This is a genomic window from Caballeronia sp. INML3B (genome assembly GCF_023631305.1).
Taxonomy (GTDB): domain Bacteria; phylum Pseudomonadota; class Gammaproteobacteria; order Burkholderiales; family Burkholderiaceae; genus Caballeronia; species Caballeronia turbans.
Genome location: NZ_JALQDI010000001.1, coordinates 399,081 through 455,093, shown reverse-complemented (window position 1 = coordinate 455,093; position 56,013 = coordinate 399,081). Strand labels below are relative to the sequence as shown.

General features: G+C 63.4%; 58 protein-coding genes (2 of these 58 running past the window's edge). 15 read left to right on the top strand and 43 right to left on the bottom strand.

Annotated elements, in window-relative coordinates; translation table 11 throughout:
* A protein-coding gene (gene leuA / locus NCS58_RS02140; protein ID WP_250537750.1) for a 2-isopropylmalate synthase crosses the window boundary here: on the top strand, positions 1-813 show its end. Its footprint begins 840 nt before the window's first position; 813 of the gene's 1,653 nt are visible here — the last part of the coding sequence; the start codon falls outside the window, past its left edge; its stop codon occupies positions 811-813.
* Positions 814-829: 16 nt separating this feature from the next.
* Here the strand turns inward: leuA and NCS58_RS02135 are convergent, their stop codons facing one another.
* Together NCS58_RS02135 and NCS58_RS02130 are read right to left on the bottom strand one after the other, a co-directional pair.
* On the bottom strand, positions 830-1,213 hold the full coding sequence (locus NCS58_RS02135; protein WP_061116878.1) for a nuclear transport factor 2 family protein: 384 nt from the start codon (positions 1,211-1,213) through the stop codon (positions 830-832).
* A gap of 45 nt (positions 1,214-1,258) precedes the next feature.
* Complete coding sequence (locus tag NCS58_RS02130; protein WP_061116954.1) at positions 1,259-1,825, bottom strand: acyloxyacyl hydrolase; 567 nt, start codon at positions 1,823-1,825, stop codon at positions 1,259-1,261.
* Between the two features lie 360 nt (positions 1,826-2,185).
* Here NCS58_RS02130 and rpoH point away from each other — a divergent pair, with 360 nt between their 5' ends.
* Positions 2,186-3,121, top strand: coding sequence for an RNA polymerase sigma factor RpoH (gene rpoH / locus NCS58_RS02125; RefSeq protein ID WP_250537760.1), 936 nt, complete (start codon positions 2,186-2,188; stop codon positions 3,119-3,121).
* Between the two features lie 130 nt (positions 3,122-3,251).
* Here rpoH and nagE read toward each other — a convergent pair whose 3' ends face one another.
* The 5 genes from nagE to NCS58_RS02100 form a co-directional block, all read right to left on the bottom strand.
* Positions 3,252-5,042, bottom strand: a complete 1,791-nt coding sequence (gene nagE, locus NCS58_RS02120) for an N-acetylglucosamine-specific PTS transporter subunit IIBC (RefSeq protein WP_250537749.1) — start codon at positions 5,040-5,042, stop codon at positions 3,252-3,254.
* 138 nt (positions 5,043-5,180) lie between these two features.
* Positions 5,181-7,769: a phosphoenolpyruvate--protein phosphotransferase gene (gene ptsP / locus NCS58_RS02115; protein ID WP_250476237.1), complete on the bottom strand. Its 2,589-nt coding sequence runs from the start codon at positions 7,767-7,769 to the stop codon at positions 5,181-5,183.
* A gap of 12 nt (positions 7,770-7,781) precedes the next feature.
* Positions 7,782-8,789 (bottom strand): SIS domain-containing protein, encoded by a 1,008-nt coding sequence (locus NCS58_RS02110; protein ID WP_250537759.1) that lies wholly within the window; start codon positions 8,787-8,789, stop codon positions 7,782-7,784.
* Positions 8,782-9,885, bottom strand: coding sequence for an N-acetylglucosamine-6-phosphate deacetylase (gene nagA, locus NCS58_RS02105; protein ID WP_061116875.1), 1,104 nt, complete (start codon positions 9,883-9,885; stop codon positions 8,782-8,784). The genes NCS58_RS02110 and nagA overlap by 8 nt, the downstream gene beginning before the upstream one ends.
* A gap of 164 nt (positions 9,886-10,049) precedes the next feature.
* On the bottom strand, positions 10,050-10,784 hold the full coding sequence (locus NCS58_RS02100) for a GntR family transcriptional regulator (RefSeq protein WP_250537748.1): 735 nt from the start codon (positions 10,782-10,784) through the stop codon (positions 10,050-10,052).
* 317 nt (positions 10,785-11,101) lie between these two features.
* Here NCS58_RS02100 and NCS58_RS02095 point away from each other — a divergent pair, with 317 nt between their 5' ends.
* The gene (locus NCS58_RS02095; protein ID WP_250537747.1) at positions 11,102-12,028 is read left to right on the top strand and encodes a helix-turn-helix domain-containing GNAT family N-acetyltransferase; all 927 of its coding nucleotides are present in this window, start codon (positions 11,102-11,104) and stop codon (positions 12,026-12,028) included.
* 64 nt (positions 12,029-12,092) lie between these two features.
* On the opposite strand, the gene NCS58_RS02090 is transcribed toward NCS58_RS02095, so the two are convergent.
* Entirely contained in the window at positions 12,093-12,905 is an 813-nt protein-coding gene (locus tag NCS58_RS02090; protein ID WP_250537746.1) for a MetQ/NlpA family ABC transporter substrate-binding protein, read from the bottom strand.
* Positions 12,906-13,102: 197 nt separating this feature from the next.
* Between NCS58_RS02090 and NCS58_RS02085 the strand changes: the two genes are divergently transcribed.
* A complete protein-coding gene (locus tag NCS58_RS02085) occupies positions 13,103-13,402 on the top strand; it encodes a YciI family protein (RefSeq protein ID WP_061116951.1) in 300 nt (99 codons plus the stop codon).
* A 34-nt stretch (positions 13,403-13,436) separates the two neighbouring features.
* Here the strand turns inward: NCS58_RS02085 and NCS58_RS02080 are convergent, their stop codons facing one another.
* The 5 genes from NCS58_RS02080 to NCS58_RS02060 are packed head-to-tail and all read right to left on the bottom strand — an operon-like array spanning position 13,437 to position 17,510.
* On the bottom strand, positions 13,437-14,036 hold the full coding sequence (locus NCS58_RS02080) for an SCO family protein (protein WP_250537745.1): 600 nt from the start codon (positions 14,034-14,036) through the stop codon (positions 13,437-13,439).
* Positions 14,033-14,938 carry a heme o synthase gene (gene cyoE / locus NCS58_RS02075; protein ID WP_061116871.1) on the bottom strand — a complete coding sequence of 302 codons (906 nt, stop codon included), beginning with the start codon at positions 14,936-14,938 and terminating at the stop codon, positions 14,033-14,035. Before cyoE ends, NCS58_RS02080 begins: the two co-directional genes overlap by 4 nt.
* A 9-nt stretch (positions 14,939-14,947) precedes the next feature.
* Positions 14,948-16,057, bottom strand: coding sequence for a heme A synthase (locus tag NCS58_RS02070; RefSeq protein ID WP_061116870.1), 1,110 nt, complete (start codon positions 16,055-16,057; stop codon positions 14,948-14,950).
* 24 nt (positions 16,058-16,081) lie between these two features.
* Entirely contained in the window at positions 16,082-16,735 is a 654-nt protein-coding gene (locus tag NCS58_RS02065) for a cytochrome C oxidase subunit I (RefSeq protein WP_250476232.1), read from the bottom strand.
* A gap of 31 nt (positions 16,736-16,766) precedes the next feature.
* Positions 16,767-17,510 carry an SURF1 family protein gene (locus tag NCS58_RS02060; protein WP_061116868.1) on the bottom strand — a complete coding sequence of 248 codons (744 nt, stop codon included), beginning with the start codon at positions 17,508-17,510 and terminating at the stop codon, positions 16,767-16,769.
* Between the two features lie 125 nt (positions 17,511-17,635).
* Here NCS58_RS02060 and NCS58_RS02055 point away from each other — a divergent pair, with 125 nt between their 5' ends.
* Entirely contained in the window at positions 17,636-17,845 is a 210-nt protein-coding gene (locus tag NCS58_RS02055) for a twin transmembrane helix small protein (RefSeq protein ID WP_061116867.1), read from the top strand.
* A gap of 192 nt (positions 17,846-18,037) precedes the next feature.
* Here NCS58_RS02055 and NCS58_RS02050 read toward each other — a convergent pair whose 3' ends face one another.
* The 8 genes from NCS58_RS02050 to NCS58_RS02015 all read right to left on the bottom strand — a co-directional run bounded on the left by NCS58_RS02050 (position 18,038) and on the right by NCS58_RS02015 (position 25,033).
* On the bottom strand, positions 18,038-18,895 hold the full coding sequence (locus NCS58_RS02050) for a cytochrome c oxidase subunit 3 (protein WP_250476230.1): 858 nt from the start codon (positions 18,893-18,895) through the stop codon (positions 18,038-18,040).
* 93 nt (positions 18,896-18,988) lie between these two features.
* Entirely contained in the window at positions 18,989-19,192 is a 204-nt protein-coding gene (locus tag NCS58_RS02045; protein WP_061116865.1) for a DUF2970 domain-containing protein, read from the bottom strand.
* A gap of 4 nt (positions 19,193-19,196) precedes the next feature.
* A complete protein-coding gene (locus NCS58_RS02040; protein ID WP_061116864.1) occupies positions 19,197-19,769 on the bottom strand; it encodes a cytochrome c oxidase assembly protein in 573 nt (190 codons plus the stop codon).
* Positions 19,770-19,778: 9 nt separating this feature from the next.
* On the bottom strand, positions 19,779-19,919 hold the full coding sequence (locus NCS58_RS02035) for a cytochrome oxidase small assembly protein (protein WP_008351762.1): 141 nt from the start codon (positions 19,917-19,919) through the stop codon (positions 19,779-19,781).
* 63 nt (positions 19,920-19,982) lie between these two features.
* A complete protein-coding gene (ctaD, locus tag NCS58_RS02030) occupies positions 19,983-21,593 on the bottom strand; it encodes a cytochrome c oxidase subunit I (RefSeq protein ID WP_061116950.1) in 1,611 nt (536 codons plus the stop codon).
* Between the two features lie 95 nt (positions 21,594-21,688).
* Positions 21,689-23,302 (bottom strand): cytochrome c oxidase subunit II, encoded by a 1,614-nt coding sequence (gene coxB / locus NCS58_RS02025; protein WP_250537744.1) that lies wholly within the window; start codon positions 23,300-23,302, stop codon positions 21,689-21,691.
* A gap of 44 nt (positions 23,303-23,346) precedes the next feature.
* Positions 23,347-23,820: a DUF2244 domain-containing protein gene (locus NCS58_RS02020; RefSeq protein ID WP_061116949.1), complete on the bottom strand. Its 474-nt coding sequence runs from the start codon at positions 23,818-23,820 to the stop codon at positions 23,347-23,349.
* 232 nt (positions 23,821-24,052) lie between these two features.
* Positions 24,053-25,033, bottom strand: a complete 981-nt coding sequence (locus NCS58_RS02015) for a methyltransferase domain-containing protein (RefSeq protein ID WP_061116862.1) — start codon at positions 25,031-25,033, stop codon at positions 24,053-24,055.
* Positions 25,034-25,209: 176 nt separating this feature from the next.
* Here NCS58_RS02015 and NCS58_RS02010 point away from each other — a divergent pair, with 176 nt between their 5' ends.
* Positions 25,210-25,968 carry a phosphoribosyltransferase family protein gene (locus tag NCS58_RS02010; protein ID WP_409241782.1) on the top strand — a complete coding sequence of 253 codons (759 nt, stop codon included), beginning with the start codon at positions 25,210-25,212 and terminating at the stop codon, positions 25,966-25,968.
* 22 nt (positions 25,969-25,990) lie between these two features.
* Positions 25,991-26,461 carry a tRNA (uridine(34)/cytosine(34)/5-carboxymethylaminomethyluridine(34)-2'-O)-methyltransferase TrmL gene (trmL, locus tag NCS58_RS02005; protein WP_250537742.1) on the top strand — a complete coding sequence of 157 codons (471 nt, stop codon included), beginning with the start codon at positions 25,991-25,993 and terminating at the stop codon, positions 26,459-26,461.
* Here the strand turns inward: trmL and NCS58_RS02000 are convergent.
* The 5 genes from NCS58_RS02000 to NCS58_RS01980 form a co-directional block, all read right to left on the bottom strand.
* Positions 26,434-26,964, bottom strand: a complete 531-nt coding sequence (locus NCS58_RS02000; protein ID WP_250537741.1) for an O-acetyl-ADP-ribose deacetylase — start codon at positions 26,962-26,964, stop codon at positions 26,434-26,436. The genes trmL and NCS58_RS02000 overlap by 28 nt on opposite strands.
* A 29-nt stretch (positions 26,965-26,993) precedes the next feature.
* Complete coding sequence (locus tag NCS58_RS01995) at positions 26,994-27,992, bottom strand: NAD(P)H-dependent glycerol-3-phosphate dehydrogenase (protein WP_061116859.1); 999 nt, start codon at positions 27,990-27,992, stop codon at positions 26,994-26,996.
* A 28-nt stretch (positions 27,993-28,020) separates the two neighbouring features.
* Positions 28,021-28,491 carry a protein-export chaperone SecB gene (gene secB / locus NCS58_RS01990; protein ID WP_250537740.1) on the bottom strand — a complete coding sequence of 157 codons (471 nt, stop codon included), beginning with the start codon at positions 28,489-28,491 and terminating at the stop codon, positions 28,021-28,023.
* A 64-nt stretch (positions 28,492-28,555) separates the two neighbouring features.
* A complete protein-coding gene (grxC, locus tag NCS58_RS01985; protein WP_061116857.1) occupies positions 28,556-28,816 on the bottom strand; it encodes a glutaredoxin 3 in 261 nt (86 codons plus the stop codon).
* Complete coding sequence (locus NCS58_RS01980) at positions 28,813-29,238, bottom strand: rhodanese-like domain-containing protein (RefSeq protein WP_061116856.1); 426 nt, start codon at positions 29,236-29,238, stop codon at positions 28,813-28,815. The genes grxC and NCS58_RS01980 overlap by 4 nt, the downstream gene beginning before the upstream one ends.
* Positions 29,239-29,420: 182 nt before the next feature.
* On the opposite strand from NCS58_RS01980, the gene gpmA reads away from it, so the two are divergent.
* The 4 genes from gpmA (at position 29,421) to NCS58_RS01960 (ending at position 34,212) form a co-directional block, all read left to right on the top strand.
* Positions 29,421-30,167 carry a 2,3-diphosphoglycerate-dependent phosphoglycerate mutase gene (gene gpmA, locus NCS58_RS01975; RefSeq protein ID WP_250476226.1) on the top strand — a complete coding sequence of 249 codons (747 nt, stop codon included), beginning with the start codon at positions 29,421-29,423 and terminating at the stop codon, positions 30,165-30,167.
* Between the two features lie 266 nt (positions 30,168-30,433).
* Entirely contained in the window at positions 30,434-32,017 is a 1,584-nt protein-coding gene (locus NCS58_RS01970) for a S41 family peptidase (RefSeq protein ID WP_250537739.1), read from the top strand.
* A 103-nt stretch (positions 32,018-32,120) separates the two neighbouring features.
* On the top strand, positions 32,121-32,891 hold the full coding sequence (locus tag NCS58_RS01965; protein ID WP_061116947.1) for a molybdopterin-synthase adenylyltransferase MoeB: 771 nt from the start codon (positions 32,121-32,123) through the stop codon (positions 32,889-32,891).
* 103 nt (positions 32,892-32,994) lie between these two features.
* Entirely contained in the window at positions 32,995-34,212 is a 1,218-nt protein-coding gene (locus NCS58_RS01960; protein WP_250537738.1) for an autotransporter strand-loop-strand O-heptosyltransferase, read from the top strand.
* On the opposite strand, the gene ptsP (NCS58_RS01955) is transcribed toward NCS58_RS01960, so the two are convergent.
* The 7 genes from ptsP (NCS58_RS01955) to NCS58_RS01925 all read right to left on the bottom strand — a co-directional run bounded on the left by ptsP (NCS58_RS01955) (position 34,209) and on the right by NCS58_RS01925 (position 41,689).
* On the bottom strand, positions 34,209-35,969 hold the full coding sequence (gene ptsP / locus NCS58_RS01955; RefSeq protein WP_250476223.1) for a phosphoenolpyruvate--protein phosphotransferase: 1,761 nt from the start codon (positions 35,967-35,969) through the stop codon (positions 34,209-34,211). The genes NCS58_RS01960 and ptsP (NCS58_RS01955) overlap by 4 nt on opposite strands.
* Positions 35,970-36,190: 221 nt before the next feature.
* Entirely contained in the window at positions 36,191-36,460 is a 270-nt protein-coding gene (locus tag NCS58_RS01950; protein WP_061116851.1) for an HPr family phosphocarrier protein, read from the bottom strand.
* Between the two features lie 36 nt (positions 36,461-36,496).
* Positions 36,497-36,985 carry a PTS sugar transporter subunit IIA gene (locus tag NCS58_RS01945; RefSeq protein WP_061116850.1) on the bottom strand — a complete coding sequence of 163 codons (489 nt, stop codon included), beginning with the start codon at positions 36,983-36,985 and terminating at the stop codon, positions 36,497-36,499.
* A 283-nt stretch (positions 36,986-37,268) separates the two neighbouring features.
* Positions 37,269-38,225: a glutathione synthase gene (gshB, locus tag NCS58_RS01940; RefSeq protein ID WP_061116849.1), complete on the bottom strand. Its 957-nt coding sequence runs from the start codon at positions 38,223-38,225 to the stop codon at positions 37,269-37,271.
* A 52-nt stretch (positions 38,226-38,277) separates the two neighbouring features.
* Positions 38,278-39,567 (bottom strand): glutamate--cysteine ligase, encoded by a 1,290-nt coding sequence (gshA, locus tag NCS58_RS01935; RefSeq protein WP_061116848.1) that lies wholly within the window; start codon positions 39,565-39,567, stop codon positions 38,278-38,280.
* Between the two features lie 276 nt (positions 39,568-39,843).
* Complete coding sequence (locus tag NCS58_RS01930; RefSeq protein ID WP_061116847.1) at positions 39,844-41,319, bottom strand: ammonium transporter; 1,476 nt, start codon at positions 41,317-41,319, stop codon at positions 39,844-39,846.
* 31 nt (positions 41,320-41,350) lie between these two features.
* On the bottom strand, positions 41,351-41,689 hold the full coding sequence (locus tag NCS58_RS01925) for a P-II family nitrogen regulator (protein WP_014190273.1): 339 nt from the start codon (positions 41,687-41,689) through the stop codon (positions 41,351-41,353).
* A 446-nt stretch (positions 41,690-42,135) separates the two neighbouring features.
* Here NCS58_RS01925 and NCS58_RS01920 point away from each other — a divergent pair, with 446 nt between their 5' ends.
* Entirely contained in the window at positions 42,136-42,402 is a 267-nt protein-coding gene (locus NCS58_RS01920; protein WP_061116946.1) for an accessory factor UbiK family protein, read from the top strand.
* Positions 42,403-42,491: 89 nt separating this feature from the next.
* Positions 42,492-44,036, top strand: coding sequence for a YifB family Mg chelatase-like AAA ATPase (locus tag NCS58_RS01915; RefSeq protein WP_250537737.1), 1,545 nt, complete (start codon positions 42,492-42,494; stop codon positions 44,034-44,036).
* 379 nt (positions 44,037-44,415) lie between these two features.
* On the opposite strand, the gene NCS58_RS01910 is transcribed toward NCS58_RS01915, so the two are convergent.
* Complete coding sequence (locus tag NCS58_RS01910; RefSeq protein ID WP_250537736.1) at positions 44,416-45,018, bottom strand: hypothetical protein; 603 nt, start codon at positions 45,016-45,018, stop codon at positions 44,416-44,418.
* A 155-nt stretch (positions 45,019-45,173) separates the two neighbouring features.
* Between NCS58_RS01910 and NCS58_RS01905 the strand changes: the two genes are divergently transcribed.
* Positions 45,174-45,710 (top strand): peroxiredoxin, encoded by a 537-nt coding sequence (locus NCS58_RS01905; RefSeq protein WP_250537735.1) that lies wholly within the window; start codon positions 45,174-45,176, stop codon positions 45,708-45,710.
* Positions 45,711-45,766: 56 nt separating this feature from the next.
* On the opposite strand, the gene NCS58_RS01900 is transcribed toward NCS58_RS01905, so the two are convergent.
* The 6 genes from NCS58_RS01900 to NCS58_RS01875 form a co-directional block, all read right to left on the bottom strand.
* A complete protein-coding gene (locus tag NCS58_RS01900; protein WP_250476201.1) occupies positions 45,767-47,101 on the bottom strand; it encodes a sigma-54 dependent transcriptional regulator in 1,335 nt (444 codons plus the stop codon).
* 29 nt (positions 47,102-47,130) lie between these two features.
* Positions 47,131-49,122 (bottom strand): ATP-binding protein, encoded by a 1,992-nt coding sequence (locus tag NCS58_RS01895; RefSeq protein WP_409219247.1) that lies wholly within the window; start codon positions 49,120-49,122, stop codon positions 47,131-47,133.
* 33 nt (positions 49,123-49,155) lie between these two features.
* The gene (locus tag NCS58_RS01890) at positions 49,156-50,445 is read right to left on the bottom strand and encodes a dicarboxylate/amino acid:cation symporter (protein ID WP_061116842.1); all 1,290 of its coding nucleotides are present in this window, start codon (positions 50,443-50,445) and stop codon (positions 49,156-49,158) included.
* A gap of 426 nt (positions 50,446-50,871) precedes the next feature.
* Complete coding sequence (lipA, locus tag NCS58_RS01885) at positions 50,872-51,858, bottom strand: lipoyl synthase (protein WP_061116841.1); 987 nt, start codon at positions 51,856-51,858, stop codon at positions 50,872-50,874.
* The gene (gene lipB / locus NCS58_RS01880; protein WP_250537734.1) at positions 51,855-52,637 is read right to left on the bottom strand and encodes a lipoyl(octanoyl) transferase LipB; all 783 of its coding nucleotides are present in this window, start codon (positions 52,635-52,637) and stop codon (positions 51,855-51,857) included. Before lipB ends, lipA begins: the two co-directional genes overlap by 4 nt.
* 82 nt (positions 52,638-52,719) lie before the next feature.
* Positions 52,720-53,046 carry a DUF2917 domain-containing protein gene (locus NCS58_RS01875; RefSeq protein ID WP_061116839.1) on the bottom strand — a complete coding sequence of 109 codons (327 nt, stop codon included), beginning with the start codon at positions 53,044-53,046 and terminating at the stop codon, positions 52,720-52,722.
* 123 nt (positions 53,047-53,169) lie between these two features.
* Here NCS58_RS01875 and NCS58_RS01870 point away from each other — a divergent pair, with 123 nt between their 5' ends.
* Positions 53,170-54,123, top strand: coding sequence for a transcriptional regulator GcvA (locus tag NCS58_RS01870; RefSeq protein WP_250537733.1), 954 nt, complete (start codon positions 53,170-53,172; stop codon positions 54,121-54,123).
* Here NCS58_RS01870 and NCS58_RS01865 read toward each other — a convergent pair.
* The 3 genes in view from NCS58_RS01865 to NCS58_RS01855 are tightly spaced (at most 50 nt apart) and all read right to left on the bottom strand, a layout consistent with a single transcriptional unit that may run on beyond the window.
* Positions 54,107-54,415: a DUF493 family protein gene (locus NCS58_RS01865; RefSeq protein ID WP_061116837.1), complete on the bottom strand. Its 309-nt coding sequence runs from the start codon at positions 54,413-54,415 to the stop codon at positions 54,107-54,109. The two genes, NCS58_RS01870 and NCS58_RS01865, sit on opposite strands and share 17 nt — an antisense overlap.
* A gap of 11 nt (positions 54,416-54,426) precedes the next feature.
* The gene (locus NCS58_RS01860) at positions 54,427-55,350 is read right to left on the bottom strand and encodes a D-amino acid aminotransferase (protein ID WP_250537732.1); all 924 of its coding nucleotides are present in this window, start codon (positions 55,348-55,350) and stop codon (positions 54,427-54,429) included.
* Between the two features lie 50 nt (positions 55,351-55,400).
* On the bottom strand, positions 55,401-56,013 hold the 3' portion of the coding sequence (locus NCS58_RS01855; protein WP_061116944.1) for a D-alanyl-D-alanine carboxypeptidase family protein. 602 nt of this gene lie beyond the right edge of the window; the window shows 613 of its 1,215 coding nt (coding positions 603-1,215); its start codon lies off the right edge, out of view; its stop codon occupies positions 55,401-55,403.

The following is a 56,013-nucleotide window of genomic DNA, read 5'->3' as shown; positions in this document are numbered from 1 at the left end:
GTCGATCTCGTCACGCTCGCGATGAATCTCTACACGCAGGGCATCGACCCGGGGCTCGATTTCTCCGATATCGACGCCGTGCGCCGCGTCGTCGAGCGCTGCAACCAGATTCCGGTGCATCCGCGTCATCCGTATGCGGGCGACCTCGTGTTCACCGCATTTTCGGGTTCGCATCAGGACGCAATCCGCAAGGGTCTCGCGCAGCGCGTACCGGGCACGATGTGGGAAGTGCCGTATTTGCCGATCGATCCCGCCGATCTCGGCCGCAGCTACGATGCCGTGATTCGCGTGAACAGCCAGTCCGGCAAGGGCGGCTCGACTTTTCTGCTCGAACGCGGGCTCGGCTTCACGCCGCCGCGCCGCGTGCAGATCGAGTTCAGCCACGCCGTGCAGCAGATCACCGATGCATCCGGCGCCGAAATCGGCGGCGACGCGATCTGCGAGCTCTTCAAGCGCGAATATTTCGATGCCGGCGGGCCGGTTTCGCGGGTCGATGTATCGACGTTGTCGGTGTTCGGAAAGCGCGTCACGGTTGCACCGCCGGCGAGCACGACGAGCGGCGATGCCTACGCCCAGACGGTCGCCGCAGCGCTCGGCGTGGACGCGAACGTGAACTGGTTCGAGACGGCCCTGACGGCGAGCGGCGACACGGCGGCGTTCGTCGGCTGCCGCGTCGGCGAGGGCCAGACGCGCTTCGGCGTCGCCGTACATGCGAATCCGGCGCTCGCAGTCGCCGATGCGGTCGTGAGCGCAGTGAACCGCTCCGGGCGCGTCGCAGAGAATGTGCGGCAGGACGAAGCCGTAGAAGCCTGACGAACGGCGCGCGTGGCTATTCGAGTGCCACGCGCGTCGCCTGCAGCGCGAGCAGTTGCCATTGGCCCTCGGTCTGCACGTGGACGGCGGTATAGGCGATCGGAAATAGCAGCGCGCCGTTCTTCGATTCCATCTCGACCAGCGCGCGGCCCGAGACGAGGCACGTATCGCGGCCGGCGGGCAGCACGTCCTGCGACTGAATCTCGATCTGCCGGTAACGGCGGCGACCTGCGGTGATCGCGTCGATGAACTGGCGCTTCGTTTCCCGCTTGCCGTTCGTATGGACGTAGCTGACGTTTTCGGCCAGCAGCGCGTCCAGCGCCGGGCCGTCGCCGTCGACCATCGCACGGAAGCGGTCGCGCTCGAGGCCGCGAATGGCCTCAATGGTTTTTGCCGGCATCTGTCGAGTCCCCTTGTGTCGAGGAACCGATGCACCGGCGCCTCGTCAGAAGTTGTATTGCAGATATAGCTGGCTGAAATTTATACCAGGATTCGGCTCTTTGATACCGCCGTTCGACAGATGCTGGAAGCGAAAGCCCGCCTGATAGTTCTGCTTCGCGCCGAAGATCATGCCGACGCCCACCATGTCGGCGAACTGGAACGCCGTCGCGACGGAGAAATCCTCCGTGATGCGCGTATGCGAAAGCAGCCGCACGCCGACGCCCGCCTCGATGAACGGCCGGAAATAGCCGGAGCTTTTTACGAAGCGCACGACCGGCGTAATGCCGAATTCCCAGATGTTCGGGTGGACGGCATTGTCCTCGGTCGTGTGCCAGTAGGACACGTGACCTTCGCCGATGAGCGTGAAGTGGAACCCGCCGATCTCCCACCACGTGAGGCCAGGATCCCAGGCCACGCCGAGGTCGGCTTTCTTGATGTCGCGATCGGCGACGCCGCCTGCAATCTGAAGGCCGAATCGATCGGCATGCGCTGCCGCCGACGCCAGGCCGAACGCCGTGCAGATCGCCACGCGGAAAAGCGTGCGATGCCACGAACTCTTGTTTTTATGCATGAGCACCCCATGTTCTCGGATGACGGGCGTGTTTCACGAAGAGCATTGTCTCGCCGAATTCTAGTGACCTTTTTCAGTACTTGCAGGAAACGCAGCCGGCCACCCGGTTTGTTGAATTTTCTTTCGCCCGAGCGCGTAAGAGCGGTAAAGAATTCGACGCATGCCCTGTACCGGTAGATTCTTCCGTTTATGATGCAACGGACTGTCCTATTGATCCCGCAAATTCGATAGTATTTGTGGGAACTCTCACATTCCCCTCTCCTCTAACACTTAGCACTCGTTGAACCGGAGTGCTAATATCATGTCTGACTTCCGCTGCTGTTAAGCGGCGAATGAATTGTTGATAAGGAGCTTATGAGCGTGACCAATGCGATGACCCTACCGAATGTTGTGAGCTCGGCACCTGCCAAGGCATCTTCGGCAGGCGCGCTGACGTACGCACAGTCGTCGATGCTGACCGGCCAGATCGGCAACATCGATTCATACATACAAGCAGTGAACCGTATTCCGATGCTTTCGCCGGCAGAGGAACGTCAGTACGCCACCGAGTTCCGCGAGCAGGGCAACCTGAACGCCGCGCGTCAGCTTGTGCTTTCGCACCTGCGCCTCGTCGTGTCGATCGCCCGTAACTATCTAGGTTACGGACTGCCGCACGCGGATCTGATCCAGGAAGGCAATATCGGTCTGATGAAAGCCGTGAAGCGCTTCGACCCCGAGCAAAACGTGCGCCTGGTGTCGTATGCAATGCACTGGATCAAGGCCGAGATTCACGAGTACATCCTGCGCAACTGGCGCATGGTGAAGGTCGCAACGACGAAGGCGCAGCGCAAGCTGTTCTTCAACCTGCGCAGTCACAAGACCAGCCATTCGGCGTTCACGCCGGACGAGATCGACGGTCTCGCCAACGAGTTGAAGGTGAAGCGCGAGGAAGTGGCGGAGATGGAAACCCGCTTGTCGGGCGGCGATATCGCCCTCGAAGGGCAGGTCGAGGACGGCGAGGAAGCGTTCGCGCCCATCGCCTATCTGGCGGACTCGCACAACGAGCCGACTAACGTCATTGCAGCGCGCCAGTTCGACAAGCTGCAAAGCGACGGCCTTGCCGAAGCGCTCGAATCGCTGGATGAGCGCAGCCGCCGCATCATCACGGCGCGCTGGCTCGACGTGCAGGACGACGGTTCGGGCGGCAAAACGCTGCATGAACTGGCGGACGAGTTCGGCGTATCGGCGGAGCGTATTCGCCAGATCGAGGCGAGCGCAATGAAGAAGATGCGCTCGGCGCTGCACGACTTCGCGTAACACCTGACTGTGTCGTAACAAAAATTGCAAAGCCCGCCGTCGATGAGACGGCGGGCTTTTTCTTTGACCTTGCGCGAAAAGCAAACGGCACCCAGAGGGTGCCGCCCGCTTTCAAGCATGGTCTATTGCATCACGCCGGCATCGGCGCTGCACCGCCGCCGCTACCCGACAACCGCGCGGAAAGCTGCGTGGCATAACGCTGCGCCGCCGCGCCCACGACGATGTGGAACGTATCGGCCGACACCCACGCCACATCCAGCGACGACAAACGCTGACGATCGACCGACGACGGATCACGCACGACCACGCGCAGGCGCGTCTGGGCGACCGCATCGAGCGATGCGACATTGGTCGCGCCGCCGAACACGGCGAGCCAGCGGAACGGGTCCGGATCGAGCGGGCCGGGCGTCTGATCGACGCTCACCGCTGCCACGGCCGGTTGCGCCGGCGTCGACGATGCGGGCGTTGCGCCGCGCGTCGACGAGTGCTCGAGCTCGCTGCGGATTTCATCGGCGATCAGGTCCGCTTCCGGTCCGATGATCACCTGCACGTTGGTCGCGCCGCGCTTGAGCACGCCACGCGCGCCGATGGTCTTCAACTGCGGCTCCGACACTTTCTCCGAATCCACCACCGACAAACGAAGACGCGTCGTGCAGGCATCGACGAGCGTCAGGTTGGACGCGCCGCCGAGCGCCGCGACGTACTTTGCAGCGCGCGTGTTCGATGCCGCCACCGCCGCGCCCGGAACCGGCGGAATCAGGCCGCCTGCGACGGTCGTGTCGGCGTCGGTTTGCGCATCGGTCGTGGCCGGCTCGCGGCCCGGCGTCGCCATGTTGAACTTGCGGATGAAGAAGCGGAACAGACCGTAGTAGATGATGAAGTAAACGACGCCGACGACGAGCGCCATCCAGCCGCGCTGCGACAGGCCGTAGTTCAGCACGTAGTCGATCGCGCCCGCCGAGAACGTGAAGCCCAGATGGATGCCGAGCGCCGAGCAGATAGCGAGCGACAGGCCCGTCAGCACCGCGTGGATCGCGTAGAGAACCGGCGCGAGGAACATGAAGCTGTACTCGATCGGCTCGGTCACGCCCGTCAGGAACGCGGTCAGTGCCATCGAGAACAGCAGGCCGCCGACGATCGCGCGGCGCTCCTTCGGCGCCTCATGGAACATCGCGAGGCAGGCTGCCGGGAGACCGAACATCATGATCGGGAAGAAGCCGGTCATGAAGCCGCCCGCGGTCGGATCGCCCGCGAAGAAGCGATGCAGGTCGCCATGCACCACCGCGCCGCCGCCGGGCGGCGTGAACGAGCCGAACACGAACCACGCGAGCGAGTTGATGATGTGGTGAAGACCCGTCACGAGCAGGATCCGGTTCAGCACGCCGAACACGAAGGTGCCGAGCGCGCCGGCCGTCGTCAGCCAGTTGCCCGCGGCGTCGATGGCCGCCTGCACCGGCTGCCAGACGTAGCCGAACACGATGCCGAGTATCAGACACGCGACGCCCGTGACGATCGGCACGAAGCGCTTGCCGCCGAAGAACGCCAGATACTCGGGCAGCTTGATGTCCTTGTACCGGTTGTACAGATAGCCCGCCACCACACCGGCGATGATCCCCGACAGCACGCCCATGTTGAGCTTGTCGTTGATGTCCTTCATCACGGCCACTTCGATGAGGTAGCCGATCGCGCCGGCGAGACCCGCCGTGCCGTTGTTGTCCTTCGCGAAACCCACCGCCACGCCGATCGCGAACAGGAGCGGCAGGTTGGTGAAAATCGCATCGCCGGCGTCGGCGATCATCTTGATGTTGAAGACGTCGGGCTGGCCGAGACGCAGAAGCAGGCCGGCCACCGGTAACACGGCGATCGGCAGCATCAGCGCGCGACCTAGTCGCTGCATCTTTGCAAACGGGTTGGCGTCCATCGGGTTCTCCAAAAATATAAGTCTTGTCGTTACTGCTTCGGGGATTGCTGGGATTGAAGGATCCGCGAATCCGTCTGTGGCTTCGAACGGGACCAGGGCGGGCGCCGAGGCGCCAGCTCTGGTCGACGAATCGGACGCTCAGTCCTGCGGCCAGATTTCGCGGCTTGCCGCTCTTACTGCCTGCGCCGATTCGAGCGCGAGGCAGTCCTCGGCGCGCTGGCGGCACAGTTGGTAATCGAGATTGCGCACGCGCGCCTTGATGCCGGGCACGGACCCCGGATCGACCGACAACTCGGTCACGCCGAGGCCGACGAGCAAGGGCGCCGCGACCGGATCGCCGCCGAGCGCGCCGCACACGCCGACCCATTTGCCGTGCTTTTCCGCGCCTTGCACCGTCGCCTTGATGAGGCGCAGCACAGCGGGATGCAGGCCATCGGACTGCGCGGCGAGATCGGGCTGGCAGCGGTCCATCGCGAGCGTGTACTGCGTGAGATCGTTGGTGCCGATCGAGAGGAAATCCGCGTGTTTCGCGAGTTGATCCGCGAGCAGCGCCGCCGACGGCACTTCGATCATCACGCCCACTTCGATCGGCTCGGTTCGGCCCGCTTCGCGCGCCAGTTCGTCGATGCGCGCACGCAAGCGCTGCAACTCGCCCGCATCCGTCACCATCGGCAAAAGGATGCGCACGGTGCCGAGCGGTTTCACGGCGAGCAGGCCGCGCAACTGGTCGTCGAGCAGATCGGGGCGCACCTGCGCGAGGCGGATGCCGCGCAGACCGAGCGCCGGATTTTCTTCGGGCGGCAGCGTCAGATAGTCGACTTCCTTGTCCGCGCCGACATCGAGCGTGCGGATGATCGCGGTGCGGCCCTGCAGCGCATCGACGATGCCCTGATAGCTCTGCGCGTGCTCCGCGACCGTCGGCGCCGACTGGCGATGGATGAACAGCAGTTCGGTGCGCAACAGGCCGACCGCATCCGCGCCGTTTTCGACGGCGGCCTTCGCGTCGTCGAGCGTCGCGATATTCGCGGCGATTTCGATATGCCTGCCATCCTTCGTCGATGCGGTTTGCCGCGAAAGCTTGCGATTCGCCTCGCGCACGCCCGCGAGCCGTTCGCGTTCGTTGCGCGCGCGTTCGACGTCGAGCGCGGTCGGCGCATGCTCGATCCGTCCCGCCGATGCATCCACGACCACTTGCGTGCCTTCGGGAATCGCGTGCAGCGCATCGCCGATGGCGACGAGCGCCGGAATGCCGATCTGCCGCGCGATGATCGCCGCGTGGGAGGTTGCGCCGCCGCGCGCCATGACGAGCGCGGTGACGCGCGTGCGGTCGATCGAAGACAGATCGGACGGCGTGAATTCCGCGGCCGCGAGCACGGTCTCTTCGGGCAGTTCGCGCGCCGCGGTGTTGTTCAGACCGAGCGCGCGCAACACGCGCTTTTCGATATCACGAAGATCGGCGGCGCGCTCCGCGAGCAGGTCGTCCTGCACGTTCGAAAGCAGCGCGATTTGCGCGCGGATCGCCTCGCGCCACGCGAAGCCCGCGCTCTTGCCGAGGCTGATCAGATCGCGCGCGGCATCGACGAGCGTCGGATCTTCGAGCAGCACGCGATGCACCGCGAAAATGCCCGCTTCGCCGACTGCGCCGCGCTGCGACGCGGTGCGCACCGTTTCGCCGAGTTCGGCATCGACCTGGGCGATGGCTTTGTCCAGCGCACGGCTTTCCGCCGCCGACGAGCCGCCCGCCTGTTCGGGCGGCACGATTTCCTGATCGTCCCAGCGCACGAGCTTGCCGACCGCGATGCCCGGCGCCGCGCACACGCCGGCGAGCGTGTTCGGCGGCAGCGGCTCTCCTGCACCGGCTGCCCTGGCGACCGGCGCGGGCGACTTCGCGCGCGCGGGCGTCTCTTCGACTTCGCCTTGCGCCGCGCGCAGCAATTCGGCGGCAACCGCTTCGATCGCCTGCTGCGCCTGCCCGCCGATAGCAACCAGTTCGATGGTCGCGCCCTCGCCCGCTCCGAGACCGAGCAGACCGACGACGCTTTCAACCGGCGCCTTCCTGCCTTGGTAGCGCACTTCGACCTTCGCGTCGAAACCGCGCGCCGCTTCGCGCGCCCGGGCAGCCGGACGCGCATGCAGACCGCCCGCGTGCGCCAGCGTCACGCTGCGGCGCGCTTCCTCCAGCACGACCGCGCCCGCGCGTGCCGTTTCGGCTTTCTCGCCTTGCTTCGCGCGCAACACCAGCATGCGTGAGCCCGCCTTCAGCACGCCGCGGCCAGCGCGATCGATGACGTCGAAGGCATCGCCGTTTGCGACTGCAATCACGGAGACCAGGCTCGGCGCGTGCTGCGCGACGAAGTCCGCATCGAATTCGATGAGCGGATCGCCCGCGCGCACCGTCGCGCCTTGCTCGACCTTCGGCGCGAAGCCCTTGCCGCTCAGCTCGACCGTGTCGATGCCGATATGCACGAGAATCTCCGCGCCTTCTTGCGTGCGCACCGTCACCGCGTGATGCGTGCGCGCGAGATGCGTGATCGTGCCGTCGCAGGGCGAAACAAGCACGTTATCGAGCGGATCGATGCCGATGCCGTCGCCGAACATGCCCTCGGCGAATACGGGGTCCGGCACGTCGGCGAGCGGCACGACGGGACCGGTGAACGGCGCGAGCAGCACGACATCGTTCGGATTATTGACGGAATGGTTCAACAGTGACTCCTCGGCACGGCGCATCGGCTATCTCGCTCAATGGGTTTCGGTGACCTTGTTCAGGTGGCGCGGCGCGTCGGGATTGCGGCCGCGTGCGGCGGCCAGACCCGCGGCCATCACATAAAAAGAAAGGATCGCGGCGATCGGATCGAGCGCCGGGTGATCGGTGGCGACGAGCGGCAACTCCGCGTCCGCAACGTCCTCGGGTGCGGCGAGCAGCACGCGCGCGCCGCGAGCGCGCATATCCGCGGCAAGCTGGATGAGGCCCGCCTGCTCCGGCCCGCGCGGCGCAAACACCAGCAGCGGATAGTCGCGGTCGATGATTTCCATCGGACCGTGGCGCACTTCCGCGCTCGAAAACGCTTCGGCCTGGATGCCCGAGGTTTCCTTCAGCTTGAGCGCGGCTTCCTGCGCGATCGCGAGGCCGAGGCCACGGCCGATCACGATCATGCGATCGACGTCCGTAAGCTCGGTCACGGCGCGCGTCCAGTCGAGCTTGCCCGCGGCACGCAGCGCGTCGGGCAGCGATTTCAGCGCATTGAGCAATTCGACGTCGCGCTGAACGTGCGCGATGACGATGGCCGACAGCGACAGCATCGCGATGTAGCTCTTGGTCGCTGCGACCGACAGCTCGGGACCGGCGAGCAGCGGCAGGAAATATTCGCACGCGCTTTCGAGCGGTGAACCGGTGACATTGACTGCCGCGACGGTGAACGCGCCCGCGTCGCGCAGCGCCTGCATCGTACCGACGAGATCGGGGCTCTTGCCGGATTGCGAGAACGCGACGGCGAGTTGCCCGGAGACACGCAGCGGCGCCTGCTGGAGCGTGGCGACCGACATCGGCAGCGATGCGACCGGCACGCCGACACGGCTCATTGTCAGGCTTGCGAAATAACTGGCGGCGTGATCGGAGCTGCCGCGCGCCACCGTCAGCGCGACGTGGCGCGGCTGCTCGGCGAGCTTGACCGCGAGCTCTTCGATGCGCGAGGTATCGGCGAGCTGGGCCGCGACGACGTCGGCGGACTCCAGCGCCTCATTAAGCATATTCGACAATTGATTCTCCTTCGACATACGTGGCGGTCAGCGCGTGTTCCCGGTCGAGCACGACGAGATCGGCCCATGCGCCGCGCGCGATGCGGCCGCGGTCTTCGAGCCCGAGATAGTCGGCGGGGAAACGCGACAGGCGATTCGAGACGTCCGCGAGCGGAATGCCCAGCGAGACGAGATTGCGCAGCGCCTGATCCATGGTCAGGGTGCTGCCGGCGAGCGTGCCGTCCGCGAGACGCACACCGCCCATGCATTTGGTGACGTGCTGGCTGCCGAGGCGATATTCGCCGTCGGGCATGCCGGCCGCCGAGGTGCTGTCGGTCACGACATAGAGACGCGGGATCGCGCGCATCGCGGCGCGGATGGCGCCCGGATGCACGTGCAGCAGATCGGGAATGAGCTCGGCGTATTCGGCATGCGCGAGCGCCGCGCCGACCATGCCGGGATCGCGGTGATGCAGCGGCGACATTGCATTGAACAAGTGCGTGAAGCCGCGCGCGCCATGCTTGAGCGCGTTGACGGCGTCGTCATACGTGCCGAGCGAATGGCCGAGTTGCACGCGCACGCCGCGCGCGGCCAGTTCCGAAATGATGTCCAGATGGCCCGAGATTTCCGGGGCGATCGTGACGACGCGGATCGGCGCGAGCTCGAGGTACTTCAGCACTTCGTCGCGCACCGCGACCGCAGCGGCGTCCGGCTGCGCGCCGAGCTTGCCCGGGTTGATGTACGGGCCTTCCAGATGCACGCCCAGCATGCGCGCGCCGCCGGCGGCGCGGTGTTTCGCCTGTTCGCCGAGACCCGCGACGACTTCCATCAACTCGTCGCGCGGCGCGGTCATCGTGGTGGCGAGCAGGCTCGTCGTGCCGTGTTGCGCGTGCTGACGCGCCACGGTGTCCGCCGCATCGCCGCCTTCCATGATGTCGCGGCCGCCGCCCCCATGCACGTGCAGATCGATGAAGCCTGGCAGGATGTACGGCGCGTCGTTGGCGAGCGGATCGGCGATATGGCCTTCGAGCGCCGTCACGCGGCCGTTCTCGACGCGGATCGAACCGTGGATCCAGCCGTCGGTCGTGAGTATGTTTCCTTTCAGCATGAAGTTCTCTGGAAGTACGCGCTGCATGGATGAGGTTCAGTGCCGTCCGCGCCGTGCTGCGAGCAGGCTTTCGTCACGAAAAAAGCGAACGGCTTCCTTGGGTCCTCTCGTTCTCTTGTTTGCTCTCTCGATGCGTATCGGGTCATGCGCGTCTGTACCGACGCTTATCGATGCAGTTCGGCGACGAAGTCGTAGTAGTCGTCGCGACAGTAGGTGTCCGTCAATTCGATCGCACGTTGATCCGCCGAATAGCCGATCCGCGTGATCACGAGCAATGCGGCGCGCGGCGCCACGCCCATCAGCCGCGCGATTTCCGCGCCCGCGTTCACTGCACGGAAGTGCTGCAATGCACGCACCACCGACAACCCGCGCTCCTCGAGATGCCGATACAGCGACGCGCCGATCGCGAGCGGGTCCGGCACCACGGCGACGGGCAAGGCCGAGTGCTCGACCGCCATCACGATGCCGTCCGCGCGCCGCAGACGTCTTAGGCTCGCAACGGACGCGCCCGGCGACAGACCTAGCCGCACCGTTTCGTCGCGACTCGCTGTGCGCAGTCCGCGATCCAGCCAGATCGAATCCGGCGTAAAGCCGCGCTGTTCCATCTTTCGGGTGAAGCCGGTGAGCCGGGAGAGCGGGTCTTCGACACGCGGCGTGATGAAACTGCCCGCGCCGCGCACGCGCCTGATCAAGCCTTGCTCAACGAGCAGTGCGAGAGCCTTCCTCGCCGTGATACGCGATACGCCGACGCCTTCGGAGAGCGTGCGCTCCGAAGGCAGCGCCTCGCCGGCCGCCCAGTTTCCCGCATGAATCGCTTTGGCGAGACGCGACGCCAACTGTAAATAAAGTGGCGTATCGCTCTGCGCCTCCGGCGTCAAATCCTGCCAGCGATGCTTCATCGAACGCTCTCAGTGCCGAATTGGAGCCCATTATATAACCAACATAATACCAGTCAACGTTAAACCGGCATCGGAGGACGATCGTCAAATTTTCAAACAAATCAAATAGTTAAGTGCTTTTGCGAGGACGAATCGGAACAAACATGCCATCAGGACTTACCCCTACACGCAGCCCAGTGGATGAACTGGTCAATTAAACGGCCGATAGCCCTTTTTTCGGGCATTTTCGTATTCGCACGATCGTTCTTCTTTGGCACAATGCGCGCATTAATTCGGATTCCGATTAATTCCAACAATATCGATGAGAGACTGACGCGATGGGCTGTTCCGATCCGAGCCGGGCTGTCGAAGCGGTGCGCCGCTTTAACCGCTTTTATGCGCGCCACACAGGCGCACTCCACGAGCGGCTACATAAAAGCAGCTTTTCCCTGACGGAAGTACGCATCCTGCACGAGCTGGCACAAGCGCGGGCCACAACGGCCGCAGACTTGTCGCGCAACCTCGGGCTGGACACGGGCTATTTGAGCAGGTTGATCAACAACTTTCACAAGCTCGGCCTCGTCGTGCGGCGAAAGAACGAGCTGGATGGCCGCGCGCACCTGCTGCGCATCACGCCCGAGGCAAAAGCAAAGGTCGACGAGATCGACCTGCATGTTTCCGCGGAAACCGCCATGCTGCTCAAACGGCTGACTACCGCCGAAATCGATCAGCTATGCACTGCAATGGCAGACGTCGAACGGCTTCTTTCACCGGGGTGCGCCGAAGGAGAAGCCCGGCTTCGCGTCCCCCGCGCCGGAGACTTCGGCTGGATGATCGAGCGTCAGGCTCATCTGTATTCGGGCGAGCGGCCGAAGTTTTCCAGCGAGGCGCGCACGGCGAGGGCGGTGGCGCACTTTCTCGCCGAGATGCAGGCGAGCACGCCGCGCATCGCCTGCTGGGTGGCCGAACAAGGCGAGGCCATGCGCGTCGGCGCGGCGCTGCTTACTGCGGAGTCTGAAAGTCAGGCGCGAATCGAACTATTGTTCGTCGAACCGGGCGCGCGGCGGCGCGGGCTCGGCGAGCGGCTCGTCGCGGCATGCACGAACTTCGCGCACGGCGCTCGCTATGATCGGGTCATCTGCCGCCTGGATGAACCGCATGAAGAGCTTTGCGCCTTGTTCGTGCGATCCGGCTTCACGCCCGTTACGGAAGGATCCAAGGGAATGGTGTGGCAACGAGAACTGCAGCCGATCTTCGTCGACTGAACGGCGGCCCAAGTAAAAAACGGCGTCCCGTGGGACGCCGCTGCATATGCGTGCGCAATCGCTCTCAGAACGACGGCACGACCGAACCTTTGAACTCGGTCTTGAGGAACTGGCGCACGTCTTCGGACTGATAGGCCGAGACCAGCTTCTTCACCCACGGCTGGTCCTTGTCTTTTGCTCGCACCGCGATCAGGTTCGCGTACGGGCTATGCACGTCCTCGAGCGCGATCGCGTCCTTCGTCGGTTGCAGACCCGCCGCGAGCGCGAAGTTCGTGTTGATCGCGGCCGCATCGACATCGGCGAGCGTGCGCGGCAGTTGCGCCGCATCGAGCTCCACGAGCTTGACCTTCTTCGGATTTTCCGCCACGTCGAGCGCCGTCGCATTATTGCCGTTCGTGCCTGCGCCCGCCTTCAGCTTGATCACGCCTTGCGATTGCAGCAGCAGAAGTGCGCGATTCTCGTTCGACGGATCATTCGGCACCGCGACCTTCGCGCCCTGCGGCAGATCCTTCAGCGACTTCAGCTTCTTCGAATAGACGCCGAGCGGCGAAATATACGTGAGCCCCGCGTTCACGATCTTGTAGCCACGCTGCTTGATCTGGCTGTCGAGATACGGCTGATGCTGAAAGCTGTTGGCATCGAGATCGCCGGCGTCGAGCGCTGCGTTTGGCTGAACGTAATCGTTGAACTCGATCACCTTCACGTTGAGCCCCTCGCGCTTCGCGACCTTCTGCACGACTTGCCAGATCTGCGCGTCCGGGCCGCTGATGGTGCCCACCTTGATCACCTTGTCATCGGCGTGAGCGGCGAGGCTCGTGAACAACGCGGCGGACGCCGCGACGGCGGTAATGGCTTTGAGCAAATTTCTGCGCTGCATGGTGTTCCTGTTTCGATGATGCGTTCTTGCTGGAATTGCCTGAGTCGTGCCCGGCGAACGATTCAAACCGGGTGACGGATGTTCGCACAGCAACGGTGCGGGACGAAATACAGATTGCTCATGTGAATATCACCTGCGCAAGGTGCGGCTAGAATTGCCATGGAACGTCACGAACTCTCATGCCGGAGGCAAGCATCATGTACGTAATCAATCTGCGATATACCGGCGCGCTTGCCGAGATCGACGATGCCCTCGACGCGCATCGCGTCTATCTCGAACGTTATTTTGCGGCGGGCGTCTTCGTGATCGCAGGGCCGAAGGTGCCGCGCGAAGGCGGCATCATTCTGGCGTCGGGCATCGAGCGCGATCGCCTCGATGCGATCATCGCGGAAGATCCGTTCGCGCAACAGGGACTCGCGCATTACGACATCACCGAGTTCAAGGCGACGCGGCTTGCGCGCGGCTTGAATCTGCCCGAGCCATCGTTGGATAGCTGAAAAACAAAGTGGCCCGCGCGGGCCACTTTCACCATCAGTCGACCAGCAGCTTCAAGTCGTGAACCCACGGCTCGACGCCCTGCCCGTCGCGCGCGAAGAGACGCAGCTTCCCGTCCTTGTCGAACACGTAGCTCGCGGCGGTGTGATCCATTGTGTAATCGTCGGGCGTCTTTCCCTGCGACTTGGCGTAATACACCCGGAAGTCCTTCGCGACCTGTGCGAGCTGCGCATCGTTCGCCGGACGCAGACCGATATACGACGAGTTGAACGCTGCCACGTATTGGCCAAGCAGATCGGGCGTGTCGCGCGCCGGATCGACGGTGACCATCAGTACCTGCACGTCCTTCGATTTGTCGCCGAGTTGCTGCATGGCTTGCGAGAGTTCGGCGAGCGTCGTCGGGCACACGTCCGGACAATGCGTGTAGCCGAAGAACAGCACGACAGCCTTGCCTTTGAAGTCAGCAAGCGTGCGCGTCCTGCCGTGTGTGTCGGGCAGGGAGAAATCGCTGCCGAACTGCTTGTTGCCGGTGATATCGAGATTCTTGAAATCGGGCGCTTTCTCACAAGCCGAAAGCAGCGCCGCGCAGGAGAACACGAGCGCCAGCAGCGCAAATACGCGACGAAGAGCCATCATGCGCCGATCACCGTACGCACGTAATGATCGACGAGCAACGCGCCGAACAGCAACGACAGATACACGATTGAATATCGGAAGGTCTTGCGCGCGAGTGCATCCGAATAGTCGCGATACATCTTCCACGCGTAGCCGATGAAGCCCGCGCCGAGCGCAATCGCGCTCGCCAGGTACACGACGCCGCTCATGCCGGAGATATAGGGCATCAGCGTGACCGCGAACAGCACGAGCGTGTACAGGAAGATGTTCAGCAGCGTGTATTTCTCGCCGTGCGTGATCGGGAGCATCGGCAGGCCGGCGTTTTCGTAGTCCTTGCGGCGATACAGCGCGAGCGCCCAGAAATGCGGCGGCGTCCACACGAAGATGATCAGCACGAGAATCCACGCGTCGCCGGGCACCGTGCCGGTTACCGCGGCCCATCCGAGCGCGGGCGGCATCGCGCCGGACGCGCCGCCGATCACGATGTTCTGCGGCGTATAAGGCTTGAGCAGCAGCGTATAGATGACCGCATAGCCGACGAACGTGGCGATGGTGAGCCACATCGTGAGCGGATTGGTGAACGTGTAGAGCGTCCACATGCCGATGCCGCCGAGCACCGCCGAGAACGTCAGAATCTGCGTCGGCGTGATTTGCCCGCGTGCCGACGGACGCCACGCGGTGCGGCGCATCTTCGCATCGACTTTTTGCTCGACGAGACAATTGATTGCAAATGCCGCACCGGCCAGCAACCAGATGCCGACGACGCCGCCGATCAGCTTGTCCCATGGCACCATGCCGGGCGTGGACAGGAACATGCCGATGACGGCACAAAACACGGCGAGCTGCGTGACGCGCGGCTTTGTCAGCGCGAGGTATTGCGACGCGCGATTGCCGAGTGGGGAATTGAGTGTCGTGCTATCCATGATGTGGAGTCACGCTGAAACGACGTCGCGCGCGGGAACTGCGGCGCGGCCGGGACGGCTGGAAGAGATTCGAAAGTTTAGCATAACGAGTAGCAGCAACAGGATCGCGGCCCCGCCGTTGTGCGCGACCGCGACCGCCAACGGCCATTGCAGCACGACGTTTGACATGCCCGTCAGGAACTGGACGACGATCATCAACAATACGCCGTTTGCGGGCTTTCGCAGAGATTCGAAACGTCGCAGTCTCAGTGCAAGCCAGAGCAGATACAGTACGACGACCACCGCGAACGTGCGATGCGTCCAGTGAATTGCGACGAGCGCGTCCTGCGAGATCACGTCGCCGTCGCCGGTCATGCCGAGGGCGCGCCACAGATGGAAGCCATGCTCGAAGTTCATCGGGGGAACCCATTGGCCATTGCACAGCGGGAAGTCCGTGCACGCCAGCACCGCGTAGTTCGTGCTGACCCAGCCGCCGAGCGCGATCTGCGCGACGAGCAGCAGCAGCCCGAATGCCGCGGCGGGCATCCAGCGCGCGGCGCCCGAATCGAGCGATGGAATCGGCGTCATGCGCGCCGCGAGCCAGCCGAGCACGCCGAGCAGCGCGAGGCCGAGCAGCAGGTGCGTCGTGACGATCACCGGTTGCAGCTTGAGCGTGACGGTCCACGCGCCGAACGCACCTTGCAGCAGGATGAGCGCCAGGATCCCGGTCGGCCACCACGGCGACACATGCAGCGGACGCTTCTTGATGCGCGCGGTCCACGCGATGATCACCTGCGCGATGATCAGCACGCCGATCGCCATCGCGAAGTAACGATGCAGCATCTCGATCCACGCCTTCACCATGCTGACGGGGCCGGTCGGCATTGCCTGATACGCGGCAGAAATTTGCGCGTGCGCGATGAACGGCGACGACGTGCCGTAGCAGCCCGGCCAGTCGGGGCAGCCGAGGCCGGAATCGGTGAGGCGGGTGAAGCCGCCGAACATGATGAGATCGAGCGTCAGGAACGTCGTCAGCCAGACGAGCTTCCTGAACTTGTTGTCATCGGCCTTGACCCAGACATACGAAAGCGGCAGCAGCGCGATGCAGATGCCGATCAGACCCAGTTGCAGTAAAAACATGCTCTCTTACCTTCAGCCCGCGTTTTAACCGATGCGCGACCACTTCAGAAGCTTCGCCAGATCCGCGTTGATCTTCTTCGGATCGGGGTTCTTCGGAAAGCGCATCATCAGATTGCCATTCGGATCGACGAGAAAAATGTGATCCGTGAGTTTCGTGCCGTCGTCGACGGGCAGCCACGCCGCGATCGACTTGTCGTCCGCGACGAGCATGCGCGTATCCGGCTGCGGGTATGCGGTCTTGATGACGTCGGACACTGGTTTGTCATCGGTTCGTAGCCAGACGTTCACGACGCGATCGCGCTCGCCCGATTGCAGCGCGCGCACCTGGCGCATGAAATAGAGGCGCGTCGCGCATTGTTCGTCGCAGTCGCTGCCGTTGACCGTGATCATCAGCCATTTGCCTTCGAGCGACTTGAACGGCAGGCTCTGCCCCTTCTCGTCGATGACGACGAGTTGCGCCGGGATCGGGCGCTGCGGGTCGATCAGCGCACCGTAGCTCGACGTGCCGCCTGCCGGCTTGAACACGTAGTACATCAGGTACGACGCGATCACCGGCGCGGCGCACACCAGCGCGAGCAGCAGGAGCATCCAGCGGCCGCTGATCCAGGAGCCTTTTCTGGCGGTTCGTTGTGGCGTGCGCGCCTTGTCGTCGGCGGCGGTGGGGCGTTGTGATTGCATCGGTGGAGACTTGTCTCTGTTCGGTCGATTGTCAGGCGTGGTGCTCGGCTTCGTCGTCGCGCTCGTCGGGCTCGTCGCCCTTCTTCGCGGCGCGGCGCGCGGCATACAGGCCAAACCCGATAGCCGCGGCCGCCATGCCCCACCACTGGAGCATGTATCCGTAATTGCGCTCGACGCCGAGCGTCGGCGCGGGCCAGTTGCGCACGAGCTTGTCGCCGGTGTCGTTCGTCTGCTGAATCACGAACGGCTGGAAGGCGAGCCCGGTTTCGGCCGCATACGACCTGATATCGAGGTTCTGCCGAATTTCCTTGTGCGCGGCCGATCCGCCGCTGCCCAGCTCGAACGCCTGCGACGCATTCGCGCGCGCGATGCCTTGCACCTCGACGACGCCCTTCGGCGTTTCATACGACTCGATGCCCGTGCGGTCCGCCATGTTGCGCGGCAGCCATCCGCGATTCACGAGCACATAGCCGCCGCCCTCGAGTTTAAGCGGCATCACGACATAAAAGCCCGGCTGGTCGTTATACGGACGATTGTCCAGATACACGACGCGTTCCGGCAGAAACTCGCCGCGCGCCTCCACGCGGTGGAATTCGATCGACTTGAGCGGTATCGGCTCGACGCCGACTTCTCGCACCGGTGCGTCCTCGAACGCGACGATCTGTGCGTTGAGCGCTTCTTTCTGATGCGCGCGATCGCGTTGCCAGAAGCCGAGCCGCACGGTCACCGCAACGACGATCAGAATCAGCAGCGCGGGCCAGAACCGGATCTTCATGCCGCCAGCCTTACTGCCGGGATCCGGTCGGGCGCCGCACGGCGCGATCTGTCGAGTGAGATAATGAGATGATCCAAATTCATACTGCTCGCTGTGGTTCCTGAGCAAAAACGCTGGCTGGTTTCATGCACATCATCGTTGCTATTGCATTCATCCTTATCATCGGCAGCCTGGGTTCGGCGCTCTACTTCATGATGACCGACCGGGGCAGGACGAAGCGGATGGTCTGGTCGCTCGCGGCACGCGTGGGGCTGTCCATCTCGCTCTTCCTCTTCATCCTGTTCGCGCACTGGATGGGCTGGATTCAGTCGTCGGGCATTCCCATCGGACGATAACCCACCGCCCGGGTACGGCCCTACGAGACGTATTGTCGCGCCGCGGCACCTTTCGACGTCCTCGAAACGACAACGCCGCCCCTTGAGACGTCGAGGGCGGCGTGTTGGTCACTGCTTCTTTGCTCTCGGACCGGCGTCGCCGCCGGCCTTGCATCGCGGACGGCGCACCGCGCGCGCCCGCTTCGATATTCATTACAGCCAGTAGACGACGACGTACAGACCCAGCCACACGACGTCGACGAAGTGCCAGTACCACGCCGCGCCTTCGAACGCGAAGTGGTGCTCCGCCGAGAAGTGGCCGCGGATCAAACGGAACATCACCACGGCCAACATCGTACCGCCCAGGAACACGTGGAAGCCGTGGAAGCCGGTCAGCAGGAAGAACGTCGAGCCGTACACGCCCGAGTTGAGCGTCAGGTTGAGTTCGTTATACGCGTGAAAATACTCGTAGCCCTGGCAGAACAGGAAGATCAGACCGAGCAGCACGGTCGCACCCAGCCAGATGATCGCCTTCTTGCGATGATCTTCACGCAGCGCGTGGTGCGCCACCGTCAGCGTTGCGCCGGAGGACAGCAGCAGCGCCGTGTTGATGGTCGGCAGGGGCCACGGCACCATCGCGCGGAAATGCGGCACGAGCGCGGCAGGGCCGTTGTTCGGCCACACGGCGGTGAAGTCAGGCCAAATGAGCTTGTAGTCGAGGCTGCCGAGCTCATGCATCGCGATTGCGCGGGCATAGAAGAGCGCGCCGAAGAACGCCGCGAAGAACATGACTTCGGAGAAGATGAACCAGCTCATGCTCCAGCGGTACGACACATCGACGCGCTTGCCGTACATGCCGCCTTCGGATTCGGAGATCGCGTCGCCGAACCAGTGCCACAGCACGAACAACACGAACAGCAGGCCGATGAACGTGCCGGCCGGCCCGAAGCTATGACCGTTCACCCACGACGCCAGCGAGGCCAGCATGATCAGCAAGCCAGTTGCAGCCATCACCGGATGCCGCGACGGATGCGGCACGAAATAGTACGGGCTCTCGTTTTGACCGCTCATTGTTGATTCTCCACTTCGATCCAGTTGCTTGAATTTTCTTTTGCCGCCGGTTGCCCGACTGCACGTGCGTCGGCCATGCCCTGCCTTTTCCGTCTATCCCACTACCGCGCGCACGACGAGCAGCAACACGACGATGAACAGCACCGCTCCGATGACGCCCGCCGCAATCAGATGCAGCGGGTTCAACTGCGCGGCATCGCGTTCCAGGTCGGCCCGGCGGCGCACCCCGAAGAACGACCAGAACACCGCCTTCACGAGTTTGAGGAAACCGCCCTTGTTCGGGGTGTCCGCGCGCATGGCGTCATGAACCTTTCGCGACCGACTTCGGCGCGTTCAACTCGAAAAACGTGTACGACAGCGTGATCGTCTTCACATCCTTCGGCAGCTTCGGATCGACGACGAACACGACCGGCATGCGCTTGGTCTCGTTCGGCGCGAGCGTCTGCTGCGTAAAACAAAAGCATTCGATCTTCTTGAAGTACTCGGTGGCCTGCTTCGGCGCATAGCTCGGGATCGCCTGCGCGTTCACCGTGCGATTCTGCTCGTTGGTCACGTCGTACATCACCGTCATCACTTCGCCCGGGTGAATATCCAGCGTGTTCTGCTCGGGCTTGAACCTCAGCGGCCCGCGCGCATTCGCGTCGAACTCGATCGAGATCGTGCGGGTCATGTCGACCTGCGTATTCTTCGCCTCACGCGCACCGACATCGCGCTGCACGAGATTGTTGATGCCCGTGATCTGGCAGATCGCCCTGTACATCGGCACGAGCGCGAAGCCAAAGCCGAACATCAGCGCCGCCACGACGAAGAGCTTAACCAGCATCGACCGGTTGAAGGACCGGTCGACATGCGAATTTTCCTGCTGAGTGGACACGTTGCTTTCCTACCCTCGCGACAACAGATATTGCCTGACGACGATACCCAGAAAGAAGACGGCGGCAACCAACACCATGATGATTCCGAGCCGCTTGTTGCCCGCGCGAATTTCCTCGGGCGTGCGTCTTTTTTGTGGATTCGGGGCCATGCTTTCCTGACTTTTTCGTTCGCGGGGCACGTTCAACGAAGCCCCGCGAACCAGACTGACTACTTATTCGACCGTCGGCGGATGCTCGAACGTATGGAACGGCGCCGGGCTCGGCACGGTCCATTCGAGGCCTTCCGCGCCATCCCACGGCTTGTCGCCCGCCTTCTCGAGTTCACCGCCGCCACGATAAGTAGGCAGCGCGACCGCGAACAGGAAGTACACCTGCGCGAGGCCGAAGCCGAATGCGCCGATCGTCGCGACCTGGTTGAAGTCCGTGAACTGCGCCGGATAGTCCGCATAGCGGCGCGGCATGCCGGCGAGACCCAGGAAGTGCATCGGGAAGAACGTGATGTTGAAGAAGATCATCGACGCCCAGAAGTGGATCTTTCCGCGCATTTCGTTGTACATCCAGCCGGTCCACTTCGGCGCCCAGTAGTACCAGCCCGCGAACAGCGCGAAGAGCGAACCCGCCACGAGCACGTAGTGGAAGTGCGCCACCACGTAATACGTGCCGTGCATCTGGATGTCGAGCGGCGCCATCGACAGGATCAGGCCCGTGAAGCCGCCCATCGTGAACACGAACAGGAAGCCGATCGCGAAGAGCATCGGGGTCTCGAAGGAGAGCGCACCGCGCCACATCGTCGCCACCCAGTTGAACACCTTCACGCCCGTCGGGACCGCGATCAGCATCGTCGCGTACATGAAGAACAACTGGCCCGTCACCGGCATGCCGGTCGCGAACATGTGGTGCGCCCACACCATGAACGACAGAATCGCGATCGACGCGGTCGCGTACACCATCGAGCTATAGCCGAACAGCGGCTTGCGCGAGAACGCCGGGATCACCTGCGACACGATCCCGAACGCCGGCAAGATCATGATGTACACCTCGGGGTGACCGAAGAACCAGAAGATGTGCTGGTACATGACCGGATCGCCGCCGCCCGCCGCGTTGAAGAACGACGTGCCGAAGTGACGGTCGAAGAGCACCATCGTGATCGCCCCGGCGAGAACCGGCATCACGGCGATCAGCAGGTACGCGGTGATGAGCCACGTCCACGCGAACATCGGCATCTTCATGAGCGTCATGCCGGGCGCGCGCATGTTCAGGATCGTCACGACGATGTTGATCCCGCCCATGATCGACGACGCACCCATGATGTGGACCGCGAAAATCGCGAAGTCCATGCCCGGGCCCATCTGCGTGGAGAGCGGCGCGTAGAGCGTCCAGCCCGCGGCGGTTGCGCCGCCCGGCACGAAGAACGAGCCGACGAGCAGCACCGCAGCGGCCGGCAGCAGCCAGAAGCTGAAGTTGTTCATCCGCGCGAACGCCATATCCGATGCGCCGATCTGCAGCGGCACCATCCAGTTCGCGAAACCGACGAACGCCGGCATGATCGCGCCGAACACCATGATGAGGCCGTGCATGGTGGTCAGCTGATTGAAGAACTCGGGACGCATGATCTGCAGGCCCGGCTCGAACAGCTCGGCACGGATGCCGAGCGCCATCACGCCCCCCGAGAGGAACATGATGAAAGAGAACAACAGGTACAGCGTACCGATGTCCTTGTGGTTGGTGGCGAAGAGCCACCGGCGCCAGCCATGCGGCGTCTCGTGCGCATGGTCGTGCGCGTGGTCGTGACCTGCGCCTACATCGTGTCCGATGCTAGACATGACAATCATCTCCTAAAGCGAATACTCGGGGCACTTGGCAATGACGCGTGGCTTTTCGTTGCTGTCGGGCGAAGGAAAGCGACACGCTCGGCACGTCAAGCAGCCGGACTGATTTCCACGCGGCGGGCTTCCTTGTTATCGGCGCCGCCCGTGATGGTTTCCGGTTTCTTCAGCACGATACGGTCTTCCGACACGCCCGCGGCCTTCAACGCGTCGCGCACGGCTTGCGCGCGGCGCTTCGCGAGATCGGCGTTCAGATCGGCGCCGCCGGTCGCATCGGTGAAGCCGGACAGCGCAATCTTCGCGTCCGGATGCGCCTTTGCGTAGGCCGCGGCGGCCTCCACCGCGCTTTTCGCGTCGGCGGGCAGCGTGTCCTTGCCCGTCTCGAAGTAGATGCTCGCGGGCAGCCCGGCGGCTTGCGACGCTTCGGCGCCCGATGCCGCAGGCGCGCTTGCTTCGGCTGCCGCGGGCGCGGCGCTCGCAGCTTCAGGCGCCGATGCCGCCGCCGCAGTGCCGCCGCCTGCCGGCATCTTGCCCGCTTTGGCGTCGATCACCTGCTTCGGCTGGAGGAGGTCGCCCGTGTGGTTGCCCCAGTTGTTGCGCTCGAACGTGACGACCGATGCAATCTCGACGTCGTTCAGCACGCCTTGCCACGGCGGCATCGCACCCTTGCCGTGCAACACGATATTCAGATGGTCGGCGATCGAGCCGTTCGCGATCTTGGAGCCGTCGAGCGCCGGGAACTGGCCCGCACCCTTGCCGGTCGGCTGGTGGCAGACCGCGCAGTTCGACGTGTAGACCTGCTGGCCGCGCGCCTTCAGCTCTTCCATCGTGTAGGTCTTGAGGGGATCGTCGGCGCCGGCGGCCATCTTCTTCTTTTGCGCGTCGACCCACTTCGCGTAGTCGTCAGCCGACAGCACTTCGACCACCACCGGCATGTACGCGTGCTCCTTGCCGCACAGTTCCGTACAGAAGCCGCGATAGGTGCCCACCTTCTCGGCCTTGAACCAGGTATCGCGCACGAAGCCCGGAATCGCATCCTGCTTCACACCGAACGCCGGGATGTACCACGAGTGCACGACATCGTTCGCCGTGGTGATGATGCGGATCTTCTTGTCGACCGGCACCACGAGCGGGTTGTCGACTTCCTGCAGATACAGCGTCGAAATCGGCTTCTGGCCGTTCACTTCGCTGCGCGGCGTGGAGAGCGTCGAGAGGAAACTGATGCCCTCGCCCGGACCCTTCACGTAGTCGTAGCCCCACTTCCACTGGTAGCCGGTGACCTTCACCGTGAGGTCGGCGTTGGAGGTGTCCTTCATCGCGACGACGGCCTTCGTTGCCGGCAGCGCCATCAGAATGACGATGATGAACGGCACGATCGTCCAGATGATTTCGACCGTAGTGCTTTCGTGGAAGTTGGCCGGCTTGAAGCCTTTCGACTTGCGATGCTTGAAGAGCGAATAGAACATCACCCCGAACACGCCAATGAAAATGACGGTACAGATGATGAGCATGAAGATATGGAGGCCGTAGAGCTCCTCGGCGATCTTTGTCACAGGCTGCTGGAAGTTGATCTCGTTGACAGCGGGACCGCCTGGACTGTTTTCGACCGCCAGGGCCGCGCCGGCGGTGAGCAGTGCGCCTGCCGCCAGCACGCCCGAGAGGGCTCGCTTGATTGTTTTCATAGCATCCTTACCCAAATTTTCCATTCAAACCCTCGACCCCCGTTGCATCATGCGCCTGCCGGCTCCTCTCAAAGGCGTCTCAGCGACGCCTGCAACTCGGCAGCAAATTGTTTGCGACGATGCTGTGCAAGGTGTTGTCCGATTTTCACCGATTGACCGCGCGATACGATCGTGAGCGGTTCTCTCGGCGTCGCGCCCGCTTCCACCCGCACCCAGCGCGGGTTGAACTCGAACTGCGTCAGCACTTCGGCGTTCATCTGCTCGATCAACAACCGGTTTTGATACAGCCGGATTCGTTCGTAGTCGACGGCATGGCGCGCGTAAATCACGAACGCGATGCCCACGACCGCCAACTCGACCCCGGTGAACGGCAGCACCAGCCAGGCGCCATTCAGGAACAGCGGCGTTGCGATTGCCAGCGAAAACAACGCAAGCGACAAATAGAAGCCCACGAACTGACGCGGCGACACCGAGCAGTTTCGCTTCATCAGCCAGTCTTTGATGACCGGCTCGGACTCCGTCAGCGTCTGGCTGGCTTGCATCGCTGCCTCCATCAATCCGCACGTAATCACATACTTTCGCTCGGATTTCGCCCAAATTTGTGTCAACCCAGGCGACAAACTGACGCATTATAGGCGTGTTAAGTGGCATCCACAAGCAAGGGTCGTAACGTCGCAGAGCCAAGCGCCACAAGCCTCTGCGCCCTTTTGACGCACCTTTTTGCGCGCATTTTTCGCGCAAATTTCAGACATAACGAACGCCCTATTTACCGATTCAGCGTTTCGGTTTCGAGCCTCGGCCGATATCTTCCAGACGCACGATGCCGTGTCCTTCGGCCGTCGTGCGCGGCACCGCTTTCCAGGCGTGGCCGTAGATCACTTCGAAGGTCAGCGGGATCGTGCCGTCGTCGCGACGAAGGGCGTCGAGCGCCTGATGCACCGCGCTGCGCACGTTTTTCGGATCCGCGCGCCCTGCGCCGAACGCGCGCTCGAACGGATACGCGCCCCAGCGCGTCACGTCGGCGAACAGCGATTCGGGAGACTTGTATGTGATGGTCAGGACTTCCTGATCCATCACCGGGATTTCGAAGCCGCTTTCCACGAGCATGTCGCCAAGATCGTGCATGTCGACGAAATCGATCGTGTGCGGTTGGGGATCGAGCCCGAGCGTGCGCTCTGCTTCCCGATACGCGGCTCTGAGCTCGCGCAACGTATCCGGGCCGAACGTGCTGAACATCAGCAGGCCGTTCACCTTGAGCACGCGCTGCCATTCGGGAAAAACGACGTCCGGACGCGGATGCCAATGCAATGCGAGGTTCGACCACAGCAACTCGAACGCACTTGGTGCGAACGGCAGCTCGGAGAAATCGGCCTGTGCGAGTTGCGGGCCGCGTGCGCCGAACGCCTTCGCGAGGGTCGACGGAAGAAAGCGACGCCAGCCCGCGCCATTGTCGGCGTCCGCCGCTTCGGCGGCACGGGCGCGCGCGAGCATCGCGGACGACATATCGATGCCGGTCACCGACGCCTCTGCAAACCTTTCCCGCAGACCGCCCAGGTCCGCCCCGACGCCGCACGCCGCATCGAGGACGCGCACCGGCGCGACCTTGATGTATTCGAGACGCTCGCGCATGCGCTGCGCGATTTCGCGCGGCAAAAACGCGACCTCGTCGAAGGCGGCGGCGCGATCGTCGAAGATCGCGCGCAAGCGGCGCGGATCATAGGCCGAACGGCCGGTTTCAGGGGATGTCGGGGACATGTCGATCTTTTTGCGGAGAGTGCGAAGTATACTCGGTCGTCTCGAAAACAACCCGTGCGAAGTGCTGATACGAGGCATAAACGCTTCCTGAGGCGCAACGAATGGGCGTGTTTAGCGCTTCGAGCCGTGATTTTCCCGATCTCGCCGTCATGAAAGCCGACAGCAACCGTCCTCCAATTCAAACGCCCATGGCAGCGCGCCTTCGCGAATTCGCGTCGGCCGCGAAACGGTTCGCCGCCTACGCGCTGCCGAGCCGGTGCGCGTTGTGCGGCAATTTGTCGCAAAGACTGCTCTGCGACGGTTGCGACGCGCAGTACTGGAACGAGCCGCGTCTGCGCTGCGCGACATGCGCGCTGCCGCTGTCCGCGTCTTTACTCCGACGGGAACGCGACGACACGCGTGCGCACTGCGCCGCGTGCCTCGAATCGCCGCCCGCGTTCAACGACACGCTCGCGCTCGCAGACTATCGCGCGCCGCTCGATACGCTCGTCGTCGAATTGAAGTTTCGTGCGCGGCTTGCAGCGGGCGAAACAATTGCGCGGCATTTGCTTGCTGTCTTCGAGGACAGCGATCTGCCCGCGCCGGACCTGATCGTGCCCGTGCCGCTGTCCCATGCCCGGCTCGTCGCACGCGGCTATAACCAGGCGTGGGCGATGGCGCGTCCGCTTGCGCGCATGATGAACGTGCGAAGCGACGCGTCTGTCGTGACGCGTGTGCGGCACACATCGGCACAATCGCGGCTGGATCAGGAAACGCGCCGCCGCAATGTCGCGAGCGCGTTCGCCGTTTCGGGCGATGTGCGCGGGAGGCACGTGGGCGTGGTCGATGATGTGATGACATCCGGCGCGACGCTCGACGCCCTCGCCCGCACGCTCAAGCATGCCGGTGCGCGCCGCGTGACCAATTTCGTGGCGCTCCGTACGCCGAAAGATTAACCACCTTCATTCACAGCAATCCATGTTCAACGTCGTACTCGTCGAACCCGAAATTCCGCCGAACACCGGCAACGTGATCCGCCTCTGCGCGAACACGGGCGCGCGCCTGCATCTGATCGAGCCGCTCGGCTTCCCGCTCGACGATGCGAAGATGCGCCGCGCCGGCCTCGACTATCACGAGTACGCCGAAATGAACGTGCATGCGAATTGGGATGCCTTCATTGCCAGAGAAGCACCCGATGCCACGCGCATGTTCGCGTTTACCACGCGCGGCTCGACGCCGTTCTTCGATCACGCGTTCAAGACAGGCGACTGGTTCGTGTTCGGGGCCGAGACGCGCGGCCTCGCGCCCGCATTGCTGGAGCGCTTTCCGACGGAACAGCGCGTGCGCCTGCCGATGCGGCCCGGCAATCGCAGCCTGAATCTGTCGAATACGGTGGCGATCGTGACGTTCGAGGCGTGGCGTCAGGCGGGCTTCGAAGGCGGCGCCTGAGCATCGAGCTCGGCCTGATAGAGCGCGAGCATGTCGTCCTGAAAACACGCAAAGACGACGTGTCGCACAGCAGGCATGGAGGGCAAGGTGTCGATGACGGTCCGCACCGCGATCCGCACGGCCTGGTCCGGTGGAAAGCGGTAGATGCCGCAACTGATCGCGGGAAACGCGAGCGACTCGCAGCCGGCTTCCTGAGCGAGTTCGAGCGAGCGGCGGTAGCAGTTTGCGAGCAGCTCAGGCTCTTTCCGGTGGCCGCCGCTCCAGCGCGGACCGACCGCGTGAATGACGTGCTTCGCGGGAAGATCGTGGCCGCCGGTGATTTTCGCATCGCCGGTTTCACAGCCGCCGAGCGTCTCACATTCGCGCAGCAAACCCTTGCCCGCCTTTCGATGAATCGCGCCGTCGACGCCACCACCGCCGAGCAGCGATTTGTTCGCCGCATTGACGATAGCGTCGACGTCGAGCGTGGTGATGTCAACGACTTGCGCTTCCAGTTTGACCATCGCACCCCTCCTTGCGGATGAACGCGATGCTATTCGGCCTTCGCGTCCCGGCTCAGCAACGCCTGCACCGCATCGCGCGGAGCCACGTTTTCGAAGAGCACGCGGCATACCGCCTGTGTGATCGGCATCTCGATGCCACGCGATTGCGCGAGTCCAAGCACCGCGCGCGCGCATCGCACGCCTTCCGCGACGTGGCCGAGCGCCGCGAGGATTTCGTCGAGCGTACGTCCGCTCGCGAGTTGCTTGCCGACCGTCCGATTGCGCGACAGATCGCCCGTCGCGGTGAGAATGAGATCGCCCAGGCCGGTCAAACCGTTGAAGGTCTCCGCGCGGCCGCCGAGCGCGACGCCCAGCCGCGACATCTCCGCGAGCCCGCGCGTAATCAGCGCCGCGCGCGCGTTCAGACCGAGGCCGAGGCCGTCCGAAATGCCCGTGGCGATCGCCAGCACGTTCTTGACGGCACCGCCCACTTCGACGCCGATGACGTCATCGCCGGTATATATGCGCATCGCGCCGTGGTGGAACGCCGCGACCGTGCGCGCGCCCAGTTGCGCGGACGTGCTCGCGACCGTCAGCGCGACCGGCAAGCCCTGCCCCACTTCGCGCGCGAAGCTCGGGCCGGAGAGCGTGCCGTTGCTGCGATGCGCCGGCAGTTCGGCGGCGACGACTTCGTTGGGGAGACATTGCGTATCCGCCTCGAAGCCTTTGCAAAGCCAGACGATATGCGCCGGCACGACGCCGGCCTGCCGCATCGCGCGGCACAGTGCACGCAAGCCGGCGACAGGCGTCGCGACGACACACAACGCTTCGTCGGCCGATGCGTGTGTGAGCGCCGCCGTGAAATCCGCCTCGAATGCGAGCGTGTGCGGCAACGCGACGCCTTCGAGATAGCGCGTGTTTTCGTGCGTGCGGGAGAGGGATTCGATGAGCGCGGCGTCGCGCGCCCAGAGCTTCGTGTCGTGCCGGGTCGCAAGGTGGCCCGCAAGTGCGGTGCCCCACGCGCCGGCGCCGAGAACGGCTACTTTCATGCCCGGCTCCGGTTCGGCAGAGTCAAGGTTAATGCGTCGCGCCGTTGGCCGCGCCTTCCTGCGCGTTCGCGAGCTGGGCGATGCGTTGCTCGTACAGCGCCTGGAAGTTGATTTCCGCGAGGTGAATCGGCGGGAAACCGGCGCGCGTGATCGCATCGGCGATGTTCGAGCGCAAGTAGGGGAACAGGATGGTCGGGCACGCGATGCCGACGAGCGGATCGATCTGCTCGGCCGGAATGTTGCGGATATCGAAGATGCCTGCCTGCTTCGCTTCGATCAGAAACGCGACCTTGCCCGCGACCTTCGCCGTCACGGTGCCCGTGACCAGCACTTCGAAGACACTTGCGGCGAGCCGGTCGGCCTTCACGTCGACTTCGACTTCGACCGACGGCATTTCCTGCTCGAGAAAGATGGCCGGCGAATTCGGCTGCTCGAGCGACATGTCCTTCAGATAGATGCGCTGGATATTGAAAAACGGCTGATTGTTCTCGTCGGACATAGTAATTCCCTAGGTAATTCGGTATGCGGCGCGTCTATTCATTGAACGCGCCGCTAGTGTGCCTTCAGGCGGATTCGAGCAGCGGCACGAGACCGCCTTTGCGATCGAGCGCGGACAGATCGTCGTATCCGCCGACATGCGTTTCGCCGATATAAACCTGCGGCACGGTGCGCCGGCCGGTGCGCGTCATCATTTCCTCACGCCGGCCCGGTTCACGGTCGATCAGGATCTTCTCGATTGTCTCGACCCCGCGGGACTTTAAAAGACGTTCGGCCATCTGGCAATACGGGCACACGACCGTGCTGTACATCATCACTTTCTTCACTTGACTGCTCCTTGTTTCACCACCGGCATGCCGGCTTTTTGCCAGGCGTCGACTCCACCTTGCAAAACGTGGACCTCGGCGTAACCCGCTTCGGACACGGCGCGGCTCGCACGCTGCGATTCTTGACCGGTTTGGCAAACGAGCACGACCGGATTGCTCTTATTCTTTGCGATCTGGCCGATTTTTGCTTGAAGCTCCGTCAATTCGACGTTTCGTGCCTGCGGCAGATGCCCTTTCGCGAATTCGGCAGCCGGCCGCAGATCGACGATCACGGCATTGCGCCGGTTGATGAGCGTGGTGGCTTCGGCAGCGGAAATGCCGCCTCGCCCGCGCCGCGAGATGGCGGGCCAGAGGAGCAGCGCGCCGGAAACGAGCGCGATGACAATGAGTGCGATATTCGTGTAATTGGTGAAAAACGTCACGTCAGGGCCGCCAGAATTTAGTAGGAAAGGAAGAAAGGGGAATTGGGGCAATCGGAGCATTATAAAATAACCGTTTCCCGCGATGGCCTCCGCCGTCCGGCCGATGGCGACGCCCCGCCTGCACGCGCAAGATGCCGGGGTGCGATCGGCGCACCCGCTTTTTCAACTGACCGACCGAAATCATGTACAAGCTAGTGCTCATCCGCCACGGCGAATCGACGTGGAACAAGGAAAACCGCTTCACCGGCTGGGTCGACGTCGACCTGACCGAGCAGGGCAACCGGGAGGCGCGTCAGGCCGGCGTGCTGTTGAGGGAAGCTGGCTACACGTTCGATATCGCCTATACCTCGGTGCTCAAGCGCGCGATCCGCACGCTGTGGCACGTGCAGGACGAGATGGACCAGATGTACATCCCGGTCGTGCATTCGTGGCGTCTGAACGAGCGGCACTACGGCGCGCTCGCGGGTCTGAACAAAGCCGAGACGGCCAAGAAGTATGGCGACGATCAGGTGCTCGTATGGCGCCGCAGCTACGACACGCCGCCGCCCGCGCTTGAACCGGGCGACGAGCGCGCGTCGTACAACGATCCGCGCTACGCCAAGGTGCCGCGCGAGCAGTTGCCGCTCACCGAGTGTCTGAAGGACACGGTCGCACGCGTGCTGCCCATCTGGAACGAGTCGATCGCGCCGGCCATCAAGTCGGGCAAGCAGGTCGTCATTTCGGCGCACGGCAACTCGATCCGCGCGCTCGTCAAGTATCTGGACAATATCTCCGATGACGACATCGTCGGGCTGAACATCCCGAACGGCGTGCCGCTCGTCTACGAGCTCGACGAAAACCTGAAGCCCATCAAGCACTACTATCTGGGCGATCCGGAAGCCATCGCGGCTGCGCAGGCCGCTGTCGCCAAGCAGGGCAAGGCGGGCTGAGGCCGTATCGCAGGCCGCGCGATGACTTGGTCGCGCGGTGCGATTCGCATGCGAGGGCGTCGTAAAAAGCGCCCTCGCCGCATATGACGCGCGGCTGACGGCGTGCCGGCGGCATCGACATATTGGCTTTGAAACGTGCGCAACCCTACGCTGCGAGGCGTCAAAGCCTCTGGCATTTAAGTTGCGTTTAAGTCGTCGATCAAGACGAGCGGGTATACTGGCCCGTCACCTACGTTGCTGCTCATTCGATTCCGACCGCACCCCCTATGCGAAAGAACCTGAAAAATTTCGGCCTGATCGCCGCAGGCGTTGCTGCCGGCGCACTCGCAACATTGCAGATTTCCGCATCCGCACAGCAATCCGCCTCCTCGCCGCTGCCGCTCGAACAATTGCGGCTGTTCGCCGAAGTTTTCGGGCAAATCAAGCACGAGTACGTCGAACCTGTCGACGATAAGAAGCTCCTCACCGCCGCCATCAAGGGCATGGTGTCGAGCCTCGACCCGCACTCGTCGTATCTCGACAAAACCGATTACGAAGAACTGCAGGAGCAGACCAAGGGCCGCTTCGCGGGCCTCGGCATCGAGATTTCTTCGGAAGACGGGCTCATCAAGGTGATCTCGCCGATCGAGGACACGCCCGCGTTCCGCGCCGGCATTCGTCCGGGCGACCTCATCACGCGCATCAACGACAAGCCGGTGCGCGGCATGACGCTGGATAAAGCCGTGAAGCAGATGCGCGGCGAACCGGGCACGAAGGTCACGCTCACGATCTTCCGCAAGAGCGACGACCGCACCTTCCCGCTCACCGTGACGCGCGCCGTGATCCGCGTGCAGTCGGTGAAGATGAAAGTGCCGGAACCGGGCTATGGCTATATCCGCATCACGAGCTTCCAGGAGCGCACGGTGCCGGATCTCGCCGCGAAGCTGCAGGATCTGGCGCGTCAGCAGCCGAATCTGAAGGGGCTCGTGCTCGACCTGCGCAACAACGGCGGCGGCCTGTTGCAAAGCGCGGTCGGCGTCGCGGGCGCATTCCTGCCGGACAACGCCGTGGTCGTGTCGACCAATGGACAAATCGCGGACGCGAAGCAGACCTTCCGCGACACCTACGACAACTACCGCCTGCCCTCCTTCGATTCCGATCCGCTCAAGAGCGTGCCGGAGATCTTCAAGAAGGTGCCGATGGTCGTGCTGACCAACGCCTACTCGGCGTCGGCTTCGGAAATCGTCGCGGGCGCGCTGCAGGATCATCACCGCGCGCTCATCGTGGGCAAGACGACGTTCGGCAAGGGCTCCGTCCAGACGGTTCGCCCGATGACCGCAGACTCCGCGCTGCGCCTGACGACTGCCTACTACTACACGCCGAGCGGCAAGTCGATTCAGAACCAGGGCGTGCGCCCGGACGTTCCGGTCGATCAGTACGCGGACGGCGATCCGGATGACGCGCTCGTCACGCGCGAAGTGGACTACTCGAACCACCTCGCCAACACGCAGGATCCGAACGAGAAGAAGGAGCAGGAACAGCGCGAGGCCGATCGCCTGGAGCAACTGCGCATTCTCGAAGAGCAAAACGACAAGAAGACGCCCGAGCAGCGCCGCAAGGATCGCGAGCGCAAGCCGGTCGAGTTCGGCAGTTCGGACGACTTCATGCTCCAGCAAGGGCTGAACAAGCTCGAAGGCAAGCAGGTCGTGGAGTCGAAGTCGTACAGCGAACGCAAGCTCGCGCAGAACAAGCCGCCGCGTTCGGCATCGGCGCCGGTCGTGGCGCCTCCGGCGCTGCCGGCCATGCCGGGCTCCGCGCCGGCGTCGGGCGCGCAGCCGGCCTCGTCGCCGACCGCGCAGCAATCGAAGTAAGTTTCCCGTAGTCCGGCAAAAGGCTTCGCAGCATGACGTTGCGAAGCCTTTTCTCTTTTGCGCGCTTAGAATGCTTCGTTCGAGCAAGCCGATTCTTTCCGCGATGAACGACGATCAACTCCTTCGCTACTCCCGCCATATCCTCGTCGATGAAATCGGCATCGAGGCGCAGGAGCGCTTTCTCGACGCGCACGCGATCATCATAGGCGCAGGCGGCCTCGGCGCGCCCGCGGCGATGTATCTCGCGGCGGCGGGTGTCGGAAAGATCACGCTGGTCGATGCCGATACCGTCGATCTCACGAATCTGCAGCGGCAGATCGTGCACATGACGCGATCGGTCGGCACGCTGAAAGTGGAATCGGCTCGCGAGACATTGAACGCATTGAATCCCGGTGTCGAAGTCATCGCGGTGAGCACGCGCGCGGACGCCGCATGGCTCGATGCCAACGTGCCCGGCAGCTCGGTCGTGCTCGATTGCAGCGACAACTTCGCAACGCGCCACGCGATCAACGCGGCTTGCGTTGCGCATCGCGTGCCGCTCGTGTCGGGCGCGGCGTTGCGTTTCGACGGGCAGATCAGCACCTTCGATTTCCGCTCGCCGGACTCGCCCTGCTACGCGTGCGTGTTTCCGCCGGATCAGCCGTTCGAGGAAGTCGCGTGCTCGACGATGGGCGTGTTCGCGCCGACGGTCGGCATCATCGGTGCGATGCAGGCGGCCGAGGCGCTGCGCGCGATCGGCGGCTTCGGCGAGACGCTTGCGGGCCGGCTGATGATGCTCGACTCGCTGCGCATGGAATGGAACACGATGAAGATCGCGCGACAGCCGGATTGCCCGGTCTGCGCAAACGCGGCGATTCGTGAAGCGGCGCGCTAATTGGGTCACGTCCTAGGCGGCGTTCGGGTCGATCCACTTAAGCTGTCCGATCCTTCAATCGGCCGCCCGGCAGCGGGTGCGCCGTCAAAGACCGGATCGTCACTTGAGCATCGTCACTTCATCGGCAAGCACGCAGCGCGGCCTTACACAAAGCGCGTTCGTCCGGCCATCGCTTCCGAAATTCGTCGGACCGGAAGGCATTCTCTATGATTTCAATTACGGGTGCCGCGTGCGGGTGCCGGTCGACGGCTGGCGAGTCCGCATGGTCGACCTGGACACGTTCAGCCTGGTTTTCGACGAGGCCGTCGAAGCCGATTCGATCGTCACGAGCAGGCGTAAATATTTCGTGCGCTTCGAACTGCAGGTGTTCGACGGCGAGCGCCTCGTTTTTCGTCACGCGTACGACGCGCGCGGCCGTCACGTCCTGATTCGTCCGTCCGGCACGGCGCTCGGCGACACGCTCGCGTGGATGCCTGCCGTGGAAGCCTTCCGGCTGCAGGAGCAGTGCGAAGTTCACGTCGCGCTGCCCGCGCATCTGCAAGCGCTATTCGTGAAGGGCTACCCGGAGATGCGCTTCGTGTCGCCCGAATCCGCCGATTCGCTCGATGAACCGTTCTACGCCACGTACCTTCTCGGCTTCTTCTCGCCGTACACCGATCGCGATCACCAGCCAACCGATCCGCGGATGAGCAGCCTGCAGGATGCGGCCGCGTATCTGCTTGGCGTGCCATGCAAAGAGCGACGGCCGAACATCGTGGTTGCGGATTCGGCGCGGCCTCTCGCTCAGCGCTACGTGTGCATCGCGACGCAATCGACGGCGCAGTGCAAGTACTGGAACAACCCGCGTGGCTGGCCGGCACTGATCGACCATCTGAAATCGCGGGGATACCGTGTCCTTTGCATCGATCGGCATCGCGAATACGGCGCCGATGGCGCCCTCAACGCGATGCCGGAAGGCTGCGAGGACTTCACCGGCGATCGTCCGCTCGAAGAGCGGGCGGCCCTGCTCAGGCACGCGGATTTTTTTGTGGGACTCAGCAGCGGACTGTCCTGGCTCGCGTGGGCGGCGGGCACGCCCGTGGTGATGATCAGCGGCTTCACCCATCCGCATACCGAGTTCCGCACGCCGTATCGCGTGATCAATTTCCACGCATGCAACAGTTGCTTCAACGACACGACTTGCGACTTCGATGACAGAGACTTTCAGTGGTGTCCGCGCCGCCGCGACAAACCCGGGCGCTTTCAATGCAGTTCGGCGATCTCACCCGAGCAGGTCATCGCTCAGGTGGAACGACTGATCGCCGATCACGGTCTGGCCTAGACCTTCTGGAGCTGCGCGAGCGCGGCCTGCAGCTCCGCAGGCTCGTAAGCCGCGAGCACGTCCGCGACCGGTTTGTCGAACGCCTTCAGATTCGAGCGCAAGATTTCCTGCTTCACGACGAGCAACTGGCTCGGGTGCATCGAGAATTCGGTGAGTCCAAGCCCGAGCAGCAGACGCGTGACGGAGGGGTCTCCCGCCATTTCCCCGCACACCGACACCGGCACGCCCGCGCGCTTCGCCTCGCGCAGCGTGAATGCGATCAGGTTCAGCACCGCCGGATGCAGCGGGTCGTAGAGATGCGCGACGGAGTTGTCCGCGCGATCGATCGCGAGCGTGTACTGGATCAGGTCGTTCGTGCCGATCGACAGAAAATCGAGCCGGCTCAAGAACAGCCTCACCGCAATGGCCGCAGCGGGAATCTCGATCATCGCGCCGACCTGAATCTGCCGGTCATACGCGATGCCTTCCTCGTCCAGCTGACGCTTCGCCTCGCGGATCAGATCGAGCGTCTGGTCGATCTCCTGTGCGTGCGCGAGCATCGGAATCAGGATCTTCGTCGGGCCGAACGCCGACGCGCGCAGGATCGCCCGTAACTGCGTAATGAACATCTGCGGCTCGGACAGGCTCCAGCGGATCGCGCGCAGGCCGAGCGCGGGATTGGGCGCGGTCTCGTAGCCGTCGCCGCCGCTCATCGAATCGAGCGGCTTGTCGGCGCCGACGTCGATCGTGCGGATCGTCACCGGCTTGCCGTTCATCAGTTCGACCGCGCGCTTGTACGCCTCGAACTGCTCCTCTTCCTCCGGCAACTGATCCTTGTGATTCATGAAGAGGAATTCCGTGCGGAACAGGCCCACGCCCATCGCGCCCGCCTCGACCGCGACTTGGGCGTCGTCCGGCAGTTCGATGTTCGCGCACAGCTCGATCTTGGTGCCACAGAGCGTTTGCGTCGGCGAGAACTTGAGGCGTTGCAGCTTGCGCTGCTCCAGCACCTTCTCGCTCTGCCGGTACGAATACTCTTCGAGGACGATCGGCGCCGGATCGACGATGACGATGCCGTGATCTCCATCGACGATGATGAGATCGTTCTGGCGAATCAGCACGCTCGCCTGCTGCACGCCGACGGACGCCGGAATGCCGAGACTGCGCGCGACGATCGCCGTGTGCGACGTGCGGCCGCCGAGATCGGTCACGAAGCCCTTGAACGCCTGCGTCTTGAACTGAAGCATGTCCGCCGGCGCGATATCGTGCGCGACGACGATCATCTCGTTGTGACCGTTGCTCGCGGCCGTATGCACGACGAGCGACGCGGCCGTCGGCGCGCCGGCGAGCGCCTTCAAGAGACGCTCGACCACCTGCTCGACGTCGGCCTTGCGTTCGCGCAGGTATTCATCCTCGATTTCGTCGAAATAGCCGCCGAGAATTTCCAGTTGCTCGGTAAGCGCCCACTCGACGTTGTAGCGGCGGGTGCGGATGAGATCGATGGTTTCCTGCACGAGCATGGCGTCGTTCAGGATCATCGTATGAACGTTGATGAACGCGCTCATTTCGCTGGGCGCGTCGGCGGAAAGATCGTCGCGCAGTGCTTCGAGCTCGGCGAGCACGCCCGCCTGCGCCGCGTGAAAACGAGCGATTTCGGCGTCGATCTGATCGGGTTCGATCAGATAATGATCTACGTCGAGCGCTGCCGGCGCGATCAGGTACGCGCGCCCAATGGCGATGCCGCGCGAGACGGGAATTCCATGCAGCGTGAAGGACACGCGCACCTCCTCTAATTTTGATTGTCGCGGTCTGCCGGGAGCCCCCTCGGCGGGCGCAAACCGCGCGTCCATTATAAGTTCGATTGACGCGGTAAGTCCCTGAACACACTGCGGCGTCAGGGCCGGAACGGTTGCGCGAAGTTACGCGAGCGCGTGACGCAGATACGAAAAAGCCGCGTCGATGCGCGGCTCTTCATTGAATCTCCAGGGCGGCGAAGCGCTTACTGCCCTTCCCCGAATTTGTCGGCGATCAGCGCGAGCATTGCCTGCATCGCTTCGGCTTCGTCGGCGCCTTCGGTTTCGATAGTCACCGTGCTGCCGATGCCCGCCGCCAGCATCATCACGCCCATGATGCTCTTCGCGTTGATCCGGCGGCCGTTGCGGCTCATCCAGATTTCGCATTGAAAGTTGCCCGCCAGTTGCGTGAGCTTCGCCGAAGCGCGTGCGTGGAGCCCCAGCTTGTTCACGATTGTTGTTTCTTGTTGCAGCATGATGCTCCGAACGCTAGATGGATGAATTGAGCGGCGTCAGTGGCTGGCGGCCTTCGTGCTGACGAGATCCGCGCTCGCCGAGCATGCCGGATCGGGCGAGCCGGCAGCTTTCGTCGCGAGGGCGCAGGGGTTGAGCGGCGTGGACGAATCCAGTTCCTGAATGCCCTTCGAGCCGCCCTGCAGGATTTTTTCGGTCAGCGTGTCGAGCGGCGTCGCGCGGTAGCACACGGCGCGCACCAGCATCGGCAGGTTGCAGCCGGCGAGCACGCGCACGTCGGTATCGTGGAGGCTCGCCGCGATATTCGCAGGCGTCGCGCCGAACACGTCGGTGAGCACGATTGCGCCGTTTTCTTCCTTCAGACGATCGATCTCGGCGCGTGCGAACGCGCGAACTTCGACCGGATCGCAGTCCGGCATCACATCGATGACGCCGATGCGCGCCGGCAGACCGCCGTAGATATGAGCCACGCACTCGCGTAGCGCGGTGGCGAAAGGTGCATGCGCGATGATCAGGATGCCAGCCATGTCAGGATATTGCCCCAGCGACGATTTATCGGCAAAAGTCAGACGATAACGTACAAAGTTCGCTCGAAAGCGCGCGAGCGGCGCGGAACACAACTCCTACGTGGGCGCGGATCAGGCGGAAATCAACCGCTTCCACTCGATGATCTCCAGCCTGCGCCTCGATGCTTAACCGAGCTTTAAGACGCGATTGCGCCCCAAAACCGCAGCCAGCGGGAAGTCAATTGTAACAGTGCCGCCGAGTTGAGTTTGACGCGCTGTCCGCGCGCTCCGTGCGCCGGCGGACTCAGTCGGCCGCGCGCTCGAGCGCGTCGATGAACATGCCGGCGACGTCGAAGCCGGTCTGATCCATGATCTCGCGGAAGCACGTCGGGCTCGTCACGTTGACTTCGGTCAGGTAGTCGCCGATCGCGTCCAGCCCGGCGAGCAGCAAGCCGCGCGCTTGCAGCACCGGCCCGAGCGTTTCGGCGATTTCACGATCGCGCGCCGACAGCGGCTGCGCGCGGCCAAGACCGCCCGCCGCGAGATTGCCGCGCACTTCGCTGCCCTGCGGAATGCGCGCGAGCGAGTACGGCACGGGCTGCCCGCCGATCACGAGGATGCGCTTGTCGCCGTCCTTGATTTCGGGGATGAACCGTTGCGCCATGACCGTGCGCGCGCCGTCCTCCGACAGCATCTCGACGATGGAACCGAGATTCATGCCGTCCGCCTTCACGCGGAACACGCCCATGCCGCCCATGCCGTCGAGCGGCTTGAGGATCACGTCGCCATGTTCGGCGTGGAAGGCACGCAAACGCGCTGCGTCGCGCGTGACGAGCGTGGGTGTGACGAACTGCGGCCATTCCGCGATGGCGAGCTTCTCCGAATGATCGCGGATCGCCTGCGGTTTGTTGAAGACGCGCGCGCCGTTGCGCTCGGCGATCTCCAGCAGCCATGTGGCGTTGACGTACTCGAGATCGAAGGGCGGATCCTTGCGCATCAGCACGGCATCGAAATGCGTGAGCGGCAGATGCTCCGCCTGCTCGGCCGCATACCAGGGCCAGCGGTCGCTGTTCGCCTCGTCGCCGACGATCGCAATGCGTCGCACACTCGCCTCGACCCGGCTTCCCGTCCACGCGAGATGCTGCGGCTCGCACGCAAAGAGCACGTGGCCGCGGCGCGCGGCTTCGGCCATCATCGCGTAGGTCGTGTCCTTGTAGATCTTGAAGCGATCGAGCGGGTCGGCGATAAAGAGGATGTTCATGACAATTCGCTAGTTCGGTGCGCGGCCTGCGAGCTTACCGCAAGCCGCCGTATCACACCTGAATGGCTTCCGGATCGGTCTTCTCGAGCTCGAGCGATGCCGCCAGTAACGCGAGCCGCGCGACGACGCCATACATGTAGAAGCGGTTCGGCGGCGCGGCGCCGGGTTTGGCGTGCGTGTCGGGAAGCGCGGTGTGCTCGAAACCGAGCGGCACGAAATGCATGCCCGGCGCGTTGAGGTTCTGGTCGCGCTCACGCGACTCGTGCACGCGATAGAAACCGCCGACGACATACCGGTCGATCATGTACACCACCGGCTCGGCAACCGCATTCTCCACGCGCTCGAAGGTATGCACGCCTTCCTGCACGATCACGTCGTGGACTTGCAGTCCTTCCTTCGCGTCGTTCATCTTCGTGCGCTCGCGCTTGGTCAATGCGGCGACCTCGCTCGCGTCGTGAACGGTCATCACGCCTTTTCCGTAGGTGCCGGCATCCGCCTTGATCACGACATACGGCCGCTCGCTGATCCCGTACTCGCGATACTTCTTCGCAATCTTCTTGAGCACGCCGTCGATGGCCTCGGCGAGCGCTTGCTCGCCGGTGCGCGCTTCGTAATCGACGCCTTCCACGTGCGCGAAATACGGATTCACCATCCACGGATCGATCTCGACGAGCTTCGAAAACTTCTTCGCGACGTCGTCATAGCAGGAGAAATGCGTCGACTTGCGGCGCACGGCCCAGCCGGCGTGCAAGGGCGGCAGCAGATACTGCTCATGCAGATTCTCCAGCACGGGCGGGATGCCCGCGGAGAGATCGTTGTTGAGCAGGATCGAACAGGGATCGAAGTTCTTCAGGCCAAGACGCCGCGGCGTGCGTTCGAGCGGCTCCAGCACGATCTTCTGGCCATCCGCGAGCGCAATGGTCACCGGACCGTGAATGTTCTCGTCAAGCGTCCCGAAGCGGATATTGAGTCCGGCCTGCCGCATGATCAGCGCGAGGCGCGCGACGTTCTCGAGATAGAACGCGTTGCGCGTGTGGCGCTCGGGAATCACGAGCAGATTCTTCGCGTCCGGGCAGATTTTCTCGATGGACGCCATCGCCGCCTGCACCGCAAGCGGCAGCACTTCCTGCGGCAGATTGTTGAAACCGCCGGGAAATAAATTGGTGTCGACGGGCGCGAGCTTGAACCCCGCGTTGCGCAGATCGACCGAACAGTAAAACGGCGGCGTGTGCTCTTGCCATTCGAGCCGGAACCAGCGCTCGATAGCGGGCATGGCCTCGAGGATCTTCCGCTCGAGGTCGAGCAGCGGGCCACTTAACGCCGTAACTAGGTGCGGAACCATTGATCACTCGCGAACTGGGGACGAAAGATTGTAGAGCAATTGCTTTGCCTAACTGGGTATGAACCACCAGTCGACAAGGTCTCCCGGCCATTGACACCCGAGTACGAACGCCCGGTTCGCCCTTTCACACGATCCGTTGCGCGCGAGTGGTTCGACGAAAGCCCGACGAAAACCGTTCAGCGAAAAAAAGCCCGCCGTGAAGGCGGGCGAAGTCGCTGCGCTCGTTCCTTACGTTGCAACCGACGCCCTCCCCGGACGTCCGGTTGCGACGAATCCTTATTCGACGTGCTCGCCGTGCAGCGTGACGTCGAGACCTTCGCGTTCCTGTTCTTCCGTGACACGCAGGCCCATCGTCATGTCGATGACCTTGAGCAGGATGAAGCTGACGACCCCGCTGTAGACCAGCGTGACGAGCACGCCCTTTGCCTGCACGAGCACGCTGCCGTCGAAGCCGCCGATGTCCTTCACGGCGAACACGCCCGTCAGCAACGCCCCGATGATCCCGCCCACGCCGTGCACGCCGAACGCGTCGAGCGAGTCGTCGTAGTTGAACTTGTGCTTGAGCCACGTCGCCGACCAGAAGCAGACCACGCCCGCGACGATGCCGATCACGATCGCGCCCGTCACGCCGACGAAGCCCGACGCCGGCGTCACCGCGACCAGACCCGCGACGGCGCCCGAAATGATGCCGAGCACCGACGGCTTGCCCTTCGTGATCCACTCCGCGAACATCCAGCCGAATGCGGCGAACGCCGTGGCGATCTGCGTCGTGAGCATCGCGAAGCCGGCACGGCCGTCAGCCGCCACCGCCGAACCCGCGTTGAAGCCGAACCAGCCCACCCACAGCATCGACGCGCCGATCAGCGAGAGCACGAGATTGTGCGGAGCCATCACTTCGCGGCCGTAGCCGACGCGCTTGCCGAGCACCAGACAGCACATCAGGCCCGCGATACCGGCGTTGATGTGAACCACCGTGCCGCCCGCGAAGTCGAGCACGCCAGCCGACGCGAGCCAGCCGGTCGGTTCCCAGACCATGTGCGCGACCGGCGAGTAGACGATCAGCGACCACAGCGTCATGAACACGAGCATCGCGGAGAACTTCATGCGGTCGGCGAATGCGCCGGTGATGAGCGCCGGAGTGATGATCGCGAACGTCAGCTGGAACGCGAAGTAGACCGACTCCGGTATGGTCGTGGCGAGGTGGCTCACGGTGAGCGTGGTCGCCTTGTCGCCCTTGATGTAGGCCATGCCGTGCAGGAACACGCGCGAGAAGCCGCCGATGAACGAGCCGCCCGGTGTGAACGCGATGCTGTAGCCGACGACGGTCCAGAGAATCGTCACGAGACAGCAGATCGCGAAGCTCTGCATCGCCGTGGCGAGCACGTTCTTCTTGCGCACCATGCCCGCATAGAAGAGCGCGAGACCCGGAATCGTCATGAAGAGCACGAGGGCGACCGAGGTCAGCATCCAGGCGGTGTCGCCCGAGCTGATCTTGGACGAATCGATCATGACCGGTTCGGTCGGCGCGGCGGGCGCTGCATCCGACGCGCCCGACGCTGCTGCCGCCGCCGATGCGGCTTCCGCCGACGACGCCATCGCCGTGTTGGCGGAGGCCGGTGCACTTGCGGCGGTATCGGACGACGCGGGTGCCGAGGCAGCGGCCGGAGCGGACGCATCCTGGGCGAGAGCGGTGCCGACATTCGCGCCGACCAGCGCGCCCGCCACCAGCAGTGACATCAAAAAGTTACGCATTCTTCTGGTTCCTCTTATCGCCAATTTCTTGTTAGAGCGCGTCGGCGCCGGTCTCGCCGGTGCGGATGCGAATGACCTGTTCAATCGCGGTGACGAAAATCTTTCCGTCGCCGATCTTTCCCGTGCGCGCGGCGCGCTCGACGGCCTCGATCGCCTGATCGACGATGTCGTCCGATACGGCCGCCTCGATCTTCACTTTCGGCAGAAAGTCGACGACGTACTCCGCGCCCCGATAAAGCTCGGTGTGCCCTTTCTGTCGGCCGAAGCCTTTCACCTCGGTCACCGTGATGCCCGAGACGCCGATGGCCGACAACGCTTCGCGCGCTTCGTCCAGCTTGAACGGCTTGATGATTGCGGTAATGAGCTTCATGAGTCCCTCGCTGTGGTGTGCTGATCCTTCGATGCCTTCTAAAGCGGGATGCGCTGGGTGTTACCGCGACGTCTGCCCTGCCGGGGCCGCTCAAAGAAGCGTGCAGAAAAGGTCCGCGCCAGTTATGCAACTCGTATGCCATGCGAGCACTCATGCGGGTTTCGGCGGTTTACGGAAACCTTCGTTCGAAGGGTCGGCCGAACGGCCAACGCGCGCCGCGCATGCTGGCGCCGGGGTAGGTTCGTTGCTAGAGTGGTCTGGAGGTCCCGCAAAAAGGGGCATGGGCGGACAACGCGAGCGCGGCGGCAGCGCTAAAATCGCGGCGCCTCGACGGTGCCCCAGGCATGCCGGCGCAGTGAGTCGCGCGCACCAATTTCGAACATTCGAAAAAACGGGGCACTGACCTAACAATGAATGCACTTTTTTTGTGCAAGAAGGGAGAAACGATGAAGCAGCCCAACGACGTTTTCAACGATTTGCAGCAGAAGATGAGCGATCTCTTCAAGAATTCGCCCGCGAAAGACGTCGAAAAAAATATGAAGGCGATGCTCTCGCAGGGGTTCTCGAAGCTGGATCTCGTGACGCGCGAGGAATTCGACACGCAGACGCAGGTGCTGGTGCGCACACGCGCACGTCTGGAGGAACTCGAAAAGCGCGTCGCGCAACTGGAGCAGCGTCTCGCGGGCGCAGGCTCCAGCACCACGCAGGACTGAGCGCCGGTCCTGCCGCATACCTCGGCTAGCGAGCCGTGAGTTTCTAGTTTTTTTGCCGGCGCGGTCGAAGCGCCGTTTCAGGTGAAATCATGTCGCTTGCCGTGGTACGCAGCCGCGCGCCCGCTCCTGGGCGCGCGCCCGAAGTCGTCGTCGAAGTCCATCTCGCCAACGGGTTGCCGTCGTTTTCCATCGTCGGCCTGCCCGATCTCGAAGTCCGTGAAAGCCGGGAGCGCGTGCGCGCCGCGCTTCAGAACTGCGGTTTCGATTTTCCCGTCCGCCGGATCACCGTCAATCTCGCGCCAGCCGATCTGCCGAAGGAAAGCGGCCGCTTCGATCTGCCGATCGCGCTCGGCATTCTTGCAGCGAGCGGTCAGATCCCGGCCGAATCGCTCGAGCATCGCGAGTTCGCCGGTGAACTGTCGCTCACCGGCGCGCTGCGTCCGATGCGCGGCGCATTCGCGATGGTCTGCGGCGCGGCGCGTCACTATGCATCGATCCGCGATCCGGATACGCGCATCACGGAGATCTACGTGCCGCTCGCAAGCGCGGCGGAGGCGGCGCTCGTGCCGGGCATCGAGGTGTTCGGCGCGGCGGACTTGCCTACGCTCTGTGCGCATCTGAACGGTGTCCCCGATGCGCGGCTCAGGCCGGTGCACGCCGCGCCGCTTGCGCCGATAGCCGAGCCCGCCGCCGATCTCGCCGACGTGATCGGCCATCCCGCCGCGCGGCGCGCGCTCGAAGTGGCCGCCGCGGGCGGACATCATCTGCTCATGGTGGGACCGCCCGGCGCGGGCAAATCGATGCTCGCCGCGCGCTTGCCGGGCCTGCTTCCGCCAATGAACGACGACGAAGCGCTCACCTCCGCGGCGATCCTCTCGGCGAGCTCGCTCGGCTTCACGCCCGGGCAGTGGCGGCGACGGCCGTTTCGCGCGCCGCATCATTCGTCGAGTGCGGCGGCGCTCGTCGGCGGGCGTAATCCGCCGCAGCCGGGCGAGATCACGCTCGCGCATCTCGGCGTCCTGTTTCTCGACGAGTTTCCCGAGTTCGATCGAAAAGTGCTGGAGACCCTGCGCGAACCGCTCGAAGTCGGCCAAATCACGATTTCGCGCGCCGCGCAGCAGGCGGACTTTCCGGCGGCCTGCCAGCTCGTCGCCGCGATGAACCCATGTCCGTGCGGCTGGCGGGGCGACCCGAGCGGACGGTGCCGCTGCTCACCCGATGTCGCCGCACGTTATCTTCGCAAACTGTCCGGGCCACTGATGGACCGCATCGATATTCAAATCGAACTGCCGGCACTATCGCCGGCGGAACTGTCGGCGCGCGACGTGAAACGCGGTGAGCCGAGCGCCACGGTCGCGGCGCGCGTCGCGGCGGCGCGCGACATTCAGGTGCAGCGTCAGGGCAAGATCAACCGCGACCTCGACGGTCGCGAGGCTGACGAAGTCTGCCGCCCCGATTCGACCGGAGAAGCGTTGTTGCGCGCGGCGGGCGAACGCTTCGGCTGGTCGGCGCGCGCGTACTACCGCGTGCTCAAAGTCGTGCGGACGATCGCCGACCTCGCCGGTGCCGATATGCCCAATGCATCGCACGTCGCCGAGGCAGTTCAGTATCGGCGGCTGCCGACGGCTGCCTAACGTCGACGCTGCCAAGCACGGGTCCAAGCCCTGCTACCACGAAAAGCGCTTGTCAAGACTTGACTTATGCACACTGAACCGATCCGGGACGATCTTTCATCCGATCAAACCCCCGTTTCCAGTCGTTTTTGCAGACCATTGATTTTATTGAATTATTTAACTTGCCACGAACGAAGGCAAACTAACGTAAACCGTATGAACTGGGCTTTTGCGCGCCACCGCACATTCTTTTCCACAATGTTATCCACAGACATTGTGGATAGCGGAAAAAGTCCATATGAATCCGTGAATTAGCGCGTAAACTTACGAGGAAACCTAGCTTGTTTTCGCGAATGCAGGACGCTCTTAAATCAACGCGTGCAGAATTCGAGGCCTTCCTCTAAAAGAGTTTGAAGGACGTAAAGAATTGTTCTGCCTGCTCTCGGGGCGGCGCTTTGTCCGACACGATCGCCAGTTGATAGACGTGCGCGCCGCGCGCGACGAATCTCGCCTGAATCGTCCGCGACTGGTGTTTCTCGCCGCCTTCGCCTTTCACTTCCATCTCGCTTCCAAGCACGCGCCCGCCGGCGGCGAGTTCGATTTGCGTCGCACGCGCGCCCGGTTGCGCGTTGACGTTGCGCGCGAGCCCCTGCTGAAGGAAATCGAGCGTCGCCCGCTGCAATTGCGGGTCGGCATTCGGCAGCACCACCGTGCCGACGGCGAAGACGGCATCGCCGGCTTCGGCGGTTTGCATGCGCATCGTCATCGACTGGCCGGCAATTTCGATTTGCCGCTCCTCCGAACGCGGCTTCGCGGGCAACGTCACTTCGTAGCCATCGTCGTTGTTCATCACGGTGCGCCAGTCGTACGAGGGCGTGCACGCGAGTAAGGTGCCGCATGCGACAGATGCGCACACCCATTTGGTGGCCGACTTCAGGCTCGGAAGAATGCGCGATGTTGCACGATGCCAGAGAGACGGAAACACGGAGAAAACTCGCTTCATAAGGAACCGCTGCGTGGAAAAGCATCATTATCGCGCTGCAATGCCGGACTTATCGGCGCGTCAGGAATCCATCCCGAAATTGGCGCTAAAATAGCCAGCAGTCTCCGTTCCGGCGGAGTCCGCAAACTGCGGAAATGAGCAACATGAGGTTCCACATGTCCCAATCCACGCAAGACACATCCACGCGCACCAAGAGCCCGCTGCGCTACATCGTGATGGCGCTCGTCGCGGGCGTGATCGCCTGCACCGGGTATTTCGCCTTCGGCGGCCAGCAGAAGGTGCCGGATGCGACTTTCACGCTGCTTTCGGGACAGAAGATTTCCACGTCGGGCGATCTCAAGGGCAAGGTCTACCTCGTCAACTTCTGGGCGACGAGCTGCGAGACCTGCATGAAGGAAATGCCGCAGATGATCGACACGTACAACAAGTTCAAGGGCCGCGGCCTGGAGTTCGTGGCGGTCGCGATGAACTACGACGCGCCGATGTACGTCAGCAACTACGCGCAGACGCGCAACCTGCCGTTCAAGGTCGCGATGGACGACGGCAGCGCCGCGAAGCAGTTCGGCAACGTACAACTGACGCCGACGACCTTCGTCATCGACAAGAACGGCAAGATTTTGAAGCGCTATGTCGGCGAGCCGACGTTCGCGGAACTCGATCAACTGCTCGACAAGGCGCTCGGTTCGGCCTAAAGCGCCGCTTCCGAAAATCAGACGAAAAGCCCGCTGGCGCAACCAGCGGGCTTTTTTTATCGCTCGGACGAATCGCCTTTCACGACGATTCCATACCGCTTTATCTTCTCGTACAACGTCGCCTTGCCGAGCTGGAGCCGGTCCGCGGCCACAGCGACCGCGCCGCCGCAATGCTCAAGCGCCTCCGCGATCACCGCGCGCTCGAACTGCTCGGTGCGTTCCTTGAGCGATTGCGTCGACAGGTCGAGTGCGGCCGCGCCGCCATCATCGAGAATGCCGAGCACCATGCGATCCGCCGCATTGCGCAGCTCGCGCACGTTGCCGGGCCAGTCACGCTGCATCAGATCCGCGCGCTGGCGATCCGTGATGAGCGGCGCGGGCCGCTCGTAGCGCACGGCTGCATCGAGCAGAAAATGTTCGAAGAGCGGGACGATATCTTCGCGCCGTTCGTTGAGCGGCGGCAGCGTGATCGTCACCACGTTCAGCCGGTACAACAGGTCGCGGCGGAACGTGCCGTCGGCGACGTGTTCGTTCATGTCGCCCTTCGCGGCCGCGACGACACGCAGATTCGCGCGCACCGGCTGATTCGAGCCGAGCCGCTCCAGCACGCCGTCCTGCAGCACGCGCAGCAGCTTGACCTGCAACGAGAGCGGCATGCTTTCGATTTCATCGAGAAAAAGCGTGCCGCCCGACGCATGCTCCAGCTTGCCGATGCGCCGCTTCTGCGCGCCGGTGAAGGCGCCCTGCTCGTAGCCGAACATCTCCGATTCGAACATCTGCTCCGGCAGCGCCCCGCAATTCACCGCGATGAACGGCTTGTCGCGACGCGGCGACATTTCGTGCAGGCTTCGCGCGATCAGTTCCTTGCCCGCGCCGGTATCGCCGTTGATGAGCACGGAGGCATCCGTCGGCGCGACGTTCGCGATCAGCCGCCGCACCTGCTCGATCGCCGGACTGCGCCCGATGATGCGGCTTTGTCCCGCCAGCTCCCGCCGCAACGCCTGATTTTCGAGCACCAGCGATCTGCGCTCGAGCGCGCGGCGCACCGCTTCGATCAATCGCTCGGAGGCGAACGGCTTTTCGATGAAGTCATACGCGCCGTCGCGCATCGCCTGCACGGCCATCGAGATATCGCCGTGGCCGGTGACGAGGATCACCGGCACTTCGGGCGCGCGCTCGCGGCATTGCGCGAGCAGATCGAGGCCGCTCGCGCCGGGCAGACGGATATCGCTCACGATCACGCCGGGGAAACTCGCGTCGATCGCGCGCGCGGCGGACTCGACGCTGCCGTGGCCGGTCACGTCGAAGCCCGCGAGTTGCAGGGTCTGCACGCTCGCGCGGCGCACGAGTTCGTCGTCTTCGATGAAGATCACCTGCAAACCGGGCGTCATTGTCTTGTCTCGATTCAAAGTTTCGGATGCTACGCGCGACGCAGCGTCAATACGAATTCTGCGCCGTACGATCCGTCCGCGTCGGCCTGCGTGCCGCCTTCCGGTCCGTCCGCGACGATCGGCGCCTCGCGATTGCGCGCGACGAGCGTGCCGCCATAGTCACGCGCGATCGCCGAGGAAATCGCGAGCCCGAGGCCCAGGCCCTGCCCCATTTCCTTCGTCGTGAAGAACGGCTCGAAAAGACGCGGCAGCGCGTCGGCGGGAATGCCGGGGCCGTTATCGCGCACCATGAGTTCGATCGTGTCCGCGCGCGTGTTCAGTTCGATGACGATGCGCGGCTTGTCGCACGACGCGACCGCATCGAGCGCATTGCCGATCAGATTGATGAACACCTGCTCGAGCCGCAAATCCTCGCAACGCACGAACACAGGCGCGCTGCCTTCGGCGAGCTCCGGCGCGATATCGATGACGACATTCTTCATGCGCGGACGCAGCATCGAGAACACCTGGCGCAATGCGCGCGCGACGTCCGCACGTGCGTTCTTTGGCCGCGCCTTCGTGACAAAGAGCTTGAGCTGATTCGTGATGTTGCCCATGCGCTCGGTCAGCGATGCGATCGCTTCGAGATTCTCACGCGCCGCCGCCTGATCGCCGCGCTCGATCAGCACGCGGGTGTTGTCGGAGAAACTGCGCAACGCGGCGAGCGGCTGATTCAGTTCGTGCGTGATGCCGGCCGCCATCTGGCCGAGCGCGGCGAGCTTGCTCGCCTGAATGAGCTCGTCGTGCGCCGCGCGCAAGTCCTGCTCCGCGCGCGTGCGCTCGTTGACTTCTTTCGTCAGTTGCGCATTCGCTTCGGACAAATCGGCCGTGCGCTCCGCGACACGCTGATTCAACTCGGCATACGCGGTCTGCAGCAACTCGCGGCTGCGGATCATCTCGCGCACGCGCGCGCGGCGCATGCGCCAGTAGAACGCGAGCAGGCACAGCGACACGAACACGAGCGCCGTGACGATGACCGCGTTCTGCGCGGCGCTTTCGACGGGATCGAGCGCGGCCATCGTGATCAGTTGCCAGTCGGGCTCGCCGATGGAACGATGCGTCGCGAGAAACGCCGGCGCGTTGCGCCCGCCGCCGACACGCACGATCTGCGCGCCGTCGCTGAAGGTCTTCACGACGGTCATCGGCAATGGCGTGATCGCCTGCTGCGCGTACTGGCGCGTCGCATACACCGAAGCCTCGATGTTCTGCGGCAGCGGCCGCACCGTGTGATATTTCCACGCCGGCACCGACGAGAGAAAGATGACGCCGTGATCGTCCGTGACGATGAGCGGCTCGGCCGCATCGGCGCCTTGCAGCCATTCCAGATTGAGCTTCACGACCGCAACGCCGATGACCTCGCGCGTGCCTTCGCGGTACACCGGCTGCGAAATGTAATAGCCGGGTTCGATGGAAATCGTCCCGATGCCGAAGAACCGGCCGACGCCGCCCTTCATCGCATCGATGAAATACGGCCGGAAGTTATAGTCCACGCCGACGAAGCTGTCCGCCGCATTCCAGTTACTCGCGGCGACGCTGATCCCGTTCGAGCGGATCAGATAGGTGACCGTGGCATGTGCGCGCGCGTTGAGATCTTCGAGATAGCGGTTCGCGCGCTCGACATTGGCCTTATCGGGATGATCCAGCGCGTTCTGCACGACAGGATGCCGCGACAGCAGATACGGCAGATATTCGTAGCGGTCGAGCGTGCTCTTGAGCGTGTTCGTCGTGCGATCGACGCGCGCGGCGGCATTGAGCCTGAGCTCGTCGATGCCGCTTTGCCACGCGAGCTGCCACGTGAGCGCGCAGCACGCCACGAGCGCGGCGCATAGCGCGAAGAACACGAGGATGCGGCGCGTCACGTGAGCAGATTCCCGCGAGTGAGGATCTGTCATTGTGGCATAGGCGCCTTCTGGATAAGGCTTTGCGGACGCCGCAAGCGATTGCGGCGAAGCACTCTCGGACTGAGGCTTCGCCGCTTGCATGATCGCGTGTCCGGAAGGGGTCGCCGACGCTGCTTAGACGGACTTCACTTCTTCCGTATCGGTCACGTCGACCTCGCGTGACAACGCCGCCTTCAGCTTGCTGCGGTCGAGTTCCTTCTCCCACGCCGACACGACGACCGTCGCCACGCCGTTACCGACGATGTTCGTCAGCGCGCGGCATTCCGACATGAAGCGGTCGATGCCGAGGATCAGCACCATGCCCGCGAGCGGAATGGTCGGCACGACGGCCAGCGTCGCCGCCAGCGTGATGAAGCCCGCGCCGGTCACGCCGCTCGCGCCCTTCGATGTGAGCATCGTCACCGCGAGCAGCGTCAGTTGCTGGCCCCACGAGAGGTCGGTGTTGGTTGCCTGGGCGATGAACAGCACAGCCATCGTCATGTAGATGTTCGTGCCGTCGAGGTTGAACGAATAGCCGGTCGGCACGACGAGACCCACGACCGAGCGCGAGCAGCCGAGCTTTTCGAGCTTGAGCATCAGTTGCGGGAGCGCCGCTTCCGACGACGACGTGCCGAGCACGATCAGCATTTCTTCCTTGATGTACGCGATGAACTTCAGGATGTTGAAGCCGACCATGCGCGCGATGGCGCCAAGCACGACGACGACGAAGATGAACGACGTCAGATAGAAGGTGCCGACGAGCTTGAGCATCGGCAGCAGCGAACCGATGCCGTACTTGCCGATGGTGAAGGCCATCGCGCCGAACGCACCGATCGGCGCGAGCTTCGTGATGATGCCGACCATGCCGAACAGGATGCTCGACAACCCCTCGATGAAACTCGTCACGACCTTGCCTCGCTCGCCGATATGCGCGAGCACCGAGCCGAACAGCAGCGCGATCAGCAGGATCTGGAGGATTTCGCCCTGCGCGAACGCCGACACCAGCGTGTCCGGGATGATGTGCATGAAGAAGTCGACCGTGCTCTGGCCGTGCGCCTTCGTCGCGAAGGAATCGACAGCCTTGTGATCGAGCGTGGCCGGATCGACGTTGAAGCCGACGCCGGGCTTCAGGATGTGCGTCGCGGCGAGGCCGAGGATCAGCGCGAACGTGGACACGACTTCGAAGTACAGGAGCGCCTTGCCGCCGACGCGCCCGACCTTCTTCATGTCTTCCATGCCGGCAATGCCGGTCACGACAGTACAGAAGATGATCGGCCCGATCACCATCTTGATGAGCTTGATGAACCCGTCGCCGAGCGGCTTCATGTCGGTGGCGAGATTCGGTTGGAAGTGCCCGAGCGCGATGCCGATGATGATGGCGACGATCACCTGCACGTACAGGACTTTATAGATAGGTTTTTTCACGATGTTTCCAGGCAAGGACTAGCAATTGGCGGAAGTACGGCCAGCGGCGAGCTTGAACCTGCGGAAGCTTTCCCGGTGCGCGGATGAAACTGTGGGATGCGCACGCCGAAACGCGCCGCGTAGCGATAGCCGCTTCGTCGACGGATTCAGGGGCGTTTGGGTGCGAGAGGGGTCATCGGTTGTCTCCTTGACTTTTATGGGCGGCTCATCGGCCGTGCACTCTATATCGCAAGGGCGATGCCAGTTCTACTTGTTTTTAAACCTTTGATTTATCTAGATCTTTTTTATGAAGCGATCATGCGGAATCTGTGTTTCTGGAAATCCGGAATAGGGACGTCCGGCGATCCGGACGGCTGCGGTTTCGGTTCAGCCATGAAAAAACCCACGGTCGCCCGTGGGTTTCTCTTTTCGGTCAGCCAGAAGCGCTCAGACCACGCCCGCCCCGTGCGCCTGCAAATCCGCGTGATAGCTCGACCGCACCATCGCGCCGACAGCCGCGTGCGTGAAGCCCATCTTGTACGCCTCTTCCTCGTACATCTTGAACGTATCCGGATGGACGTAAGCCCGCACCGGCAGGTGGTGCTCCGACGGCTGCAAGTATTGGCCGATCGTCAGCATGTCCACGTCGTGCGCGCGCAGATCGCGCATCACCTGGAGAATTTCTTCTTCCGTTTCGCCCAGGCCGACCATCAGGCCCGATTTCGTCGCGACTTCCGGATGCAGCGCCTTGAAGTCCTTGAGGAGCTTCAACGAATGGTGATAATCCGAACCCGGACGCGCTTCCTTATAAAGACGCGGCACCGTTTCGAGGTTGTGGTTCATCACGTCGGGCGGCGCGGCGGTAAGGATGCCGATCGCACGATCCAGGCGGCCGCGGAAGTCCGGCGTCAAAATCTCGATGCGCGTCTCCGGCGAATGCTCGCGGACCTGTTTGATGCACTCGACGAAGTGCGCCGCGCCGCCGTCGCGCAGATCATCGCGATCGACGGACGTAATCACCACGTACTTCAGCTTCAACGCGCCGATGGTGCGCGCGAGATTCAGCGGCTCGTCCGCATCGAGCGGATCGGGGCGGCCGTGACCGACGTCGCAGAACGGGCAGCGGCGCGTGCACTTGTCGCCCATGATCATGAACGTCGCGGTGCCTTTGCCGAAGCATTCGCCGATGTTCGGGCAGCTCGCTTCCTCGCACACCGTATGCAGGTTGTGCTCGCGCAGGATGTGCTTGATCTCGTTGAAGCGTGAGTTGCCCGTCGCCGTTCGCACGCGGATCCAGTCCGGCTTCTTCAGCTTCTCGATGGGGATGACCTTGATCGGAATACGCGACGTCTTCGCTTGGGCCTTTTGCTTGGCAGTGGCGTCGTAGGCGGGAGCAGCGGTATCGCCGGCCAGGTTTGCGGTTGCGTCAGTCATTCGGTCGATCCGGTTGTTGCGGCGGCAGTTGCGGGGAGGCCGCCGATTTGAAGTGCCAGCCGAACGGCCAGCACGAGAGCTACGTCGCGCCAGTCGGCGACGACGCCGAGCGTCGCCATGTCGACCGTTTCGAGCCCCGCGTAGCCACACGGGTTGATTGCGAGGAACGGCTGCAAGTCCATGCTCACATTGAGGCTCACGCCGTGATAACTGCAGCCGTTGCGAATCTTGAGTCCGAGCGCGGCGATCTTCGCGCCCTCATGGCGTTCATGCGAACGAACGTTCGCATTATGTTCGACCTGCCGCGCCGATGGCCGCGCGACATAGATGCCGGGCGCGCCGGCCTTGCGGTCGGTCGCGAGATTATACGTCGCGAGGGTTTCGATCACGGCCTCTTCGATGCGCCGCACCAGCTCGCGCACCATGAGTTTGCGGCGACGCAAATCGATCAGCAGATAAGCGACGATCTGTCCCGGCCCGTGATAGGTAATCTGTCCGCCGCGATCCACCTTGAGAAGCGGAATACCGCTTTCGGCGAGCAGAAGATGCGCCGGATCGCCCGCGAGACCGAGCGTGAAAACCGGCGGATGCTCGACGAGCCAGATTTCGTCCGGTGTGTCGGGCGTGCGGGCGTCGGTGAAGGCCCGCATCGCGTCGAAGCTCTGGCTGTACGGCTCGAGGCCGCGCCAGCGCAACGCAACCGGAAACTCACCGGAACTGAGCACGGTGTCGGGCGCGTCGTGAATTTCTTGTGGGACTGCGAGCGGTGTGGCGGACATGGTGCCGGTAGTTTACCGAAATAGGCCCATGCCCGCCGATGGTGAATTCGCATGCCTTCGATGGCAAATTCGAATAGTTGGCTCAGACGGTGCGCCATCCGGCGCGAAGACGTTGGGCAAGACGCTCGATGCGCGTCGAAAGCCAGTGCATCGCACGCTCGTCGCAGCGCGGCAGGATCGTGAAGACGACGTGCGCCGGACGGTCGCCTTCGACGGAAAGCCAGAGCCGCTCGCGTTCGCGCAGCTTGAGGTGGTCGCCGGGGACGAGCCAGTAGTCTTCGATGTCGTTGCTGCGCGTCGCCCAGACGGCGGTGCCGTGGACCGTCAGACGCGAGCCTCGCGCAATGCGCATCGGCACGGTTTCGCCAGGCTTGATTTCGAAGGTGACGCTTGTTGATATTTCTCGCATGATCCACTCCGCCAGAGGAACGTTTCGATGACTACAATCCTAGGCGTGGCAAGGCATCAGACAAAACGATCAATTTTCACCGCTATGTGAGCTGTATTGACAACGACCACGCCAACGATCCACATGGACCTCCGACAGCTTCCCGCCCTGAACGCGCTGCGTGCCTTCGAGGCCGCCGCCCGTCACGAGAGCTTCTCCCGCGCCGCCGACGAGCTTTTCGTCACGCACGGCGCGGTCAGTCATCAGATCCGCGCGCTGGAGGCCGAACTGGGCGTGTCGCTCTTCGTGCGCGACGGCAAACGCGTGCGTCTCACCGACCGGGGCAGGCAATACGCCGCGGAGGTGCGCGCGGCCTTGGTCGCATTGGCCGAATCCACGCGCCGCATCCGCTCGGGCGATCGCGACCGGCGGCTGATCGTGTCGATGCTGTCGTCGTTTTCGGCGCGGTGGCTGACGCCGCGCGTCGGCCGGTTTATCGAGAAACATCCGGAAGTCGATCTCGAATTGCTGTCGACGAACGCGCTCACCGACTTCAACCGCGACGATGTGGATGTCGCCATCCGTTTCGGCTACGGCAAGTACGCGGGTCTGCACGCGGAGGAGTTGCTGGACGAGGTGTTCTTTCCCGCGTGCTCGCCGAATTTTCGCGGCGGCGCGTTGCCGCGCGTGCCCGGCGATCTGGCGGCCACGCCGCTCTTGCGGTCGGATGAGGAATTGTGGCGCCCGTGGTTCGACGCGGCCGGCCTCACGGATCTTCCGGAGCCGAAGCGCGGCGTGCTGTATGAAGATTCGTCGAATCTGCTGCAGGCGGCCATCGACGGACAAGGCGTCGCACTCGTGCGGCGATCGCTCGCGATGCAGGAGATCATCGCGGGACGGCTCGTGCGCCTCTTCAACATAGACGGCCCGAGTCCGTGGAAGTACTACTTCGTGTGTCCGACGGCGCTCCTTCAGACGAAGCGCGTGCAGGCGTTCAGGGAATGGGTGTTCGAGGAAGCCGAGCAGTTCAGGCTGCTCTACGAGCGCACGCCGGCGGTGTGCGACGCGCCAGCGAGCAAGCTCAAAGCACTACCTTGACCATCGGATGGCCGGTGAGCGCGCGATAGATGTCGTCGAGATGCGGACGATTCTGCGCACGCACGGTGCAGGTGAGACCGGTGTAATTACCGCCGGACGACGGACGGGCCTCGACACGCGAGGCGTCGAAATCCTGGTCGAACTCCTTGAGCAGGCTGACGATCGTGTCGTGGAATTCCGGATGCGTCTTGCCCATTACCTTGATCGGGAAGTCGCAGGGAAAGTCGAACAGTTCGTCGGCGCTGTGCGCGGCGGAATCGGTTGGATCGGTGGATTGTGGCTTGTCAGACATGGCGTTCTCCTTTACTTCGCGCCTGGCTTGGCTCGCGCGGCCTCTTGCGCGAACTCGCGCGCCTTGGCCCGCTGGTAGGCGTCGTACAGCGCAGCATAGATTGGACCGGGACGGCCGTCGCCGACGCTTTTTCCGTCGAGCGTCGTGATCGGCATGACTTCCTTCGTCGCGGAGCTGATCATGACTTCGTCGGCCGAACGCAATTCGGCTTCCGTGATGTCGCGCTCCTCGAATGGAATGCCCGCCTCGCTCGCCAGCTCCTCGATGAGCCCGTACCGGATGCCTTCCAGGATGCGCGGTCCGCGCGGCGCGCCGAGCAGCGTGCCGCGCTTCACGACCCACACATTCGAGGACGAACCTTCGGTCAGCAAGCCATCGCGCAACTGGATGGTTTCGAGCGCGTCGTTTTCCGCGGCGTGCTGCGCCATCAACACATTGCCGAGCAGCGACACCGACTTGATGTCGCAATGCAGCCAGCGCTTGTCCTCGGCGGTCACGGCCACCGCGCCGCGTGCGCGATCCGCCACGCTCGGAAAAACGAGCTGGCCGAGCATGACGAACACGGTCGGCGTGATGCCGGCCGGAAATGCATGCCCGCGCCGCTTCGCGACGCCGCGCGTGACCTGAATGTAGACGAGCGCGTCGCCGTTGCCGGCGTTTTCGCTGATCGCGCGATCGATCAACGCACGCCAGCCGGCATCGTCGAACGGATTGTCGATACGGATCTTGCCGAGACTGCGATTCAGCCGCGCGAGATGCTGTTTGAGCCGGAACGGCAGGCGCGTGCCATCGGCTTGCCCGTAGAGCGGCACGACTTCATACACGCCGTCGCCGAAGATGAACCCGCGGTCGAGCACGGGAATGCGCGCTTCGGAAAGCGGCCCCCACTCGCCGTTCAGATAAACCGTCGGATCGAAAACTTCGGCTTGGCTCATCGGGACCGCTCCTTTCTCAAAAACTGCCGCTCAAACTTCGCTGACTTCGATTATTTGCGCTTCTGCCACCAGAGCAGCGCCGAATCCCACAGGCGGCCGAAGATGCCCGCTTCCGGCACGTCCTGCAGCGCCACGAGCGGGAACTGCGCGACCTCCTTGCCGTCCGCCATCATCTTGACGGTTCCGATCTGCTGGCCCTTCTTGATAGGCGCGACGATCAGATCGTTGTGCGTGACGGTCGGCTTGACCTTCTCGCCCAAACCCTTCGGCACGGTGATGTACTGATCCGTCGTGACGCCCGCCTGCACGTTGTCCGCGGCGCCCTTGTACACGCGCGGCGATTCGATCACCTGATTCGCCTTGTACAGACGCAGTGCGTCGTACGCGGTGTAGCCGTAGTTCAGCATCTTCAGGCTGTCCTGCACGCGGTTGTGCTCTTTGGGCTCGCCCATCACCACGGCGACGAGACGGCGGCTCGCATCGGGCACGCCCACGAGCGAGCGCTTCGCGGTCGCGATCAGGCAATAGCCCGCGGCCTTCGTGTGGCCGGTCTTGAGGCCATCGACGGTCGGATCGAGCCACAGCAGGCGGTTGCGGTTCGGCTGCTTGATCTTGTTGTACGTGAATTCCTTCACCGAGAAGATGCTGTAGTACTCGGGGAAG

Bases quoted from the DNA above. Each gene is read 5' to 3' on its own strand.
- lipA (WP_061116841.1), bottom strand. From the start codon at position 51,858: ATGACTGACGCAACCGCAAACCTGGCCGGCGATACCGCTGCTCCCGCC.
- NCS58_RS01905 (WP_250537735.1), top strand. From the start codon at position 45,174: ATGTCCCAATCCACGCAAGACACATCCACGCGCACCAAGAGCCCGCTG.
- nagA (WP_061116875.1), bottom strand. From the start codon at position 9,885: ATGCTGAAAGGAAACATACTCACGACCGACGGCTGGATCCACGGTTCG.
- gshB (WP_061116849.1), bottom strand. From the start codon at position 38,225: ATGAACATCCTCTTTATCGCCGACCCGCTCGATCGCTTCAAGATCTAC.
- NCS58_RS02080 (WP_250537745.1), bottom strand. From the start codon at position 14,036: ATGATGGCTCTTCGTCGCGTATTTGCGCTGCTGGCGCTCGTGTTCTCC.
- NCS58_RS02100 (WP_250537748.1), bottom strand. From the start codon at position 10,784: ATGAAGCATCGCTGGCAGGATTTGACGCCGGAGGCGCAGAGCGATACG.
- NCS58_RS01945 (WP_061116850.1), bottom strand. From the start codon at position 36,985: ATGGCTGGCATCCTGATCATCGCGCATGCACCTTTCGCCACCGCGCTA.
- NCS58_RS02060 (WP_061116868.1), bottom strand. From the start codon at position 17,510: ATGAAGATCCGGTTCTGGCCCGCGCTGCTGATTCTGATCGTCGTTGCG.
- NCS58_RS02135 (WP_061116878.1), bottom strand. From the start codon at position 1,213: ATGCCGGCAAAAACCATTGAGGCCATTCGCGGCCTCGAGCGCGACCGC.
- NCS58_RS02020 (WP_061116949.1), bottom strand. From the start codon at position 23,820: ATGCAAGCCAGCCAGACGCTGACGGAGTCCGAGCCGGTCATCAAAGAC.
- NCS58_RS02085 (WP_061116951.1), top strand. From the start codon at position 13,103: ATGTACGTAATCAATCTGCGATATACCGGCGCGCTTGCCGAGATCGAC.
- NCS58_RS02035 (WP_008351762.1), bottom strand. From the start codon at position 19,919: ATGGCCCCGAATCCACAAAAAAGACGCACGCCCGAGGAAATTCGCGCG.
- NCS58_RS02095 (WP_250537747.1), top strand. From the start codon at position 11,102: ATGGGCTGTTCCGATCCGAGCCGGGCTGTCGAAGCGGTGCGCCGCTTT.
- NCS58_RS02015 (WP_061116862.1), bottom strand. From the start codon at position 25,033: ATGTCCCCGACATCCCCTGAAACCGGCCGTTCGGCCTATGATCCGCGC.
- NCS58_RS02110 (WP_250537759.1), bottom strand. From the start codon at position 8,789: ATGCTTAATGAGGCGCTGGAGTCCGCCGACGTCGTCGCGGCCCAGCTC.
- secB (WP_250537740.1), bottom strand. From the start codon at position 28,491: ATGTCCGACGAGAACAATCAGCCGTTTTTCAATATCCAGCGCATCTAT.
- gshA (WP_061116848.1), bottom strand. From the start codon at position 39,567: ATGGTTCCGCACCTAGTTACGGCGTTAAGTGGCCCGCTGCTCGACCTC.
- NCS58_RS02045 (WP_061116865.1), bottom strand. From the start codon at position 19,192: ATGCGCGCGGACACCCCGAACAAGGGCGGTTTCCTCAAACTCGTGAAG.
- coxB (WP_250537744.1), bottom strand. From the start codon at position 23,302: ATGGAAAATTTGGGTAAGGATGCTATGAAAACAATCAAGCGAGCCCTC.
- lipB (WP_250537734.1), bottom strand. From the start codon at position 52,637: ATGTCCGCCACACCGCTCGCAGTCCCACAAGAAATTCACGACGCGCCC.
- NCS58_RS01920 (WP_061116946.1), top strand. From the start codon at position 42,136: ATGAAGCAGCCCAACGACGTTTTCAACGATTTGCAGCAGAAGATGAGC.
- NCS58_RS01995 (WP_061116859.1), bottom strand. From the start codon at position 27,992: ATGAAAGTAGCCGTTCTCGGCGCCGGCGCGTGGGGCACCGCACTTGCG.
- NCS58_RS01875 (WP_061116839.1), bottom strand. From the start codon at position 53,046: ATGCGAGAAATATCAACAAGCGTCACCTTCGAAATCAAGCCTGGCGAA.
- gpmA (WP_250476226.1), top strand. From the start codon at position 29,421: ATGTACAAGCTAGTGCTCATCCGCCACGGCGAATCGACGTGGAACAAG.
- NCS58_RS02090 (WP_250537746.1), bottom strand. From the start codon at position 12,905: ATGCAGCGCAGAAATTTGCTCAAAGCCATTACCGCCGTCGCGGCGTCC.
- NCS58_RS02070 (WP_061116870.1), bottom strand. From the start codon at position 16,057: ATGTTTTTACTGCAACTGGGTCTGATCGGCATCTGCATCGCGCTGCTG.
- NCS58_RS01910 (WP_250537736.1), bottom strand. From the start codon at position 45,018: ATGAAGCGAGTTTTCTCCGTGTTTCCGTCTCTCTGGCATCGTGCAACA.
- NCS58_RS01900 (WP_250476201.1), bottom strand. From the start codon at position 47,101: ATGACGCCCGGTTTGCAGGTGATCTTCATCGAAGACGACGAACTCGTG.
- cyoE (WP_061116871.1), bottom strand. From the start codon at position 14,938: ATGGATAGCACGACACTCAATTCCCCACTCGGCAATCGCGCGTCGCAA.
- ctaD (WP_061116950.1), bottom strand. From the start codon at position 21,593: ATGTCTAGCATCGGACACGATGTAGGCGCAGGTCACGACCACGCGCAC.
- NCS58_RS01930 (WP_061116847.1), bottom strand. From the start codon at position 41,319: ATGCGTAACTTTTTGATGTCACTGCTGGTGGCGGGCGCGCTGGTCGGC.
- NCS58_RS02000 (WP_250537741.1), bottom strand. From the start codon at position 26,964: ATGGTCAAACTGGAAGCGCAAGTCGTTGACATCACCACGCTCGACGTC.
- NCS58_RS02050 (WP_250476230.1), bottom strand. From the start codon at position 18,895: ATGAGCGGTCAAAACGAGAGCCCGTACTATTTCGTGCCGCATCCGTCG.
- NCS58_RS02055 (WP_061116867.1), top strand. From the start codon at position 17,636: ATGCACATCATCGTTGCTATTGCATTCATCCTTATCATCGGCAGCCTG.
- trmL (WP_250537742.1), top strand. From the start codon at position 25,991: ATGTTCAACGTCGTACTCGTCGAACCCGAAATTCCGCCGAACACCGGC.
- NCS58_RS01970 (WP_250537739.1), top strand. From the start codon at position 30,434: ATGCGAAAGAACCTGAAAAATTTCGGCCTGATCGCCGCAGGCGTTGCT.
- ptsP (WP_250476237.1), bottom strand. From the start codon at position 7,769: ATGCGCCGTGCCGAGGAGTCACTGTTGAACCATTCCGTCAATAATCCG.
- NCS58_RS01870 (WP_250537733.1), top strand. From the start codon at position 53,170: ATGGACCTCCGACAGCTTCCCGCCCTGAACGCGCTGCGTGCCTTCGAG.
- NCS58_RS01950 (WP_061116851.1), bottom strand. From the start codon at position 36,460: ATGCTGCAACAAGAAACAACAATCGTGAACAAGCTGGGGCTCCACGCA.
- NCS58_RS01865 (WP_061116837.1), bottom strand. From the start codon at position 54,415: ATGTCTGACAAGCCACAATCCACCGATCCAACCGATTCCGCCGCGCAC.
- nagE (WP_250537749.1), bottom strand. From the start codon at position 5,042: ATGGACGCCAACCCGTTTGCAAAGATGCAGCGACTAGGTCGCGCGCTG.
- NCS58_RS01860 (WP_250537732.1), bottom strand. From the start codon at position 55,350: ATGAGCCAAGCCGAAGTTTTCGATCCGACGGTTTATCTGAACGGCGAG.
- NCS58_RS01965 (WP_061116947.1), top strand. From the start codon at position 32,121: ATGAACGACGATCAACTCCTTCGCTACTCCCGCCATATCCTCGTCGAT.
- NCS58_RS02065 (WP_250476232.1), bottom strand. From the start codon at position 16,735: ATGCAATCACAACGCCCCACCGCCGCCGACGACAAGGCGCGCACGCCA.
- NCS58_RS01915 (WP_250537737.1), top strand. From the start codon at position 42,492: ATGTCGCTTGCCGTGGTACGCAGCCGCGCGCCCGCTCCTGGGCGCGCG.
- NCS58_RS01925 (WP_014190273.1), bottom strand. From the start codon at position 41,689: ATGAAGCTCATTACCGCAATCATCAAGCCGTTCAAGCTGGACGAAGCG.
- NCS58_RS01895 (WP_409219247.1), bottom strand. From the start codon at position 49,122: ATGCAAGCGGCGAAGCCTCAGTCCGAGAGTGCTTCGCCGCAATCGCTT.
- NCS58_RS02130 (WP_061116954.1), bottom strand. From the start codon at position 1,825: ATGCATAAAAACAAGAGTTCGTGGCATCGCACGCTTTTCCGCGTGGCG.